Annotated in this window: 57 protein-coding genes (2 of these 57 cut by a window edge); 35 read left to right on the plus strand and 22 right to left on the minus strand. The window is 64.2% G+C overall.

Annotated elements, in window-relative coordinates:
* The 18 genes from OG326_RS15340 to OG326_RS15425 all read left to right on the plus strand — a co-directional run.
* Window positions 1–9 carry the 3' portion of an enoyl-CoA hydratase/isomerase family protein gene (locus OG326_RS15340; protein WP_327145302.1) on the plus strand. Its footprint begins 771 nt before the window's first position, so only the last 9 of its 780 coding nucleotides appear in the window; its start codon lies off the left edge, out of view; its stop codon occupies window positions 7–9.
* On the plus strand, window positions 6–1,484 hold the full coding sequence (locus tag OG326_RS15345) for a class I adenylate-forming enzyme family protein (RefSeq protein WP_327145303.1): 1,479 nt from the start codon (window positions 6–8) through the stop codon (window positions 1,482–1,484). Before OG326_RS15340 ends, OG326_RS15345 begins: the two co-directional genes overlap by 4 nt.
* Window positions 1,481–4,537, plus strand: a complete 3,057-nt coding sequence (locus tag OG326_RS15350; protein ID WP_327145304.1) for an AMP-binding protein — start codon at window positions 1,481–1,483, stop codon at window positions 4,535–4,537. Before OG326_RS15345 ends, OG326_RS15350 begins: the two co-directional genes overlap by 4 nt.
* A complete protein-coding gene (locus OG326_RS15355; RefSeq protein ID WP_327145305.1) occupies window positions 4,530–8,309 on the plus strand; it encodes a non-ribosomal peptide synthetase in 3,780 nt (1,259 codons plus the stop codon). The genes OG326_RS15350 and OG326_RS15355 overlap by 8 nt, the downstream gene beginning before the upstream one ends.
* Window positions 8,306–8,560 (plus strand): acyl carrier protein, encoded by a 255-nt coding sequence (locus OG326_RS15360; protein WP_327145306.1) that lies wholly within the window; start codon window positions 8,306–8,308, stop codon window positions 8,558–8,560. The genes OG326_RS15355 and OG326_RS15360 overlap by 4 nt, the downstream gene beginning before the upstream one ends.
* Window positions 8,557–9,699 carry a hydrolase gene (locus OG326_RS15365; protein ID WP_327145307.1) on the plus strand — a complete coding sequence of 381 codons (1,143 nt, stop codon included), beginning with the start codon at window positions 8,557–8,559 and terminating at the stop codon, window positions 9,697–9,699. Before OG326_RS15360 ends, OG326_RS15365 begins: the two co-directional genes overlap by 4 nt.
* 41 nt (window positions 9,700–9,740) lie before the next feature.
* Window positions 9,741–10,505 carry a TauD/TfdA family dioxygenase gene (locus tag OG326_RS15370; protein ID WP_327145308.1) on the plus strand — a complete coding sequence of 255 codons (765 nt, stop codon included), beginning with the start codon at window positions 9,741–9,743 and terminating at the stop codon, window positions 10,503–10,505.
* Window positions 10,506–10,553: 48 nt separating this feature from the next.
* On the plus strand, window positions 10,554–11,969 hold the full coding sequence (locus tag OG326_RS15375) for an MFS transporter (protein WP_327145309.1): 1,416 nt from the start codon (window positions 10,554–10,556) through the stop codon (window positions 11,967–11,969).
* A gap of 93 nt (window positions 11,970–12,062) precedes the next feature.
* Window positions 12,063–13,067 (plus strand): ParB/RepB/Spo0J family partition protein, encoded by a 1,005-nt coding sequence (locus OG326_RS15380; RefSeq protein WP_327145310.1) that lies wholly within the window; start codon window positions 12,063–12,065, stop codon window positions 13,065–13,067.
* 32 nt (window positions 13,068–13,099) lie between these two features.
* A complete protein-coding gene (locus tag OG326_RS15385; RefSeq protein WP_327145311.1) occupies window positions 13,100–14,293 on the plus strand; it encodes a cytochrome P450 family protein in 1,194 nt (397 codons plus the stop codon).
* Window positions 14,294–14,362: 69 nt separating this feature from the next.
* Entirely contained in the window at window positions 14,363–15,184 is an 822-nt protein-coding gene (locus OG326_RS15390) for a phytanoyl-CoA dioxygenase family protein (RefSeq protein WP_327145312.1), read from the plus strand.
* Window positions 15,181–16,296 carry a zinc-binding dehydrogenase gene (locus tag OG326_RS15395; RefSeq protein WP_442790964.1) on the plus strand — a complete coding sequence of 372 codons (1,116 nt, stop codon included), beginning with the start codon at window positions 15,181–15,183 and terminating at the stop codon, window positions 16,294–16,296. Before OG326_RS15390 ends, OG326_RS15395 begins: the two co-directional genes overlap by 4 nt.
* Window positions 16,297–16,364: 68 nt before the next feature.
* The gene (gene mce, locus OG326_RS15400; protein WP_327145314.1) at window positions 16,365–16,817 is read left to right on the plus strand and encodes a methylmalonyl-CoA epimerase; all 453 of its coding nucleotides are present in this window, start codon (window positions 16,365–16,367) and stop codon (window positions 16,815–16,817) included.
* 41 nt (window positions 16,818–16,858) lie between these two features.
* Complete coding sequence (ccrA, locus tag OG326_RS15405) at window positions 16,859–18,181, plus strand: crotonyl-CoA carboxylase/reductase (protein WP_327145315.1); 1,323 nt, start codon at window positions 16,859–16,861, stop codon at window positions 18,179–18,181.
* A 14-nt stretch (window positions 18,182–18,195) separates the two neighbouring features.
* Window positions 18,196–20,025, plus strand: a complete 1,830-nt coding sequence (locus OG326_RS15410; RefSeq protein WP_327145316.1) for an acyl-CoA dehydrogenase — start codon at window positions 18,196–18,198, stop codon at window positions 20,023–20,025.
* A 222-nt stretch (window positions 20,026–20,247) separates the two neighbouring features.
* Window positions 20,248–20,691, plus strand: a complete 444-nt coding sequence (locus tag OG326_RS15415; RefSeq protein ID WP_327145317.1) for a VOC family protein — start codon at window positions 20,248–20,250, stop codon at window positions 20,689–20,691.
* A gap of 742 nt (window positions 20,692–21,433) precedes the next feature.
* Complete coding sequence (locus OG326_RS15420; protein WP_327145318.1) at window positions 21,434–21,694, plus strand: DNA-binding protein; 261 nt, start codon at window positions 21,434–21,436, stop codon at window positions 21,692–21,694.
* A 222-nt stretch (window positions 21,695–21,916) separates the two neighbouring features.
* The gene (locus tag OG326_RS15425; RefSeq protein WP_327145319.1) at window positions 21,917–23,173 is read left to right on the plus strand and encodes a site-specific integrase; all 1,257 of its coding nucleotides are present in this window, start codon (window positions 21,917–21,919) and stop codon (window positions 23,171–23,173) included.
* 53 nt (window positions 23,174–23,226) lie between these two features.
* Here the strand turns inward: OG326_RS15425 and msrB are convergent, their stop codons facing one another.
* From msrB to OG326_RS15445, 4 genes are all read right to left on the minus strand, one after another.
* Window positions 23,227–23,670, minus strand: coding sequence for a peptide-methionine (R)-S-oxide reductase MsrB (msrB, locus tag OG326_RS15430; RefSeq protein WP_327145320.1), 444 nt, complete (start codon window positions 23,668–23,670; stop codon window positions 23,227–23,229).
* A 38-nt stretch (window positions 23,671–23,708) separates the two neighbouring features.
* Entirely contained in the window at window positions 23,709–25,007 is a 1,299-nt protein-coding gene (locus tag OG326_RS15435; protein ID WP_327145321.1) for a glycosyltransferase family 87 protein, read from the minus strand.
* A gap of 112 nt (window positions 25,008–25,119) precedes the next feature.
* Entirely contained in the window at window positions 25,120–26,682 is a 1,563-nt protein-coding gene (locus OG326_RS15440; protein ID WP_327145322.1) for an alpha/beta fold hydrolase, read from the minus strand.
* A 36-nt stretch (window positions 26,683–26,718) separates the two neighbouring features.
* Window positions 26,719–27,489: a pyrimidine reductase family protein gene (locus OG326_RS15445; RefSeq protein WP_442791034.1), complete on the minus strand. Its 771-nt coding sequence runs from the start codon at window positions 27,487–27,489 to the stop codon at window positions 26,719–26,721.
* Window positions 27,490–27,524: 35 nt separating this feature from the next.
* On the opposite strand from OG326_RS15445, the gene zapE reads away from it, so the two are divergent.
* From zapE to OG326_RS15460, 3 genes are all read left to right on the plus strand, one after another.
* Entirely contained in the window at window positions 27,525–28,550 is a 1,026-nt protein-coding gene (zapE, locus tag OG326_RS15450; RefSeq protein WP_327145324.1) for a cell division protein ZapE, read from the plus strand.
* Between the two features lie 43 nt (window positions 28,551–28,593).
* Window positions 28,594–29,421, plus strand: a complete 828-nt coding sequence (locus OG326_RS15455; RefSeq protein ID WP_327145325.1) for a tyrosine-protein phosphatase — start codon at window positions 28,594–28,596, stop codon at window positions 29,419–29,421.
* 204 nt (window positions 29,422–29,625) lie between these two features.
* The gene (locus tag OG326_RS15460; protein ID WP_327145326.1) at window positions 29,626–30,492 is read left to right on the plus strand and encodes a tyrosine-protein phosphatase; all 867 of its coding nucleotides are present in this window, start codon (window positions 29,626–29,628) and stop codon (window positions 30,490–30,492) included.
* A gap of 84 nt (window positions 30,493–30,576) precedes the next feature.
* On the opposite strand, the gene OG326_RS15465 is transcribed toward OG326_RS15460, so the two are convergent.
* Complete coding sequence (locus tag OG326_RS15465; RefSeq protein ID WP_327145327.1) at window positions 30,577–31,527, minus strand: oxygenase MpaB family protein; 951 nt, start codon at window positions 31,525–31,527, stop codon at window positions 30,577–30,579.
* A gap of 128 nt (window positions 31,528–31,655) precedes the next feature.
* Here OG326_RS15465 and OG326_RS15470 point away from each other — a divergent pair, with 128 nt between their 5' ends.
* Window positions 31,656–32,303, plus strand: a complete 648-nt coding sequence (locus OG326_RS15470) for a TetR/AcrR family transcriptional regulator (RefSeq protein ID WP_327145328.1) — start codon at window positions 31,656–31,658, stop codon at window positions 32,301–32,303.
* 148 nt (window positions 32,304–32,451) lie between these two features.
* Window positions 32,452–34,236 carry an ABC-F family ATP-binding cassette domain-containing protein gene (locus OG326_RS15475; RefSeq protein WP_327145329.1) on the plus strand — a complete coding sequence of 595 codons (1,785 nt, stop codon included), beginning with the start codon at window positions 32,452–32,454 and terminating at the stop codon, window positions 34,234–34,236.
* Window positions 34,237–34,379: 143 nt separating this feature from the next.
* Here OG326_RS15475 and OG326_RS15480 read toward each other — a convergent pair whose 3' ends face one another.
* Entirely contained in the window at window positions 34,380–34,961 is a 582-nt protein-coding gene (locus OG326_RS15480; protein WP_327145330.1) for a TetR/AcrR family transcriptional regulator, read from the minus strand.
* Between the two features lie 78 nt (window positions 34,962–35,039).
* On the opposite strand from OG326_RS15480, the gene OG326_RS15485 reads away from it, so the two are divergent.
* Both OG326_RS15485 and OG326_RS15490 read left to right on the plus strand, forming a co-directional pair.
* Window positions 35,040–35,825, plus strand: a complete 786-nt coding sequence (locus tag OG326_RS15485) for an SDR family NAD(P)-dependent oxidoreductase (protein WP_327145331.1) — start codon at window positions 35,040–35,042, stop codon at window positions 35,823–35,825.
* Window positions 35,826–35,827: 2 nt separating this feature from the next.
* On the plus strand, window positions 35,828–36,319 hold the full coding sequence (locus OG326_RS15490; protein ID WP_327145332.1) for an SRPBCC family protein: 492 nt from the start codon (window positions 35,828–35,830) through the stop codon (window positions 36,317–36,319).
* A gap of 9 nt (window positions 36,320–36,328) precedes the next feature.
* Here OG326_RS15490 and OG326_RS15495 read toward each other — a convergent pair whose 3' ends face one another.
* Both OG326_RS15495 and OG326_RS15500 read right to left on the minus strand, forming a co-directional pair.
* Window positions 36,329–36,868 carry a GNAT family N-acetyltransferase gene (locus tag OG326_RS15495; protein ID WP_327145333.1) on the minus strand — a complete coding sequence of 180 codons (540 nt, stop codon included), beginning with the start codon at window positions 36,866–36,868 and terminating at the stop codon, window positions 36,329–36,331.
* A complete protein-coding gene (locus OG326_RS15500) occupies window positions 36,865–38,088 on the minus strand; it encodes an MFS transporter (protein WP_327145334.1) in 1,224 nt (407 codons plus the stop codon). The genes OG326_RS15495 and OG326_RS15500 overlap by 4 nt, the downstream gene beginning before the upstream one ends.
* 219 nt (window positions 38,089–38,307) lie before the next feature.
* Between OG326_RS15500 and OG326_RS15505 the strand changes: the two genes are divergently transcribed.
* Window positions 38,308–39,258, plus strand: coding sequence for a hypothetical protein (locus tag OG326_RS15505; protein WP_327145335.1), 951 nt, complete (start codon window positions 38,308–38,310; stop codon window positions 39,256–39,258).
* A gap of 163 nt (window positions 39,259–39,421) precedes the next feature.
* Here the strand turns inward: OG326_RS15505 and OG326_RS15510 are convergent, their stop codons facing one another.
* The 3 genes from OG326_RS15510 to OG326_RS15520 form a co-directional block, all read right to left on the minus strand.
* On the minus strand, window positions 39,422–40,597 hold the full coding sequence (locus OG326_RS15510) for a hypothetical protein (protein ID WP_327145336.1): 1,176 nt from the start codon (window positions 40,595–40,597) through the stop codon (window positions 39,422–39,424).
* Window positions 40,598–40,690: 93 nt separating this feature from the next.
* Entirely contained in the window at window positions 40,691–41,386 is a 696-nt protein-coding gene (locus tag OG326_RS15515) for an LmeA family phospholipid-binding protein (protein WP_327145337.1), read from the minus strand.
* 90 nt (window positions 41,387–41,476) lie between these two features.
* Window positions 41,477–41,761, minus strand: a complete 285-nt coding sequence (locus tag OG326_RS15520) for a hypothetical protein (RefSeq protein ID WP_327145338.1) — start codon at window positions 41,759–41,761, stop codon at window positions 41,477–41,479.
* A 255-nt stretch (window positions 41,762–42,016) separates the two neighbouring features.
* Here OG326_RS15520 and OG326_RS15525 point away from each other — a divergent pair, with 255 nt between their 5' ends.
* Together OG326_RS15525 and OG326_RS15530 are read left to right on the plus strand one after the other, a co-directional pair.
* Window positions 42,017–42,979 (plus strand): esterase/lipase family protein, encoded by a 963-nt coding sequence (locus OG326_RS15525; RefSeq protein ID WP_327145339.1) that lies wholly within the window; start codon window positions 42,017–42,019, stop codon window positions 42,977–42,979.
* Complete coding sequence (locus OG326_RS15530) at window positions 42,976–44,190, plus strand: family 20 glycosylhydrolase (RefSeq protein ID WP_327145340.1); 1,215 nt, start codon at window positions 42,976–42,978, stop codon at window positions 44,188–44,190. The genes OG326_RS15525 and OG326_RS15530 overlap by 4 nt, the downstream gene beginning before the upstream one ends.
* A gap of 82 nt (window positions 44,191–44,272) precedes the next feature.
* On the opposite strand, the gene OG326_RS15535 is transcribed toward OG326_RS15530, so the two are convergent.
* On the minus strand, window positions 44,273–44,890 hold the full coding sequence (locus tag OG326_RS15535) for a DUF4232 domain-containing protein (RefSeq protein ID WP_327145341.1): 618 nt from the start codon (window positions 44,888–44,890) through the stop codon (window positions 44,273–44,275).
* A gap of 204 nt (window positions 44,891–45,094) precedes the next feature.
* On the opposite strand from OG326_RS15535, the gene OG326_RS15540 reads away from it, so the two are divergent.
* A complete protein-coding gene (locus OG326_RS15540; protein ID WP_327145342.1) occupies window positions 45,095–45,538 on the plus strand; it encodes a hypothetical protein in 444 nt (147 codons plus the stop codon).
* Window positions 45,539–45,576: 38 nt separating this feature from the next.
* Here the strand turns inward: OG326_RS15540 and OG326_RS15545 are convergent, their stop codons facing one another.
* The 5 genes from OG326_RS15545 to OG326_RS15565 form a co-directional block, all read right to left on the minus strand.
* A complete protein-coding gene (locus tag OG326_RS15545; protein WP_327145343.1) occupies window positions 45,577–45,801 on the minus strand; it encodes a hypothetical protein in 225 nt (74 codons plus the stop codon).
* Between the two features lie 107 nt (window positions 45,802–45,908).
* Window positions 45,909–46,118, minus strand: coding sequence for a hypothetical protein (locus tag OG326_RS15550; protein ID WP_327145344.1), 210 nt, complete (start codon window positions 46,116–46,118; stop codon window positions 45,909–45,911).
* A gap of 68 nt (window positions 46,119–46,186) precedes the next feature.
* Window positions 46,187–46,405: a hypothetical protein gene (locus tag OG326_RS15555; protein WP_327145345.1), complete on the minus strand. Its 219-nt coding sequence runs from the start codon at window positions 46,403–46,405 to the stop codon at window positions 46,187–46,189.
* A gap of 347 nt (window positions 46,406–46,752) precedes the next feature.
* Window positions 46,753–47,355, minus strand: coding sequence for a DUF4126 domain-containing protein (locus OG326_RS15560; RefSeq protein ID WP_327145346.1), 603 nt, complete (start codon window positions 47,353–47,355; stop codon window positions 46,753–46,755).
* A gap of 74 nt (window positions 47,356–47,429) precedes the next feature.
* Window positions 47,430–48,122 (minus strand): hypothetical protein, encoded by a 693-nt coding sequence (locus tag OG326_RS15565; protein WP_327145347.1) that lies wholly within the window; start codon window positions 48,120–48,122, stop codon window positions 47,430–47,432.
* A gap of 272 nt (window positions 48,123–48,394) precedes the next feature.
* Between OG326_RS15565 and OG326_RS15570 the strand changes: the two genes are divergently transcribed.
* On the plus strand, window positions 48,395–49,408 hold the full coding sequence (locus OG326_RS15570) for a fused (3R)-hydroxyacyl-ACP dehydratase subunits HadA/HadB (protein WP_327145348.1): 1,014 nt from the start codon (window positions 48,395–48,397) through the stop codon (window positions 49,406–49,408).
* Between the two features lie 7 nt (window positions 49,409–49,415).
* Here the strand turns inward: OG326_RS15570 and OG326_RS15575 are convergent, their stop codons facing one another.
* The gene (locus OG326_RS15575; RefSeq protein WP_327145349.1) at window positions 49,416–49,781 is read right to left on the minus strand and encodes a VOC family protein; all 366 of its coding nucleotides are present in this window, start codon (window positions 49,779–49,781) and stop codon (window positions 49,416–49,418) included.
* A 90-nt stretch (window positions 49,782–49,871) separates the two neighbouring features.
* Between OG326_RS15575 and OG326_RS15580 the strand changes: the two genes are divergently transcribed.
* Both OG326_RS15580 and OG326_RS15585 read left to right on the plus strand, forming a co-directional pair.
* Window positions 49,872–50,483 (plus strand): TenA family protein, encoded by a 612-nt coding sequence (locus OG326_RS15580; RefSeq protein WP_327145350.1) that lies wholly within the window; start codon window positions 49,872–49,874, stop codon window positions 50,481–50,483.
* Window positions 50,484–50,569: 86 nt separating this feature from the next.
* A complete protein-coding gene (locus OG326_RS15585) occupies window positions 50,570–50,692 on the plus strand; it encodes a hypothetical protein (protein ID WP_327145351.1) in 123 nt (40 codons plus the stop codon).
* 13 nt (window positions 50,693–50,705) lie between these two features.
* Here the strand turns inward: OG326_RS15585 and OG326_RS15590 are convergent, their stop codons facing one another.
* Window positions 50,706–51,332 (minus strand): winged helix-turn-helix transcriptional regulator, encoded by a 627-nt coding sequence (locus tag OG326_RS15590; RefSeq protein WP_327146496.1) that lies wholly within the window; start codon window positions 51,330–51,332, stop codon window positions 50,706–50,708.
* Between the two features lie 82 nt (window positions 51,333–51,414).
* Between OG326_RS15590 and OG326_RS15595 the strand changes: the two genes are divergently transcribed.
* Window positions 51,415–52,296 carry an alpha/beta fold hydrolase gene (locus tag OG326_RS15595; RefSeq protein ID WP_327145352.1) on the plus strand — a complete coding sequence of 294 codons (882 nt, stop codon included), beginning with the start codon at window positions 51,415–51,417 and terminating at the stop codon, window positions 52,294–52,296.
* A gap of 425 nt (window positions 52,297–52,721) precedes the next feature.
* Here the strand turns inward: OG326_RS15595 and OG326_RS15600 are convergent, their stop codons facing one another.
* Both OG326_RS15600 and OG326_RS15605 read right to left on the minus strand, forming a co-directional pair.
* Entirely contained in the window at window positions 52,722–53,633 is a 912-nt protein-coding gene (locus OG326_RS15600; protein ID WP_327145353.1) for a hypothetical protein, read from the minus strand.
* 141 nt (window positions 53,634–53,774) lie between these two features.
* On the minus strand, window positions 53,775–54,611 hold the full coding sequence (locus tag OG326_RS15605) for an NAD(P)H-binding protein (protein ID WP_327145354.1): 837 nt from the start codon (window positions 54,609–54,611) through the stop codon (window positions 53,775–53,777).
* Window positions 54,612–54,712: 101 nt separating this feature from the next.
* Here OG326_RS15605 and OG326_RS15610 point away from each other — a divergent pair, with 101 nt between their 5' ends.
* Window positions 54,713–55,378, plus strand: coding sequence for an epimerase (locus OG326_RS15610; protein ID WP_327145355.1), 666 nt, complete (start codon window positions 54,713–54,715; stop codon window positions 55,376–55,378).
* A gap of 10 nt (window positions 55,379–55,388) precedes the next feature.
* On the opposite strand, the gene OG326_RS15615 is transcribed toward OG326_RS15610, so the two are convergent.
* Window positions 55,389–55,871 (minus strand): VOC family protein, encoded by a 483-nt coding sequence (locus OG326_RS15615; RefSeq protein ID WP_327145356.1) that lies wholly within the window; start codon window positions 55,869–55,871, stop codon window positions 55,389–55,391.
* A gap of 496 nt (window positions 55,872–56,367) precedes the next feature.
* Here OG326_RS15615 and OG326_RS15620 point away from each other — a divergent pair, with 496 nt between their 5' ends.
* On the plus strand, window positions 56,368–56,664 hold the 5' portion of the coding sequence (locus tag OG326_RS15620) for a GtrA family protein (protein ID WP_327146497.1). It continues 132 nt past the right edge of the window; the window shows 297 of its 429 coding nt (coding positions 1–297); the start codon lies at window positions 56,368–56,370; its stop codon lies off the right edge, out of view.

Here is a 56,664-nt window from a genome sequence, read left to right on the forward strand (position 1 = left end):
GCCACATGATGTTTTCGGGAAATCGCACTGATGTCGAAGAAACTGACATTCGTTCGCTGTACTCGGAATTTCGTGCCGCTGCGGTACGAATGCAAGACGCGCCGGCGGTGATCGGCTTCGACGGCGCGGTGGCATCGTACGGACGGTTGCTCGGGACGGCAGACGAGATCGCCGAAACACTCAGCCGCACTGCTCGAGTCGGTCAGGTTGCCGGTTTGGCGGTAGATGATCCGTTCACTTTCATCGCTACCTACTTCGCAGCGGCGAGGCTGGGTTTGGTGATCGTACTGTTGGACAGCAGATCGGCACCCGAGGACATCGATCGTTGGGCCAACAAGTTCGATCTGGATGTGCTGGTGCGCGATGGGAATGCGGGGAGCGGCTCCATCTCGGTCGGTGTGGTCGATGCCGCTGGTCGCGCTGCCAATGCTTATCTGCCGGATGACTTCGTCGTGCACTGCACATCAGGCTCGACCGGTGAGCCGAAGGGCATTGTGATGAGTCAGCGGGCCGTTATGTCGCGAGTTCGCTCATGGTCGCGCGAGGCCGGACTTATGCCCTCGGATGTGGTGCTGTGCGCCCTACCGTTGTGGCACGGTCACGGAATCGACATTCTGACCTTGCCCACCCTACTGAGTGGGGCCAAGGTTGTATTCGCGCGCGGTGCGCATCTGACTGCACGTGGGATGGCCCGAATGATCGACACACATTCGGTGACTGTCGTCAGTGTGCTGCCGGCGACGTATCAGATGCTCGTCACTGCAGACGGAGTGGATCAGTCGATGCTCGGTTCGCTCCGGCTCGCCCTCACCGGAAGCGCACCTGTCGCCGCTGAGACCCAGGTGCGCTTTTTGGAACGGTTCGGGTTACCGCTGCGGCAGGGGTATGGGCTCGGCGAGATCGGTCTCATCGCTTGGGATGCCGCATACGCTGGACCTGGCACGATCGGACTACCTGTATCAGATATCGACTGGCGACTTATACCGGTCGAAGCTGAAAGCGGCATGTCGCCGGTGTTCGAACTCCTGGTGCGAGGCCCGTCGATTGCCCGTGGGTATTACCGGGATTCGGCTGCGGAATCTGCGATGTTCGTGGACGGATGGCTCCGAACTCACGACCTTGTCGGCGTGCGTCCGGACAGCTGGCTCATTCGCGGACGAAAGTCGACTTTTATCAACGTCACCGGCAACAAAGTTGCGCCGATCGAAGTCGAGGCTGCGCTTCGAGGGTGTGCCGGTGTGACCGATTGTGCTGTCGTGGGGGTGCCCGACTGCGAAGGCGGTGAACAGGTTGCCGCACTGGTCGTCGCCGATCCAGGCTGCGACGCGGAATCTGTTCGGCGACAGCTGAGTTCGCGCCTTCTGCCGTACCAGCTGCCCCAGTTGTACACCTTTGCCGCCAGCCTGCCGCGAACAGCTGTCGGTAAGACCGACTACGACGCGGTGAAACGAATCGTTCGAGATATCGGGGTGGCGGCAAGATGACAGATTTGGTGAATATCGTCGACCGCGACGAGGCAATCACAAATGACCGGTCGCAAAGCATCGCGATCGAGTGGTGTGGCCGACGGTTGAGTTACGCGAATCTGGAAGCTGCAGTCTCGGCTCTGACCGATCGACTCGTGATGCTCGGCGCCGCCCGGGCGAGTGTGCTGGTCATGGGTCCATTGTGTCCCGCATACATCGTCGGGTTGTTGGCCACATGGCGAGCCGGGGCGGTTCTGGTACCCGTTGACGCCGGACTGACCGCAGGCCAGTACTCGTGGCTGGAACAACGCACCTGTCCCGCAGTGATCGTAAGTAGCGATGTCACCCCGGTGGACCAATACCGCTGGGCCACTGCTGGTACAGCAGAGGTCGTCCTCGACTCCGACACAGGTCAGGTCATAGTCGAGTCTGTCCCGGAAATTGGCTACCGCACACGTGAATTCCACGATCCGGACGCAAGTTACGTGATTCCTACGTCAGGTTCGACGGGGGAGCCTAAAGCCGTCGTGGGGAGTCGTCGCGGTTTGGAGGTCTTCCTGGCATGGTTTCAGCAAGAATTCGGGCTCACGGGTTCCGATCGTTGCTGTGCAGTGACCCGGGTAAATTTTGATCCGTCACTACGTGAGCTGCTCGGCGTACTAGGTGTAGGCGGCACGCTCTCCCTGCCCTCTGTCGACGCGCAGTTGGACTTGTCGGCTATGGCCGACCACCTGATCGACGGCAACCCGACGATCGTCTTCCTGGTGCCGTCCATAGCGACTCGTCTGGCGCGAGAGCCGCGCCTCGCCGCGCCTCCGCTGGCCGAGCTCCGCCTGATCTTCTTTGCAGGTGAGGTACTCAGCCGGCGGGTGGTAGAGCAGTGGGCAGCTATTGCACAGAACGCAGAGATCGTAAATCTGTACGGCCAAACGGAGGCGACGCTCGCCCAGCTGTATCGGCGTAACGTGCAGCAGTTCGTTCGCGACGAGGCGGCCGCGATACCGGTCGGCAATCCCCGCCCCGGCGTCGAGGTGACTGTCGCTGACGACGATGGCCTCGGAATCGGCGAGGTGCTCTTAAGTGTGGATGCTTCCGCACTGGGGGTCCTGGACGCTGCGTCCTGGGACGATTCCGGCGTTCACCCAACAATTCCGATTCCGGCTCCGCTCCCGACTGGTGATCTCGGATATTGGAGCAGCGACGGTGAATTGGTGATTATTGGCCGTTCGGGCAACGAAATCAAGTTCGGTGGTCGACGAGTTTCCTTTTCCCGCTTGATCGATGCCGTCGAAGCCCTGCCTGAAGTGCGGCAGTGTGTGGTAGTCGAGCACGAGGGTCCGCAGGTTTTCGTCTCGACCGACCATTCGGATGGTGTCGCAGGCGAGCTGATACAGAAGATCCACGGCATCGGCGCTGGTTTGGAACTTCCGCGGTTCAGGTTGCATCTGCGTCAGGAGCTACCTATTTTGCGCAGCGGCAAGATAGACCGGCGAGAACTGCTTGAGTCCATCGATCGAATCGCTGCCGATACCGGAGCTGAAGACGGGCCGGCCGCCGTCGGGCAAGCCGAGATCGAGCAAATGCTGCGCGGACTCCTAGGGCTCGATGCTGGCGCGATCGGTCTCGTAGATTCCGGTATCACCTCATTGGACATGCTCGAGGCCGTTGCGAGGATCAATCGCAGCTATGGGATTCGACTGACGATCCAGGAGTGCTTCGGGCTCCGGGATGTGCCTTCAGTTGCCCGCGAGATCGATAAGCGAGGACGGGTGAACGAAGGCTCGGTCACCGCCGAGTCTGCATGTGTGCCGGCTGCCGAGACCGCAGGCGTCTATCCCTTGTCGACCCGCCAGTCGGCCTATATATGGGCGTGCATGTCCGGCGGTAATGCGAACTGGTGCAACCTTTCTCGTGAGATCAAGTTCGAGCACCGCTGGTCCCGCGCAGCTGTCGAGAGTGCGATGCGCACATTGCTCATGCGGCACGATACGCTCGGGCTTGCGCTGAGCGCTGATTGGCAGAGCCAAACCTATACGCCACCAACAGAATTGACCTGTCCGGTGCGTATCGTCGATACGGGCGTCGCTACGGCATCGGACGCGTTTCGTGCGGGCGTACAGTCTGCGCGTACCGCACTGGTGGCCGAATTGATAGATCCCACGGCGCCGCCGCCGATGCGAGCCGTGCTTGTAGGGGGGACCGACGGCTCTTCGGTCGTCCTGGTTGCGCACCACTTATTTGTAGACGGGCTCGGCATGGATGTGCTGGCCGGTGAGCTGCATGCCGCACTCACCGGGCAGGTACTCGATCCGGTCGAGAATCAGGGCTCCTACCGCGATTACTGTGTCGCAACGGCCCGCTCGGTGCAGCCTGGTGCTGCGGCCGCTTACTGGCGGAATCTCCTCGACGGTGTCACTCAAGTCCGGCTGCCCGAAACCTCCGATGGTGAGGGGGCATCAGGTGAATTGAAGTCATTGCCCCTCGGTGCGCTCTGCGCGCGTGGCGTGCATCGGCTCGCGCAGGAGATGGGCGTTTCCGCCTTCACCGTTGTTCTAGCGGCATTCGAAATGGCGGTCGGAGGCATGTTCGGATTCGAGCGGCTGCCGGTCATCGTCGCCGGCCAAAACCGTGCGAACCTCGGCGCGGCGGCAGTCGGTATGTTCACGACCACGCTGATCGTCCGAGGAACTGCTTCGGACTCGTTGCGGCAGAACATCTCTGCGATCGCGAGTCAGCTGGCCTCAGGTGCGGAGCACGGCGACTGGGAGTTCGACCAGCGCGTTGCCGACCTCGGTCTGATCGACACCGACTGCTTTCCGCTCTCCACGGTTCTTTTCAATCAGCACCCCATGCCGCGAAATCTGCGGGCGCGCGATCTCGGGTCCTGGCTCCCGCGGTCGCTGGGACGTTCGTTGCGCTACCAGTTGCAGGGAGAGCTTCAGATGTCCGGACCAGAAATGGTCATGACCTATTACTACCGCAAGGGGATAGCAGGCACCGACGTGATCGATCGTGTGCACAGCAATCTCATGCGGATTATCCGTATGGGGCAGGAGCCGACCCATGACTGAATATTCGATGGCCACAATGCCTTCCGGCATCTCACTCAGTCCAATTCAACGGGCCTACCTAGTCGGAGACCAGGACGGACTGGAACTGCGCAGCCCGGCTCGATACTATCTGGCCTGCGATGTGGACGTGTCCTGTGTGGGCGACATCCAGCGGCGGCTCGACCACCTGGTGGGCGAAAACCCGATACTGCGCATGTATGTCGGGAACGATCTGACGCCGACTCCTGTGGCCGGAGAGTCGACCATCCCGATCGCTGTACTGGAGGCGACGAGACGGACCTTTGACACGATAGATAGGGCCGTCGTCGACGAATTCCGTTCGGATGCACTCGAATTCGATGGCTGGCCGCAGATGCGGATTTCTGTGGTGCGTTCGTCGGAGAGAGCGCGAGTCCATCTGGTCTATGCCATGTGGCTGATGGACGGCACATCACTAGCACGCTTCCTGGAGGGGCTTTTCTCGCCGGATGCCGAAGATAGCGCTGGCTGCGCGGCTACGGACGAGGTAAGCAGCCGACAACGAGATCGTGACGAAAAATACTGGCGCGCTGTGGCATCGACACTGCCGGAAGCCGCCGAACTGCCGCTGCCACCGGGCTGGCGGCAATCCAGCCGCGCGGTCTCGCATAAGACGCTGCAAATCGACATGGCGTCTGCTGATGCGCTGGTAAAGAGGGGACGTGAACATGGGCTGACCGTTCCGATGATCCTTCTCGCGGTGTACGGGATCCTCCTGGGCTCAGTGGGAGGAGGCAGGTCTCACACGGTCACGATCGTGCAGTCCCAGCGCCATCGCCAGAACATCGGCAGCGCGATCGGAAACTTCGGCAGTACCGTTCCGCTAGCCATCCCCGCGCTCGAGGGGCGTGATTTCGTCGCGCTCGCGCGTGAAGTGCAGGGACGTTTCCTGGAACAGTCGTTCCATCCTTCGCTCAGCGGAATCGAGATCGCGATACTGGCGGACCCGTCCGGTAGCCGGCGACGATTGGCGTACCCGTTCGCGTTCACAGCGGTGGAACTGGACAGCAAGCGCGAGGCCGCGATCGGTGTGCGTCGCGACTGGGACAGCATTCAGATGCGAGTGCCTCAGGTATTGCTGGATCACCAGGTCGGAATCGATACCGATGGCAGTATTCGCTTGGGGTTCGACTGGCGAACAGAGGCATTCGACGAAGGATTCATCAGCGACTTTATCGAGCAGTACGCTCGGGCCGTTGCACAGTTGGCAACCGACGGAGATGCCTGGATCCGCTCGAACGACCGTGCACCTTCGGCGCCTATAGGCACGAGGTCAGTGGTCCCAGGAACTGCAACTCTGCATCAGCGAGTGATGGAAATGGTTGCGCGGATGCCCGATGCGCCGGCTGTCCGTGACGACGACGGCGTGCTCACCTACGCCATGCTGGCCGACGCCGCAGCGAATGTGGCCGAACGACTGGTGACCGGTGGCGCCGCCGTAGGCGACCACGTTGGGGTCCACATGCCGCGCGGCCGCGGGCAGGTGGTGGCCATCCTGGGCGCTCTGCTCGCCGGCTGTGTGTTCATCCCACTGGATCGCGGGTTGCCCAACGGTCGCCTCGACAGAATAACGCGTCAATCCGGCCTTCGATTCGCCGTGACCGACGGCGAAGGGAGTGTCGTCGACCACTGGCGCCGCCGCGGTGTTCGTCCCATCGCGATTCCAACTTCCGTGCCCCCTCGGTGGCGGCGCCAGGCGCCACACCGCGCTTCGCCCGACGTGGCATATGTGATCTTCACGTCGGGGTCCACCGGTGAGCCGAAAGGTGTTGTCATCAGGCATGCTGCGGTGCTCAATACGCTGGACGCCGTCAACGACCTGATCGGACTCGATACGGCAGACAGTGTGCTGTCGGTGTCCTCCATCGGCTTCGATCTGTCGGTGTACGACCTGTTCGGTCCGCTGCTGGTCGGTGCCACCGTGGTGCTGTTGTCCGAGGACACCGCCCGAACACCCGCAGCTTGGACGCGGTCGATCACCGAACATGCAGTGACGGTGTGGAATTCCGCCCCTGCCCTCGCTGCGCTGCTCTCGGAGGAGGGTGCGGCACTACCTTCCCTGCGTGCATTCATGCTCAGTGGCGACTGGATTCCACTGAGACTGCCTGGGGCGCTGCAACGGGTGTCTTCGGACGCGGAAGTGATCAGTCTCGGTGGCGCCACGGAAGGCTCGATCTGGTCCATATTTCACCGCATCAGTCCTTTGGACTGCACCGGTCGGTCGATTCCGTATGGGAAACCTCTATCCAGCCAAGATATTCTCGTGCTGGACGTGCAGCGTCGAGTGTGCCCGGACTGGCACATCGGCGAGATCTACATCGCGGGGGCGGGAGTCGCCGAGGGCTATCTGAACGACCCGGAAAAAACTGCCGCCGCGTTCATCGATGACCCCGAGCACGGGTGGATCTACAAGACCGGTGACCGCGGTCGTCGCGGCCGGGACGGTGTCATCGAGTTCCTCGGCCGTGTCGATAACCAGGTAAAGGTCAACGGCTACCGGGTCGAACTGGGCGAAATCGAGTCGCTGCTCAACACACTGGAATACATACGCCACAGCGCGGCTTGTGTGGCTGACGACGGCGGTGGCGTCATCGCCTGCGTGATCCTGTCGTCAGACGCCCCGACAACGTGGCGCGAGAAATGCATGACCGTGCTGCGGAACGAATTGCCTTCGTACATGGTCCCGTACGCACTCGTCGAGATCGACGAGATCCCGCTGACGAGCAATGGGAAGGTCGATCAGCGTCGATTGCGCGCGGCCGCACCGGCGGTCAACGCCGTCGCGGTGTCGTCCACTCCCCGCAAAAGTGGGATCCACGTCCAGGAGGTAGCAGCCTGCTGGACGGAGATCGTTGGGCACGCCCCGGGCGCGGAGGGCTTCTTCGACTCTGGAGGCAGCTCTCTGGACGCCATCCGGCTGCTGTCCCTACTTCGGAGCAGATCGGGATACGAGGTCCCGTTCGGGTGGTTCGTCACTGATCCGACGGTGACGGGGCTCGCGACGATGTGCGCGAACATGCGGCCGGCCGAGAGTTCGGCAGTATGGAGCTTCGTCCCCAGACGGGTAGCGAGCCCACGTGGCCGGGTGATCTTCTTCCCTCCAGTGGGTGGCGGTATCGCGTGCTATTCCAGGCTGATCCGAAGTCTGGCTGGAGATCTTGACGTTCACGTGCTCGGTCTCGACCGCCCGTTGGACATGTCTCCGAATGTCGATCCGACGTTGGCGGATCTCGCAGAACACTGCCTGCAGCAACTCGAAACGACGGTCGCAAACTCGGATGTGCCCTGTGTGTTCGTCGGCTGGTCATTCGGCGGTGCACTCGCCGTCGAGGCCGCACGGTCGGCGCCGCACCCGGTGGCCAGGGTCGTCGTGATTGATACCCCGGTATCGAAGACCTCCCGCCAGTGCGCAGATACCGAATCGGCGATGCTCGCCGGATTCATCAGCGATATCAGGCAAGCCGGTGGCGTGGTCGTGTCCGCAGCAGACGTGAGCGCCGATCCTGCCTTGCGGAGCAGGTTCGAGGTGTATCAGCAAAACATGCTGTTACTGCGGGACTGGCAGGCCCGCCCAACAGCAGTACCGCTTGTGGAACTCCGAGCCGCAGTTGGACCGGCGGAGGCGCATCTGTGGGCGTGGCAAGCGATTTCAGGCACCATGCACAGCATCGTGTTGAGCGGCGGACATTTCGATGTGTTCGAGAAAGACAACGCGCAGCGCGTGCGAAACGAGATCGAAGGTGGATTTCTGTGAACGAATCGACGGTATGTGAGGCAATCGCCGGCGAGCTGAGTACCCGCGGCTACCAACTTGATCCAGAGGAGTACAGGACAGATCTGATCAGTGCCGGAGTTAATTCCGTGAACTTGGTACGGGTCCTCACTGCCCTCGAGGAACTATTCGATATCGAATTCGAGGCTGCGGGATTCTTCGCGGAACCGGTGACGGTGGAACGCCTCGCAGCCGAGATCATCGAACACGCGGCGCGGAACGTGACGAGATGACAATGACTCAGCCTCAACAAGATTGGGCGCTAGTGGGCCGGGCGAGTGATATCGCGACGCTGGCCGGCCGGCATGCGGACAAGGCTGAAGCGGCGCGAACACCCGACCCGGTTGTCGCAGCCGCGGTTGTTGCAGCCGGCTTCGCGCGCCACTTCGTGCCGCAGCAGTTCGGTGGTTCCACCGGTACTTTCGCGGAGCTGAAGCAGGCCGCTACCACCATCGGCGCGGAATGCCCGGCAACCGCATGGTGCGCCGTACTGGCCGCGCTCATGGCTCGGGCTGCGGGGGCATTGCCAGCAGAGGGGCAAGCTCTGCTGTGGGCGGGAGGCCCGGATGTTCTCATTGCCGGTGGTGTGACACCCAGGGGAACAGCGACTGCTGTCGACGGCGGTTGGTTGTTGTCCGGTGCCTGGCCGACGGTTTCGGGATCGGAAGGTGCCGATTGGGTGCTGCTCGCGGCCGCCGTACATGTGGCCGGCGGCCGTGCCGACCGGGTATGTCTGGTGCCGCGGTCGGCAGTTCGGATCGAAAGGTCCTGGGACAGCATCGGAATGCAGGGCACCGGCAGCCACACCGTAGTTGTCGATCAGGTTTTCGTGCCGGGCGAGATGACCTTCTCATCCAGTCTCCTCGGCGAGATCGATTCTGCGCCTGTAGGTCCGGATGGACGCGCGGTGCCGCTTCTCGCTGTCAACACCCTCATCTTCTGCTTACCGATGCTCGGCGCCGCTCACGGAGCGCTGCGCCAATGGCAGCGGTTGATCGGGGCGAAGATGAGCGGACGCCACGTCGAGAATGACCCGGCCCTCGCTCACTATGCCGCGGTATTTGCCCGCAGCTCCAGCGAGATAGACACGGCCGGGCTGATTCTCGATCGGGTTGTGATGGTCGCCGACTCGGCCGCGATCGTAGGGCGTACAGAAGTGGCGAGAAACCAGCGCGATTGCGCCTTCGCCGCAGGCTTGTTGGTTGATGCGGTGGATCGGCTCTTTCGAGCGTCCGGAACAAGTGGACACAGCGCCGGCGTCGCACTGCAGCGCTTCTGGCGCGACATTCATACCGCAGGGGCACACGCCGCATTGCAATTTGATACAGCAGCGGCAGCATACGCGCGAGAAGGTCTGACCGCGATCGTCTGAGCGCGGCTTCCTGAGTCACCAATAAGTGAAGGGAACTGGATATGGATTCGATCACGGACATGCGGCGCTTGACCGAAGACGCGCGGTGTGGTCGCGGGTTGTCGTCACCGTACCGAGAGAAATTGGAACGCTACGGATTTGTCGTACTTGAGCCTGACGGCGAGGAATCGCTTTCGCTCGAGGATATTATGGCACCTCTCGGCGAGCCGGTGGGATACCAATATGGCACGAAACTGATTCAAGAGCAGCGGGCGGAAACCGACAACTCTCAGTTTCGGACAGGTGCAATACCGATGCACGTCGACGCCTTCTTGAACGCTACAGGAGTTCGATACATCGGAACGGAATGCCTCGAAGCTCCGTATGACGGGGGTGAGACTTTGATCGCGGCAAGCGAGGCATTTTTCGGGGCCGCACCCGAGGATCTCGTAGCCACACTGCGAGGGATCGAGATCGAATACTGGGCGAACGTATCGGGCTTCTACGTGGACCGTCCGGAAGGTAATCCAATAATCGCTCCGATACAGGTGGACCCGGTAACCGGTCGTGATTCACTTTGCGTCGGAGTCGCCTATCCGGAAGACCCGACCCGCAACTTCAGCGCAGCGGTCGTCGGGTACACAAAAGAACAGAACCTCGAACTATTCGAGAAGCTCGCCGGTGTATTGAGTCAGCCGCAGATCACGTATGTACACAAGTGGAAGGTGGGCCAGGTTCTGATCATGGACAACCTGCGGGTCTTGCATGGGCGAGCCGAGTATCCTGCTGATTCGCCCAGAAAGATGCTGAGGATCTCGGTCGCATGAGCTCGCTCCTTTAAATACCCATTGTCCTGAACCGAATTCGGAGTGACTGTGCCAAACACTGCCGCGTCGTCAGAAAATCAGGTCGTCCAGAATCCTCTCAGTGTTCGTCCAGGTCTTGTATTGACGGCTCTCCTCATATGTCAGTTGATGATTGTTCTCGACGTCACTGTGATGAACGTGGCGCTGCCGCGAATAAAGTCTGACCTGCACTTCAGTGCGACTGGCCTGGCCTGGGTCATCGATGCGTACACCCTGGTGTTCGGCGGGCTGTTGCTACTGGGCGGCCGTGCAGGTGACATGCTCGGCCGTCGCCGGATCTTTATCGCGGGCATCGCGCTGTTCACTCTGGCCTCACTGCTCGGCGGTCTGGCGCCTGCGGCCGGCTGGCTGGTCGTCGCCCGCGTCGCGCAAGGCGCCGGTGCCGCTATGGCCGGGCCGAATGCGCTGGCGCTACTCACCACGATCTTCACCGAACCGAAAGCTCGGCTGCGAGCATTGGCGCTCTACTCGGGCATGGCCGGCGCCGGGTTTGCGATCGGCCTGATTGTTGGAGGCTTCCTCACCGAATGGTTTACCTGGCGATCGGTGCTCTTCATCAACGTTCCGCTTGGCGTGCTGGTCCTTTTCGTTGCTTTGCGCTACATGCCTGTCGTGGCGCGGCAGCCGGGGCGGCTGGACCTGCCGGGGGCGGTAACCTCAACTGCCGGGGTCGCCGCACTCGTTTACGGCTTTGTTAGTGCCGGCTCACACGGCTGGAACGATGCAGTGACCGACGTCTCGCTAATCATCGGTTCGGTGATGATCGTGGCGTTCGTCGTGATCGAGCTGCGTTCGGAGGCTCCGCTGCTGCAGCTTCGCTTGTTTGCCGATCGCAATCGCGGTGTTGCCTACTTCAACCTGTTCGTCGGATACATGGGGAGCATGTCGATGTTCTTCTTCCTGACCCTGTACATGCAGGACGTACGTGGAATGGGGCCACTGACAACAGGTCTCGCCTTTCTACCAACTGCCGTACTGATGTTCGCGCTGATCCGGCTGATCCCATGGCTACTACCCAAGTTCGGGCCGAAGCCGATGACGATGATCGGCTCGCTGTTCCTGATCGCGGGGCTGGTGCTGCCGACTCAATTGTCTACGGACACAGCCTATTTTCCGCTTGTGTTCATCGTGGCCGTACTGATGGGATGTGGTACGGCCTTGGCATTGATGCCGCTCGGCGTGATCATCATGACGAGTGTGCCGTCGAGTTCAGCAGGCGTGGCGGGCGGGGCTCTGCAGACAATTCAGCAGACCGGCGCAGCGTTGGGCCTTGCGATCTTGGTGACCGTCTTCGGTGCCTCTGAGCAGGGTGCGGTTGGTCCACCGGACCAGGTTCTGGTCAGCGGCATCACTGCGGCCTTCGCGGCGGCTGCTGTCATGGGGGTACTGAATTTCTTGGGAACGTTCGCGTTCCGGCGGGTGTAACCGCAAAGTTGACCGAAGTTCGATGCTGTAATGGAGCGCGTTTGCTTTCGCGGCTACGCAAATCGCTGCAGCAAGTAGAGCAAGCGAGTAAAAATGCATGGTTTCGACTGCGGTGTAACTGCGGGGACTGAAAGTGTCGGCTGCGGTGAAGACGTATTAACAGAAATCGACAGGCTTATCTCGAATTCGCCTGTGAAGATTGCAACTGGATTGCTGAGAGATGCAGATTCTCCTAGACTGGATGGGGAGGATATCGACCATATCGCCGCGTTGGCCGAAACGGACACAGCGTTACCGCCGATCATCGTTCACCGCCGGTCGATGCGTGTTATCGATGGAATGCATCGCTTACGAGCAGCCGAGATACGCGGGAGCGAAGAGATTGAAGTGATATTTTTCGACGGAACTGAATCCGACGCATTCGCGATCGCAGTTCGAACGAATGTGAGTCACGGACTACCGCTATCGACAGCAGACCGCCGGGCGGCGGCGATTCGGCTGCTCGAAATGTATCCGGACAGATCCGACCGTTCGATTGCAGTTCTTGCGGGGTTAGCGGCCAAGACGGTAGCTTCGATTCGTCACGCATCTGTTATTTCTGTTGCGGACCTGAAGGGCCGAATAGGCCGGGATGGCAAGACGAGGCCAGTGAACAGTGAGGACGGGCGTCGGCGGGCGAGTGAGCTGATCAAAGAGAAGCCACATGCATCGCTACGCGAGATCGCAAAGGCAGCAGGTATATCTCCGGCAACGGCTGGTGACGTTCGTGCGCGTTTAGCCCGCGGGGAAAATCCGGTACCTGACAAAGTTAAACAGGCGAGGCGGCCGGCAGAAGGTTCTACTGATCGATGTCAGGCGACTGATGATCTGCTTCGTGCACTGCAAAGAGACCCGTCATTGCGTCTTACTGATTCAGGCCGGGCCCTGTTGCGGTTGATGAATTCTGAACGGACGTTGACGCGCGAATGGGAACAATCAAATTCCAATGTACCGCCACACTGCGTAGAACTCGTTGCTCGAATCGCGCGAGAGTTTGCGTCGTGCTGGACTGATCTCGCTGATTCGCTGATAGCTCGTAATCACACGACCGTAGCGTAGGGATAATAGTGACTACAAACAGCATTCATCGCTTGACCGAGGACTTCTACCAGAACCCGCAGGCGACCTATAAACTGCTGAACGAGCATGGCTCGGTTCATCACGTCGAACTACCTAACGGAATGCGTGCATGGTTGGTCACCGGTTTCGAACTGGCCAAGAAGGTCCTTACGGATCCGACCATCAGCAAGGATCTCTATGGCCCAGCTGGTGAAATGGCCCAGGCTGACGCGAATGTCGCACTTCGGCTGGACCCACCCGTGAATGACAACTTGGTCTACGCTGATCCGCCCCGTCACACCCGGCTGCGCAAGATTGCGATGAAAGCGCTTTCGGGTAAGGCCATTCGTGATTTTACTCCACGGATTTCCGAGATCGCGGAATCACTCCTTCAATCAATCGATATTGATGGAACGGATTCCATCGATCTGCTCAGCGCCTACGCGTATCCCTTCACGATCACAGCCGTCTGTGAACTCATCGGAATCGACTCAGACGATCGTGCCGAATTCCAGGGCTGGCTGCAAACGCAGCTTTCCGCCGCAGAAGTGGCTGACAAGTATATCGCTGCGGCGAATTTCGAAACTTATGTGTATCGCCTCATGGGGAAACGCGACGGGAGGGCGGCAACGGATTTCTTGTCGGAATTGATGAGCCCCGCAGATGACGGGGAACAGCTTGAAAAGCGTGAACTCGTGGCTATGGTTAATGCATTCCTTCTTGGCGGTCAGGAGACGACGGCTGCGCTTATAGGAAACTCCGTGTTGGCTATGCTACGCCGACCCGAACTGATGGATGAGCTGAGGGAAAGTCCGGATCTTGTTGCGCCATTTATTGAGGAGATGCTCAGGCACGAAAGTTCGGGTAATGTTTCGCCACCGCGTTTCACGACCGAGCCGATCCGGCTCGGCGATAAGATCATAGACGCAGGGCAAGTTATTGTCGTTTCGCTGGCCAGCGCTAATCGTGATCTGGCGCAATTCAGCAGGCCGGATGAAATGGATCCACATCGGCTGGATAATCGGCACATTGCGTTCGGATACGGAATTCATCGCTGTGTCGGCTCGGCCCTTGCGAGAATGGAAGCCAAAACGGCAGTCTCATGTTTGTTGGCTCACTATTCGAAGATTTCTCTCGATGTTGATATTGACAGCCTTCGCTGGCAGTCAAGCTCTATCACCCACGGCCTGATGTCACTGCCTGTCCGAGTGACTCGCCGGCCTTAGGTTCGGCTTCAGACATCAAGGCGTCGTCATTTATACAGTCACTTGAGTCAATGTGAAGGTCCTGAAGGAATGCAGCTAACTGTAGATCAAATCGGTAGTTATGAGGAGAGCGGATTTCTCGTCCTGGAATCAGTGCTTAGTCCGAGCGAAGTGGATGTATTGCTCGAAGCAATGGTGCGAGATAGCGGGAATGATGGCCCATATCGACTCATGTCTGATGATTCGAACGAATTGTCGACACTCTACGCCTCGCATCAGCGCGTGGGCGAATTTGCCGAGCTCGTTCGAACCCCACGGCTTCTATGTCCTGCTCAGACAATCCTGGGTGGAGACGTCTATGTGTATCAATTTAAGATCAACGTGAAATCCGCATTTGGGAAAGAAAAAGTGGCCTGGCATCAGGACTACACTGCTTGGAAAATTGCGGACGAACTTCCGAATTCCCGTCTGATCAATGTGGCCCTGCTATTGGATGAGGCAACGGAATTCAACGGACCGCTCATTTTTGTGCCCGGATCGCATAAGGTCGGCAATTTGAGAGAAAATCGCGACCACTCGCCTTCGTCAGCGAAGCATCTTGATCCAGAAGATATCGCTCTGCGTCCGCAGAATATTACGCATCTCATAGATGAATGCGGTATGAAGAGCGTGCAGGCGCCGGTCGGTTCACTGGTTCTCTTTTCGCCGGAAATTATTCACGGATCGGCGCCAAATATGTCTCCGGCGCCGCGACGGTTACTTATCGCGACATATAATAGCTGTTCGAATCTTCCGCGAGTTGCGGAGCCGCGACCTAGTTATCTGGTTGGCGATGATTCAACACCGCTGAAACCGCAAGACAAAGAATTTGAGCGGTTGGATGAGCGTCTTCCCGTCGGGAGTAGCAAATGAATTCTAGAGCGAAGGCAGTCGTTCTCGAGGAGTTCGGCCGTAAGCCATTGCTTCGTGAGTTCGCCGTCCCCCGGCCTGGCACCGGGGAGATTGTCGTGGCATGCACGTACGGCGGTGTTTGCGGCACGGACCTGCATCTTCAGCAAGGGCATCTGCCGATCCCGGTGCCATTGGTACTCGGGCACGAAGGGCTGGGCACCGTCGCAGAATTGGGTGACGGGGTACACGAGGACAGTCTCGGCGAACCGATCGCCGTCGGCGACCGCGTCATGTGGGCCTCCTCGATTTCATGCGGTCAGTGCGTTCCCTGCAGGCAGCACAGAGAGCCTACGCTCTGCGAACATCGGCTCACCTACGGAGTGAATCGGCCCATCTCTGACGCGGTTCCACTCGCCGGCGCATGGGCGGAGTGCATATTGCTACATCCCGGCGCCACCATTGTGAAGATTCCGAGCGCAGTCGATGACCTCGCTGCGATGTCCTTCGCCTGTGCTGGCCCCACCATGGTTCATGCGCTCTACGAACGTCGGCCGGTACGACTGGGCGAGACGGTCGTGGTGCAAGGCAGCGGCCCGGTCGGACTTGCTGCGGCCGCTTTTGCGCAACTCTCCGGCGCAAAGTCGGTCGTCATCGTCGGTGGACCAGATGAGCGCCTCGACAAGGCGAAAGAATGCGGAATCGGTGACTTCCACGTAAACATAGTCGACCAGAATTCCGATACTGCTATCCAGCAGGCCAGAGACCTCTTGCCCAGTTCGGGTGCGGATCTTGTAATCGAGTGCACTGGTTCGCCGTTGGCGATTCAGCAAGGAATCGGCTTCGCCCGCCGCGGCGGTTCATACCTGATAGTCGGCCAATACACCGATGCCGGACCGACGACAATCAACCCGCATCATATTGTGCGGCAGCAACTCGATGTGATCGGGTCTTGGGCCTTTTCTGGAGCGCATCTGGTCGAGTACGTTCGTATGCTGCCAGCTTTGACATCTCGGTTCGATCTGGCCGGTCTGGTCACATCTTTCCCGCTTTCTGACTACGCCGATGCGCTGACAGCGGTCCAGAGCGGAAAGGCTCTCAAGGCAGTCTTGGCGACCGGTCCCGAGTTTGACTGAGCGGATGCGGAGTCCGCAGGCGGTTGTCGGAGTAGCAGTCGAGAATAATAGATCTCTGCACTGCACGAATGGGGATGACAAAGAATATGTTCACAAGACTTGATCATGTCGGAATAGCGTGCACGGACCTGGATGAATCCATTCGCTTCTATCGCGCGGTCTACGGGCTGGAGGTCTGCCACCGCGAGAAGAACGACGATCAAGGCGTCGTCGAGGCGATGCTACGACTGAACGGTTCCGACGATGGCGGAGCTACCTACCTCCAATTGCTTGCACCCACGCGTGCGGATTCGCCGGTCAGCAAATTTCTGAGGAGCCGCGGTGAGGGAGTCCATCACATCGCCTTCGGTTGCCCGGATGTGGATCAGGCCTCGGTCTCGCTTCAAGCGAAAGGGATGAACGTGCTGTTCACGCCGCCACGTTACGCATCGATGGGTTCGCGAGCCACGTTTCTTCATCCCCGAGAGTGCGGCGGTGTGCTTGTCGAAATCGTGACTTCTGCTGGTTCGGCCAGCGTGTAGTGATACTTGCCGGCTCAGGTTGGCAATGAGGAAGGATGAAAATGGACGAGCTGTCCGAAGCCGTAGTGTCCGGAGCATCGCCTGAAGTGCTCGACCGCATCCCGGTTCCGTCGGAGTACACAGCGGCGCATTTACGGGTCGAGGACGTGAATATGTTCTCCGATGTCATGGACAAGGATGTCCGTAAGTCGATCCATATCGGGCAGGTGCCAATGCCGGAGCTCGCCCCGGACGAGGTTTTGATCGCCGTCATGGCCTCGGCCATGAATTACAACACGGTGTGGTCGGCCACGTTCGAGCCGATGCCTACCTTCAATTTCCTGCGCTATTACGGAAAACAGGGTGGCTGGGCGGCGCGACACGATCAGCCCTATCACGTTCTCGGGTCTGATGCGTCGGGTGTCGTTGTGCGGGTGGGCAATGGTGTACGTAATTGGAAGGTCGGCGACCATGTTGTTGTAGCAACGGCGCATGTCGATGACCAGGAACCGCTCACTCACAGCGACGGCATGATGGGAGCCGAGCAGCGTGCCTGGGGATTCGAAACCAACTTCGGCGGGTTGGCCGATTATGCGATTGCGCGAGCAAGTCAGCTGTTACCGAAGGCTGCTCATCTGAGCTGGGAGGAAGCGGCCTGCAACCCGCTCTGCGCCGGCACGGCGTATCGGATGCTGATCAGCGAACATGGCGCGAACATGCGACAGGGCGACGTGGTTCTCGTCTGGGGAGCAGCCGGTGGCCTCGGTGGCTACGCCGTTCAGTTTGTGCGAAATGGCGGCGGTATTCCGGTCGGGATTGTCAGCTCAGACAAGAAAGCGGAGATTGCGCGCAATCTTGGCTGTGAGCTGGTGATCGACAGGCGGGAGATCGGCGAGATCTCTGCCGATCCGGATGCCACCCTGAAAGCTGGTAGAAGATTGGGAAATATCATCAGGAAGGAGATCGGCGAGGATCCCAACATTGTATTCGAGCACGTCGGTCGCGATACGTTCGGAATATCGGTACTTGTTGCGAGGCGTGGCGGAACTATTGTCACATGCGGGTCGAGTACCGGATACTCGCACAACTTCGACAATCGCTACTTGTGGATGCGCATGAAGAAGATCATCGGGAGCCACGGCGCAAATTTGTATGAACAGTGGCAGACGAATCGTCTCATCCAGCGGGGGCGCGTAGTACCGATGCTGTCTGATGTGTATCCACTGCAAATGTCCGGTGAGGCCGCGCGCGCTATTCAGAAAAATGAGCACATCGGCAAGGTGGGTGTTCTCTGCATGGCGCCGACCGCCGGCCTCGGCGTCACAGACTCTGATCTGCGTGCGCGGGTCGGCGAAGACCGGCTCTCCCCTCTGAGAGCAGATTAGAAAGGCTCCCAGGAATGGGTCACTACAAGAGCAACGTTCGCGACCTCGAGTTCAATCTGTTCGAGGTCCTCGGTCTCGGTTTCATCCTGGAGTCCGGTGCATTCGGCGACTTGGACGTCGAGACCGTGAAGGAGATGATCAACGAGGTCAGCCGTCTGGCCGAGGGTCCGCTGGGTGAGTCGTTCGCCGACGCCGACCGCAACCCGCCGGTGTTCGACCCTCAGACCTACTCCGTTACCCTCCCCGGTTCGTTCCAGAAGAGCTACCGCACGCTGCTGGAGGGCGGCTGGGAAAAGCTGGGTATTGCTGCGGAGCTGGGCGGTGTCACGGTTCCGTCTGCGGTGAAGTGGGCATTGTCGGAGCTTATTCTGGGGGCTCAGCCTGCTGCGTATTTCTATGGGATGGCTGGAGCACACTTTGCCAACATCTTCTTCGACAACGCCACCGAGGAGCAGAAGGGCTGGGCGAAGATCGCCGTCGAGAAGGGCTGGGGCGCCACGATGGTGCTCACTGAGCCGGATGCCGGCTCCGATGTCGGTGCCGGTCGCACCAAGGCCGTGCAGCAGGAAGACGGCTCCTGGTACATCGAGGGCGTCAAGCGCTTCATCACTTCCGGTGACGCGGGCGATCTCTTTCCGAACATCATGCACCTGGTGCTGGCTCGTCCGGAGGGTGCCGGACCAGGTACGAAGGGCCTGTCACTGTTTTTTGTGCCGAAGTTTCACTTCGACCCTGAGAACGGTGAACCGGGCGAGCGCAACGGCGTGTTCGTCACCAATGTCGAGCAGAAGATGGGCATCAAGGTTTCGGCCACCTGTGAGGTCACCTTCGGCGGCCACGGCGTGCCCGCCAAGGGCTGGCTCGTGGGTGAGGTCCACAACGGCATCGCCCAGATGTTCGACGTCATAGAACATGCTCGAATGATGGTGGGCACCAAGGCTATTGCCACCCTGTCGACGGGCTATCTGAATGCGCTGGAGTACGCCAGGCTCCGCGTGCAGGGCGCCGACCTGACCCAGATGTCCGACAAATCGGCGCCGAGGGTCGTGATACTCCGGCATCCGGATGTCCGGCGATCGCTGATGATGCAGAAGGCCTATGCGGAGGGATTGCGCGGTCTTTACCTCTACACCGCCTCCCATCAGGATGCTGTTGTCGCTCAACAGATTTACGGAATCGACGGGGATCTGGCGTTCCGCGTCAACGATCTGCTGCTGCCGATCGTCAAGGGTGTCGGCTCCGAGCGGGCCTACCAGTACCTGACCGAATCGCTGCAGACCTTCGGTGGCTCCGGCTTCCTGCAGGACTACCCGATCGAGCAGTACATCCGCGACGCCAAGATCGACTCGCTGTACGAGGGCACCACCGCCATCCAGGCGCAGGACTTCTTCTTCCGCAAGATCGCCCGTGATCGCGGTGTGGCGCTGGCGCACGTGGCCGGCCAGGTGCAGAAGTTCATCGAGCGCGAGGGTGGCAACGGCCGCCTGAAGGCCGAGCGCAAGCTGCTCGCCACCGCCCTCGAAGATGTGCAGGGCATGGCGGCCACCCTGACCGGGCACCTGATGGGCGCCCAGCAGGACCCGAAGGAGCTCTACAAGGTCGGCCTGGGCAGCGTCCGCTTCCTGATGTCGGTCGGCGATCTGCTCATCGGCTGGCAGCTGCTGCAGCAGGCCGAGGTCGCCATCAAGGCCCTCGACAACGGCTCCACCGAGGCGTTCTACACCGGCAAGATCGCGACCGCCCAGTTCTTCGCCCGCAACGTCCTCCCCGAGCTCACCGCCACCCGTACCGTCCTGTCGAATCTCGACAACGACATCATGGAGCTGGACGAGGCCGCGTTCTGAGCACACCCCCGACGTTCGGTACGTACCTAGTCGGGGGTGACCCGAGCCCAAATCATACGGTGAGGTTTGGCAGAGTCGGGTGCGCTGGCCGAGCGCGCACAGTGTTCCCTGGCATATATGGGCACTCGGTCGAGCCGCGTGCTGAATTCCAGTATCCGCTTGAGCAGGAGTCTCCTGGGACGGCGACTCCCGTCGACCTTATAGCCGAGAGGGGTATTCCGGATGAAAGATGTGTTCGCCCGTGCACATCATGTATGCATAGTGGTGGCGGATGTCAGGGCGGCCATCGACTACTACGAAGGCATAGGAATCGGTGGATGGCAGGATTATCCGGACCTTTCCGAATATGACAACAAAGAGCTGAGCGTGCCTGATCGAAAAGCATTTCTCGGATTGAAGTACGTCTACACCAACGTTGTCGCGGGACTGCAACTCCAGCTGGTCGAGCCTGGTCCTGGTGATACCCCTCAACGTAATTTTCTAGATCGAACCGGGGGCGGCGTCTTCCATATCGGTTTCAATGTGGAAGACATAGATAAATCAACCGGTACGGTCCAAGAGGCGGGAATTTCTATTTTGATGTCGGGTAGGCGTAAAGACCGAACCGGATTCACCTATTTTGATACAGCAGTACAAGCCGGTGTAGTTCTGGAGATTCGACACTAGAACCGATGGGAACCTTGGTTCCGAGCCGCCCGCCACCCGCAAATTCCTGCCCATTCCGATCTCGAAGGCACAAGCGGCCGGTGCTCGAAGCGGTGTCATTCTGTTGCGGCAAAACCCGATCGGTGATCACCGATAGGCGGGAGACTGTGGCAGGGAATCGACAACTTGCCCCCCTCGTCGCGGCGCGGCCTCGGTCGATGTATAACGCCGTCTATGCGGAGAAAATCCCGGAATGTTCCGCCGCGGCCGCGTTGTCAGTGCTCAGTGCGGACGGCCGGGAGATGGGCCTTCGGCCAGGCGCAGTACGCGAGCCCGATCGGGCAGCCAACCGGCCGACACGAGGACGGTCTTTGGTACTCGCTTGGCCTCGGACGAGAAGTCGAACCACAAGCCGATGACCTGGCGCAGTGCGTCATCTTCTCGCCGGTGGACTCGAAATCGGCAGCGTCAGATGGGGATTGTTCGGAGCGGAATCTATCCGCACCTCCCGTGCCCTGCTCGGCAACGGCGACCCTACGGGTTCCGTGGCCATTTTCGCTGGTTTGGCGCACATCGGATTGGCCCTGAGAGGGTGTACGAAAGACGAGTTTGTATTCGCCATATGGGGTGTTCTGGATCTTCTTGTTTTCTTAGTGCTTCTGTTGCGATCCTTGAACCATGTGTTGCCGCAATATTTTCGGGCGATTGTGAGCAGCACTAGTTTCTTGACGTTCAGCGAAGTCCGGCGGGAGATGGTGTACCGATGGATATTGATGCGGAATGCGACGGCGAGAATTCACAGAAGATGCTCGGGGTCGAGGGCGAGGCGGCTGCACGAGGGGATACGTGCGAGTTGGCAACTCCTGCGGAGGCTGCCGGGTTTCTTCGCACGACCGTAGCCAAGCTTGCCAACGACCGGTACCTGGGTGTCGGTCCGCGCTACGTGAAGTACGGCCGCAGTGTGTTGTATCCATGGAAATACTTACGGGCGTTCGTGGATGAGCACACGGTCCACGGTCTGTAGGTCGGCGTTACGCGTTCACGGGCAATCGAGTAGCTACATTTGCCGTCTTCCGGTCATTCGATGGATTTCATACGCTCGCCGCTGCACGGCATAAGCCGAGCGGTGTCCCGTCGCAATCGGGCGAACGGGTGGACGGAAGGAGTTGAGCGTATGCCTCGAAGGGCGTTGAAGCCGGGGGAGCCTGGCGATCCGAGTGAACCGGAGTGGAACGAAGCTCGGCAGGTGTTCGAAACCCATTGCCGGATCGGTGAACCCAAGCCATTCAAGCCGAGCCTGGCGCGGGCGTCGGGCAAGACCAAACGGCAAGCCAAGGACGCGCTTAAGGAGCGTTGCGCCGAGTGGAAGCCGAAGGCTACGTGGGGCGGTAGCTACGACAAGAAGTGCACGGTCGCCGACGCAGCTCGCGCGTGGCTCACGTCGTACGAGAAGCACCCCGGGAAGAGGCCGCAGAACAGCCAGACGTACCGGAAAGAGATCGAGCGATCGACCAGTACTCGTGCGAAGAAAGACAAGTTCGTGGTCGTCGATTCGACGCTGGGACGGATGCAAGCCGTGGATGTGAAGCCGTACCACATCCGACTTCATCTCGAAGAACTGAACTGGAGCACCACGAAACAAGAGGTCCACAAATCGCTGCTGCGCATGACGTTCCAGATGCTGGTAGAGGACGGGTTGCTGGATTTCAACCCGGTTGCCTCGGTGAGAATCCATGGGCGGGTGGGGCCTCGGAGGAAGGCCGGACGGGCCGGTGCGGTCAACCCGTACTTCCCGGACGAGCCGCAGCCTCTGACACCCGATGAGATGCGCCGGTACTGGCAGCTGGAAGCGGCGCGGTTCGCCGATCCCGCCAACCGAAGGCCGAAGCGGTACCGGGATTACACGAAGCTGGCGTACACGCTGGCAGCGCGTCCTAGCGAAGCGGTGGCGGTGCAGTGGGGCGATGTCGACTTCGCCGCGGGGACGGTGACCATCGCCGGCACGATCGTCGATTGCTCGCTTCGGGTGTGGCAGGTCCGCAAGGTCGTCGACGATTACGCGCTCGCCGCACACGAGATCGTCGTCCGTGGCGACTGGCACGAGCTCGATGATCAAGCCGTGGTGACGGTGGCCTTCCGGCAACCGTTCACCAAGACCCGTGGTTCTATGCGGACCATCAAAGTCGACGCGGAGTGTCTCGCAATGCTGCGAGAACGCAAGCTCGCCGCGGCGCCGGGGCAGGCATTGGTCTTCCCGAGCCGGGTCGGAAAGATCCTGCGCACCAACAAGCTGTCGACCGTCTGGCACGCGATCGTCAAGGACACCGAGCTGTCCTGGTCGACGCTCAAGACGCTGCGCAGCACCCGTGCCACCCGGGTCGCGGAGGTCCACGGGATCCCGGCAGCACGGCTGATCCTGGGGCACGATGAGAACTCGGCTATCACCACGCAGGCGTACGTGAGCCTGGCACGACCGGTGGTCGATTTCGCGGACGCCGGATGAAAACGTTCGCAAAGCGTTCACTCGGCGATTTCGGGCGTCCGAGTCTCAGCATCTCAGCTGGTAGAACCCTCAGCAGGGGCCAAACGCAGCGAGATGGAGTTGATGCAGTACCGCTTGTCCGTGGGCGTGGGGTAACCCTCGCCCTCGAACACGTGGCCCAGATGGCTGTGGCAGTTGGCGCACAGCACTTCCACGCGGTGCGCACCGAGCGAATCGTCGGCGCGCAGGATGACAGCCTCCGACTTCGCCGGATCGAAGAACGACGGCCACCCGCAGTGCGAATGGAATTTCTCACCGCTGCGGAACAATTCGGCGCCGCAGGCCCGGCACTCGTAGATGCCGTCGGTTTCGGTATCGGTGTATTCGCCCGTGTAGGCGCGTTCGGTGCCGGCCTCCCGCAGGACGCGGTATTCGTCCGGGCTCAACTTGGCCCGCCACTCCTGCGGGCTGAGCTGAATGCGCGGTGCCGGTAGCGAGGTATCAGCGTCGGAACTCATGGCTCCACGCTAATACCTCGCCCGCGAGGGCGCCCTGCTCAGGTTGTGACGGTCTCGGGAACGGCGTGCCGGGCATGCCCGTTGTGCACGCTCGCCTGATCGGCCGGGGCCGTCTCGGGATGCATCCACGCGGGATCGAGCGTCTTGCCGACCTCGAGCCGTCCCTCGCGCCGCGCGGCCAGGTAGCGGTCGCCCAGCACGCAGAACGCGACGATGAGCAGCAGCCCCCACCCGAAGGTGATGCGCAGGTATTCGAGGTCGCGCCCGATGCTCTGCCAGCGGTCCGAAAGCCACTTGTCGTAGGACATGAACCCGAATACCGCGACCCACGCCGGCCAGTTCCGCATCACCGAATTGCGTTGCACCACGGTCATGATCATGGGGATCAGGAACATCGAGTAGTACATCTGCCCCAGCGAGCCGAGCAGCATGGTGCCGCCGAAGAGAATGCCCGAGGCGGTGCAGATGAAGAAGACCTCGTCGTCGCGGTAGTACCGGTACAGCAGCCACAGCGAGATCAGCACCATCACGCCGAGGACGATGCGGATGGTCCAGGTCAGCCACTCCGCGACGCCGTAGTACATGGCATTGCCGACGATCGCGCTGTTGAAGTAGTCCCGGGACTCGGCCAGGTACGGCAGCGTATGGCTCCAGAACCGCCCGTAGTCCACGATCAGCGGCCACGCGAGCAGGTTCAGCACCACCGGGATGCCCAGCGCGGTGATGAACACCTTCCACTGCCCGCGCACCAGCGGGATCAGCAGCAGCGGGGCGATCAGCGGACCCTTCACCGCTATCGCCAATCCCAATGCCACACCGGCCCACAGATCCCGGCGTTTGAGCAGCAGATGGATGAACGCGACCATCGCCATCAGCAGACAGCCGTCGATATTCGTGAAGACGAGTGTGTTGATCACCGTCTCCGACATGAACATGGCCAGCAGCAACGCCGGTGCGGCAACCGAATTGAGCGTGAAGTTGAACAGCTTCAGCAGCAGGTACCAGGCCACCAGAATGGCGATCGCATTGATCAGGATGAAGCACCAGCGGGACTTCTCCGGATCGATGATGGCCAGCGGCGCGATCATCAGCGTGCCACTGGGCGGGTACAGGTAGTGCGGGTCGGTCGAGTTGAAGTTCTCGGCGTAGATCGCCCGATGGTTCAGGAACGCCAGCGAAGCGTTGTACACGGGCTTGAAGTCATCGGTGATCGTCACATTGACGGCCTTGATGAAGACCCGATGCAGCACAGTCAGGACCGCTAACGGCCACAGAGCGAAGTTCAGGACCTCGGCGGTGGTGCGAGCGGTGCGGGGCTCGAGCTGGCGAAGGAACACTCGGGCACGGTACACCGAATACCCCGGTCACCGTTGCGCGGACCCGCCGCGACGGGCCCCGCCAAATGTTGGCGGGTCGTGTTGTTGCGGAGTGGCTGCCGAGTAGAACCAGCTAGGCCGGGCAGGCGGTGCCGTCCTCGGGCAGCGTGGCGTCTTTCAGGTAGTCGGTGACAGCCTGCTGGACACACCCGGAGTGCGCGAAGGCCGGGTGCCCCCAGCCCTGCCATTCCACGGTGGAGGTGCGCGCCCCGGCCGCGCCGAGCGCACCGGTGACGGTCGGCCTGCTGTCGACCCCGGCGACGGGATCGGCGTCGCCGCCGACAACCAGTACGGGCCGATCGAACTTGTCCGGCATGGCGATCGCGGTGGCGCTGGGCCAGGCCGAACAGTCCATCAGATCGATGGCCGCGAACCTGCCGAACACCGTGTACTTGCCCGCCCACTGGCTCTCGAGCTCTTTGGCGCGGACCGGAGTGGTGGGTTGCAGATTGTCACTGCACCGATTCACGAATTCGCCGTCATTGTCGACCGCCGCGGTCTGGCGCAGCACGATCGGCGTAATGGGCCCGCGATCACCGCGCCCGAGAGCCGAAAGCGCATCGGCGAATTCGGTCAGCTGCGGGTTCGCCAGCGTGCGCGGATCGCTGAGGAAGCCGTTGAGCGTGGTCACCAGCGCCGATGCGGACAGATCCCCGAATTCGCCGTTACCGGCCCGGTTGACCAGCGTGACGATGGCGGCATGCGGATCGCTGCCCAGCGAACAGTTCAGCGCCGCACAGCGTTGCGCGAAGCCGGTCAGCGCCGCCTCGGCCCCGCGGACCTGCTGTTCGCTGCGCCCGACGGCGTCCAGACCGACCGCCTGCGGTGAATCGAGCACCACCCGGCCGAGGTGATCGCCGTACTTGTGCGCATAGCTGAGCGCGACCGTCGCACCGCTGCCGGTGCCCATGAGCGCGATGTGATCGACCTGCCAGGCCTTGCGCAGCTGGTCGATGTCATCGGCGGCGTGTGCGGCATCGAAGGTGCCCTGTGCGGGGGAGAGGAAGTCCAGGCACGCGATGGTGGCGTCCTGGCTGGCCTTGGCCACCGCGTCCACGGGATCGGTTGTGCCGCGTGTGAATTGGGCCTGATCGGTGATCGCCTTGCGAATATCGTCGGTCAGGCAGCTGACCGGCTGTGAGCTGCCGATCCCGCGCCGATCGATGGCCACGATGGGCCGCGCCGCCAGCAGCGCCCCGGCCGGACTGGCCGCGAGACCCGCCAGCGTGGCGGTGGAGGCCCGGTCGTACCCCGACGTCAGCACCAGCGGCACGGCGTCTTTCGGAGTCCGGTCGTAGCGGGCCCGCATGGCCGCGGTGCGGAAATTACCGCCGACCGCACCGCCGGCATCGACCTGGGTGCTGAATTCGGCGCAGTCGAGAATGAGCCCCTGCGGCGGTGCGCCCAGTGACAGCAGGCTGAAGGTCGGCGCGGTGCAGTCGTGCCACGCGAGATCGGTCTTGGGCAGTTCGGGTGCGGGCGGCGCGGGTGGACCCGAGGCGGTGGTCACCGCGACCCCCGCCTGATGGGGGTGTTCCACGGCGACGGCGGGCCGGTCGGAGGGCCCGGCGCCACAGCCGGTGGTCACCAGGATCGAAAGTGTGGACGCCAGCAGAGCGGCCCGAGTCCAGCGCATGCGGTACAGCCTGCCAGGTCCGGCGTCCGGTTTCAGCTACAGGGTGTGATGGGCGACCCAGCGAGTCAGGATGGTGCCGTCGTCGTCGAAGAGCAGATGACGGCAAGTCATGGGCGTGGGCATGGCATTGGGGGACACGGCGATTCGCCGTTCCGTCCCCGCGACCAGCATCGGAGACAGTGTGAGGCACAGTTCGTCGACGGCCTGGGCGACGATGAGATCACCGAAGAGCGCGGGCCCGCCCTCGCACAGAACCCGTCTCATGTCGAGTTCCTCCAGGGCGTTGCGCAGCCCGTCTGCGGTGACACTGGTCGCGCCGGCTTCGATCACCTGGCCGCCCGCCTCGGTGATCGCCTTCTTGCGGTCGGCGGGCGCGGCGGCGGTGGTCAGCACGATCGGCCGCGCACCGGTGTCGGTGAACAGTCTGCTGGTCGGATCGAGGTCCGCGGAGGCGGTCACCACCGCGATGCGCGGCGCCGCTCCGGTCGGATCGCCGCCGAACCCGTGATGATGCAGCCGCATGCGCAGCTGTGAATCGGTGTGTGCCGCACCGTAATTCTCCGCCCGCGCGGTGCCCGCGCCGACCACCACCACATCGGCCAGATCGCGCAGGATCTGGAAGACCTTCTTATCGGCGGGCGTCCCCAGACCTCCGGAGCGGCCGTCGATGGTGACCGCCCCGTCGATGCTGGTCAAGAAGTTGACCCGAATCCACGGCGCCGCGGGCCCGGCCGGGTACGCGTACAGCGCCAGCAGGTCGTCGTGGTTGAGCTCTGTGAGCTGGATCGCATTGGGCATACGCTGCATGAGAACCGATTCCACCACGTAACTACGCTGTCGCCGTGCAACAACGCCTTGTCGATCGCCATCCGGAGGTTCCGGCAGACCAGCTCGTGGCGCAGATGGTTCCCCCGCCGACCTTCGACGAGGTGAGCTTCGCCAGCTACATCCCGGATCCGAAGGAGCCGTCGCAGGCGGCTGCCGTGCGCAAAGCCGAGGAATTCGCCGCCCAGGTCACCAAGCTGCATCAGGCTGCCTCGAAGAAGCCCCTGTTCGGCAAGAAGAAGCCGGTGTCGGGCATCGGCCTGTATCTGGACGGTGGCTTCGGTGTGGGCAAGACCCACCTGCTGGCCTCGATCTATCACAGCGTGCCGGGGCCGAAATCCTTCGGCACCTTCGGTGAGGTGACCAATCTGGTCGGCGCACTGGGCTTCAACAATGCCGTCGACCGCCTCGCGGGCAATAGCGTGCTCTGCATCGACGAGTTCGAGCTCGATGATCCGGGCGACACCATGCTGGTGTCGCGGCTGCTCGCGGAGCTGACCGCGCGCGGTGTGTCGATTGTCGCAACGTCGAACACCTTGCCCGGTCAGCTGGGTGAGGGGCGTTTCGCCGCCTCGGATTTCATGCGTGAGATCAAGAAGCTCGGTTCGCTGTTCGAGCCCATTCGCGTCGACGGCCCGGACTACCGGCACCGCGATCTGCCGCCCGCCCCGGAGCCGACCGCGCCCGAGCATCTGGCCGAGAAGGCCGCTGCCACACCGGGTTCCACGCTCGACGACTTCGACGCGCTGCTGAAGCATCTGAGCACGCTGCACCCGTCCAAGTACAACGCGCTGATTCAGGGCGTGTCGGCGGTGTTCATCTCCGATGTGCACACCGTGACCGACCAAGCGGTCGCTTTGCGTATTGTGGTCTTGGCCGACCGGCTCTACGACGCGGGAACTCCCGTCACCGTTTCCGGAGCCAAGTTGGACCAGATTTTCTCGCAGGAAATGCTCGATGGTGGATACCGCAAGAAGTATCTGCGTGCCATTTCGCGCCTGCTGGCGCTGTCCCGGTTCGAAACCCCGGCAGCCACTTCGTAATTGCCCTGGCCGCGTGCCGGGTGCTCGAGAAAGGGAAGTTCGTATGATCCGACCTCGTCTGCTCGGCGCGTCGCTGGTGCTGGCCTCCGCGCTGTCCTTCGGCTCGCTGCCCGCCATCGCGCTGGCCGACCAGCCCGCGCCCTCGGCGGTGCAGCCGCCCGCGGCCACCGGCAATGTGGTCCTGAACACGGCCGACCGCTCGCTGAACCTGCAGGGCGTGGTGAACGCCCGGGACGCCGGCGGTTACAAGACCACCGACGGGCGCACCGTGCGCACCGGGCTGGTCTATCGCACCGGCGACCTGAGCAAGGCGACCGATGCCGATCTGGCCGACCTGTCGGGTCGCAATGTGAAGGCCGTGCACGATCTGCGCACCAGCTACGAGCAGCAGTTCATGGGCGTGGACAAGGTTCCGGCCGGCGCCACCGAGTACCACAACGACATTATCGGCCAGGCCCCGCCGCAGGTCATGGCGTCCACGCTGGTCGCGGGCGCGGACCTGTACCGCGCGTTCATCACCGCCCCGGGCGCGAGCGAGGGCTTCGCCGACGTGCTGCGCGATATCGCCTACAACGACGGCGCCGTGCTGTTCCACTGCAGCGCGGGCAAGGACCGCACCGGCTGGACTTCGGCTGTGCTGCTGACCATTCTGGGCGTCGACCACGACACCGTGCAGTACGACTACCTGCTGTCGAACTACTACCGCGGCGCCAAGGACGGCGACATGCTCAACGGCGTCACCGCCTCGGCGCTGGCCGCGGCGTTCGACCAGGTCAACCAGAGCTACGGCAGCTTCGACAACTACGTGCACGAGGGCCTGAAGCTCACCGACGCGGATGTCTCGGCGCTGAAGGCGAAACTGCTTTCCTGACAACAGCTTTCACCAGTTGAATAGCGAAAGGCCGGGCCGGGAGCATACTTCCGGCCCGGCCTTTTGTACAGGCCCGGTCCTGGTGTTCGAGGTGTTTCCGCGGTGTTCATCTGTCTTGTGCGCAACGTGAACGAACAAGCATTTGCTTTGCGTACTGTGTGGCCGACCGGCGGCATGCCGGGTCTCCACGAAAGGGAACTACCTATGATTCGCCCCCGCCTGCTAGGCGCCTCGCTACTGCTGGCTTCCGCGCTGTCGATCGGCTCGATGCCCGCCGCGGCGCTGGCGGATACCGGCTCCGCGGGCTCGGGTTCCTCGGGTTCGTCCTCCGGCTCGTCCTCGTCGTCGGTTCAGCCGCCGACCCCGACCGGCAGCGTCGTGCTGAGCATCACCGACCGGAATCTGAACCTGTCGGGTGTGCAGAACGCGCGTGACGCGGGCGGCTACCGGACCACCGACGGCCACACCGTCCGGCCCGGCCTGGTGTACCGCACCGCCGCGCTGAACGGCGCCAGCGATACGGATCTGGCCAATCTGGTTGCGCGGAACGTGAAGTCGGTCCACGATCTGCGCACCAGCGCCGAGCAGTCGCTGTCGGGCGCGGACAAGGTTCCGGCCGGGGCCACCGAGTACCACAATGACATCATCGGTCAGGCGTCTCCGCTGGTGGGGTTGTCCACGGGCTCCGGTGGCGGCGCCCTGTACCAGGCGTTCATCACCGCGCCGGGCGCGAACGCGGGCTTCGCCGCGGTGCTGCGCGATATCGAGACCAATCCGGGCGCGGTGCTGTACCACTGCACGGCGGGCAAGGATCGCACCGGCTGGACTTCCGCTGTGCTGCTGACGATCCTGGGCGTCGACCATGACACCGTGGTCTACGACTTCATGCTGTCGAACTACTACCGCGGCGCCCAGGCCGGCGACACGCTCAACGGTGTGACCGCCTCGGAGCTGGAAACCGCCTTCTCCCAGGCGAATACCACCTACGGCAGCTTCGCGAACTACGTCAGCACCGGCCTCGGCCTCACCGCCACCGATATCGCCACCCTGAAGGCGAAACTGCTCGTCTGACAGCGGATATCAGTGCGTGACAGCTGAAAAGGCCAGGCCGGAAACAGATTCCAGCCTGGCCTTCGCCTATCCTGTCCGATAGCCTCAGCTGGCTTCGGCGACCTGATTCTGCTTGCCGCGCAAGCTGTATCGTTCCCGCGCCTGCGCCGGCGTGATCGTCTCCAGCATGGTGGGCAGATCCTTCGACAGGTGCTGCTTCAGAATCTGCCCCGCCATCGGCGCGATGAACGGCGCGGCCGTGAGCAGCCCGAACGATCCGAACAGCGTGAACAGCCACACGATGATCTTCGCGGGCAGCTTCACCAGCGGATCGGAGATGCGAGGCACGTTGTAGCGCCCCAGCTTTCGCATCCACATCGGCGTGAGCGCGGAGGTGGTCAGCGAAAGCGCGATGCTGCCGAGCGCGTAGATGATGCCCGCCCCATTGCGCGGTGAGGTGCGCAGCAGCTGGTGCATGCCCTCCTCGGCGCGGACCGAGCTGCACAGGCGCGGTTTCACCTGCTCGAAGTAGGCGCGGATGCCCTCGCGAGTGCGCGGCACGTCCTCGGGTTTGCAGGTCTGCAGTTCCGCCGCGATCGCGCATTCTTCCCAGTAGCGCAGCTCGTCCTCCGGGCTGAGCGGTCCGGGCCCGTACACCTCGTACGCCTTCAGTACCGAGTGCCAGCCGGTGATGTGGATCCACAGCTGCGTTTCCGGGCTGTTGGCGGCATAGCGCTTGCCGGTGATGGGTTCGATGCCGGTCATCGGGGCGTGGATCTGCATGAGGTGCTCGGAGGCCTGGATGGCGGTGCGCCCGTCGCCGATCGCAACCAGCAGGAAGTACGCGAAGGTGTGGTCGAGCCGCTGCCGGGGGTTGGTGTAGATGCGGCGGGTATCGGCCACCGCCGCGGTCAGGAACGGGTCGAAATGCTCGAGGACTACCGCGCGCTGGAAGCCGATGACCGCGGTCGGCGCGGTCCAGATCTTCCAGCTCGGGGAGTCGGGCCCGAAGAACCCGTAGTCGTCCCGGCGAAGGGTGGTCGGATCGAAGCCCATCGGTTCACTCCCTTGTGCGCTGCCCGCCTCAGCGGCGAATACAACGCCACCGTAGCAATTGGTCGCGCGTAATACAACGGTCGCGTAGGATTTCCTCGAGAAGGCGAGTCGGCGGAGGTGTGGCAGCAGTGACGGAATCGGGTACGGCGACCGAACGGCCGCGACGTCGGTATGCCCCGCGCCTGCCACCCGAGCAGCGCCGGGCGCAGCTGCTCGACGCCGCCTTCGAGGTCCTGACCCGGGTGGAGCTGCACGAACTCAGCATGGAGGCGGTCGCGCAGGCGGCGGGTGTGGGAAAACCGGTGCTGTACACCGTGTTCAAGACCCGCGCCGATCTGGTCGAGGCACTGCTCGAACGCGAGCGCGAACTGGCGCTCGAGCAGGTGGTGACCACCCTGCCGACGGATCTGCTTGGCGCGGATCCGGTGGTGGCGGCCTCCTCGGCGGTCGAGGCGTTTGTCGGTGTGGTGCTTGCCAATCCGACGCGCTGGCGGCTGATCCTGGCGAGCCCCGGTAGTGCGCCGGCGGAATACCGTGCGGCACTGCGCAGTTCCCGCACCGGCATCTTCGAGCAGGCCGAGGCGCTCGTCCGCATGGGCGCGGCACTCGATCCGCGCTGGGCCACAGTCGATTCCGGCCTGCTCACCAATTCCCTGCTCACCGTCGCGGAGATGCTGGGCGGGCTCGCGGTCAGCGAGCCGGACGAATATCCCGCGCAGCGACTGGAAGGGTTCGTCCGCGCCATCGTCCAGCTGCTGACCGGCGGCCGAGAATAATCGGTTGACGGTCGCCGCGGCGCCGCGCTAACTTCGCAACCCTCATGCATTACTTCTTCCTGTAAATCGCCCCGGCGACGCGTCGAGCATTCGCTCCGCGTCGATCACTCACCGCGATCCGGTTCCTAACCGAGAACAGGGGATACCCATGCCTATCGGCCAACTCACGCTGTCCGAAATCACCAAGCGCTACCACGATTCCGCCGTCCTGGACCGCGTCAGCCTGTCCATCCGTCCCGGCGACAAGGTCGGCGTCGTCGGTGACAACGGCTCCGGAAAATCGACGCTGCTACGCCTCATGGCCGGCCGCGAGCGTCCCGACAATGGCGACGTCATCGTCCAATCACCCGGCGGGATGGGCTATGTGGCGCAAACCCTGGACCTGCCCCTGACCGCTACCGTTGACGACGCAATCAACCTGGCGCTGAGCGATATTCGGGAGCTGGAGGCACGCCTGCGATCCGCCGAGCTGGCACTGGTCGCACCGGGCCCGCTCGGCAAACGACTCGCCGCCTACGACGATCTGCTGGTGCGATTCGAAGCACGCGGCGGCTATGAGATCGATCAGCGCGTGGCGACCGCCCTGCACGGCCTCGGCCTCCCCGATCTCGCCCGAGATCGCCTGCTGGGCACACTGTCCGGCGGCGAACTCCGGCGCCTGGCGCTCGCGGCCACCCTCGCATCCGCACCGGAACTCCTGCTGCTGGACGAGCCGACCAACGATCTCGACGACACCGCCGTCGAATGGCTGGAACAGCATCTACGCGCACATCGCGGAACGGTCGTCGCCGTCACCCACGACCGCGTATTCCTGGAACGCATCACCTCGGTGGTCCTGGAGGTGGCCGCCGGCCGCGTCTCCCGCCACGGCAACGGCTACACCGGATACCTCACCGCGAAAGCCGCCGAACGCCAACGCCGACAACAGGAATACGACGCCTGGCACACCGACTTGTCCCGCAGCCAACGCCTGGCCACCTCGAATGTAGTCCGCCTGGAAGCGATTCCCCGCAAACTCCCCCTGGCAGTATTCGCCGCAGGCCCCTTCCGCACCCGAACCCGCGGCCACGGCACCATGTCCCGCATCCGCAACGCCAAGAAACGAGTAAACCGCCTAACCGCGAATCCAGCCGCACCACCCCCGAATCCCCTGCACTTCACCACCGAATGGAACCAACCGAGTAACTCCCCGGCCCCGCAGTTCCCGGACGGTCCGCTGCGGTTCGACTCCGAAAGCAACTCGGCGAGTGAGCTGCTGGAGCCGCAAGTCGCGGGGCGTGCCGCGTGTGTCGGGGACGGTCGGCTGCGATTGGACGCGGAGGGTGGCGTAGCCGGTGGGGTGTCTGAGCTGTCGGTTGCAGAGCTTGTCGATGTTGTGGTGGATGGGCGGTTGCGCCTGGGGGAGTTGCGGATCGGTGTGGGGGATCGGCTGCTGGTTACCGGTCCCAATGGGGTTGGGAAGACGACGTTGCTGCGGGTGCTGGCGGGGGAGTTGGTGGCGGATCGGGGTGTGGTGACGGTGCGGGGACGGGTCGGGCATCTGCGGCAGGAGGAATCGCCGTGGGCGGCGGACCGGACTGTCTTGGACGCCTTCGCTTCCGGTCGCCTCGGCTGTCCTGACGAGCACGCCGAGCAGCTGCTCGCGCTCGGGCTGTTCCGCCCGGCGGATCTGGGGCTGCGGATCGGTGAGCTGTCCTACGGGCAGCGCCGCCGTATCGAATTGGCCAGGCTGGTCAGCGATCCCGCGGATCTGCTGCTGCTGGACGAGCCGACCAATCACCTGTCACCCGCCCTGGTGGAGGACCTGGAGCAGGCTTTGCTCGGATTCTCGGGTGCGGTCGTGCTGGTCACCCACGATCGCAGGATGCGGGCGCAGTTCCAGGGTCGGCGCTTGGAAATGGTTGCGTCGCAGCACCTTCACTGCGCAACCTAGTCATGGCGCGTTCGCCCAGGGTGGTTCACCCGCTGCATGCGTAGGCATCGCGCGGTCGCCCACGGTGGTTCCGCTGCGCTACTTAGTCCTGGAGCCGTCATTCACGGTGGTTCATCCGCCCCACTGCGCAGTGGGGCGATCATTCACGGCAGCTCGCCCAGCGCCCGGATGATCGCCCACGCCTCGTCCTCGGGCGCGGATGTCCAAGGGGCAGTGGGTTTGTGGATCCGGAGCGAGGCGATGCCGTGCAGGACGCTCCAGATCCGCAGCGACAGTGTGCGATCGGCGGCGGCGCCCGCGACCTGGAGCAGTTCGGCGAGCCGATCGAGCAGATCCAGGCCGGGCCCGGCGCCGGAATCGATGGCGGGATCGGGCCGTTCGAACAGCAGCTGGTACGCACCCGGATAGTCCCGGGACCACTGGAGATACGCGCCGATCAGCGATCGCAGCCGTGTCTCGGCTGTGCCCTCGGCTGCCTCACCGGCGTCGAGCGCGGTGCGCAGCCGCCCGAACAACTCCTCGGTGACGGCGTACATGAGCGCCTCCTGCGAGGGGAAGTGCATGTACACCGCACTCGGCGCGACCCCACTGGCGCGGGCAATGGCCCGCAGTGAAGGCGCGGGCAGCGCCTGCGGCTCCAGCAGCAGATCGATAGCGGCCGTGACCAGCTCTCCGCGCAATTGCTCACCTTCGCCGCGCACCCGCCGTGGTCGCGCAGTACCCATCGGACCTCCTTGACAGCAATCACTGAACAGGTGTTAAGTTTAACTCACTGAACACCTGTTCACCTTCAGGAGAAGATCATGGATCAATGGAACGGTTCCACGGCGGTAGTCACCGGTGCGAGCAGCGGAATCGGCGCGGAGTTCGCCACCGCGCTCGCCCGGCGGCAGTGCAATCTGGTGCTTGTCGCCAGGCGGGAGGATCGACTGCGTGACCTCGCCACACGCATCGAGGGCGAATACGGCGTCCGGGTACAGGTGGTCAGCGCCGACCTGTCGCTGCCCTCGGAGGTGGATCGCCTCGCACAGACCCTCGCCGCCTCGGGCACGCCAGTCGATGTGCTCGTCAACAATGCCGGTTTCGCCACCCACGGCACCTTCGCCGAGCAGGACGCCACCCGGATGAACGATGAGATCGCGGTGAATGTCGCTGCGGTAGTAGCTCTTACACGAGCCCTGGTGCCGGGCATGGTGTCGCGCGGCCGGGGAGCCGTCGTGAATATCGCCTCGACAGCGGCATTCCAGCCCATCCCGTTCATGGCCGTCTACGGTGCGACGAAGGCTTTTGTCCTCTCCTTCACCGAGGCCCTGTGGGGCGAACTCGAAGGCAGCGGAGTCGACGCCCTGGCGCTGTGCCCGGGCGCGACCGATACCGAATTCTTCGATGTGGCAGGCGAATCCGCGAGCGTGGGCAAACGTCAGACCCCCGCCCAGGTCGTCGCGACCGCCATGCGCGCACTGGATCAGCGCAGGCGTCCGCCCAGTGTGGTGTCCGGCTGCGCGAACCGCTGGTCGTCCCGGCTGCCGCGAGTACTCCCGCGCCGCGCCACCATTCGGGTGACGCGAAATCTGGTGGGGGCCAAGTAATCATGTACGCCCTACGCCCCAGCTACCTCGGCGATATCCCGGCAATGCGGCACCACCTGCACAGTGAACGCCTGGTCTCGGCATCGGCGGAGCGCACCTTCGCGGTCCTGGCCGCCGGTGAGGGCCAGCGGGATTGGGCGGAGGGCTACCGGGCCACCACCTGGTACGGCACGGCTCCGCACGATGCCGCCACGGTGCGCGACATCCACCTGCGCTGGATCACCGTCCGCGAGCGCTTCCTGGCGTGGGAGCCAGGTGTCAGATTCGCGTTCTCCACCGATGCCATGTCGATTCCCCTGGCGCACAGGATGATCGAGGACATCACCTTCGACCCGGTGGGTGCCGATGAGTGCCGGCTGATCTGGCAGGTCCACCTGGACCCCGCCGCGGCCCTGCGGCCCTTCGAATCCCGCCTGGTGCGAACGGTTTTCCAGCCGATGTTCGAATCCTTCGCCGCCGGTCTCGCCCGCTACGCGTGCGCCAACCCCGCCTGACCCGGCAGCTCAGACCGTCCGCTGCATGACGTAATCGTGGTGCAGCTGGGAGCCGACGGTGAAGGTCTTGGTGCCCGCGATTTCGAATCCGTGTTTGCGGTAGAAGCGCTGGGCCCGCGCATTCTGCTGATTCACACCCAGCCATACGCCCGCGCGCCCGGCCTCGCGGGCCTCATCGAGCGCGGAACCCATGAGCGCCCCCGAGACTCCATTGCCGTGGTGCCCGGGCAGCACGTACATCTTGCTGATCTCGGTGACGGGCCGCAGATCGATCAGGGCGGCAACATCCGGATCGGCGGGCTCGGCCGCGTGGAGCAGGGAGTAGCCGACGATCTGCGCATCCGAAACCGCCTTGAGCACGGTGCGATCCAGGTCGGTGAGGTATTCGCCGAATCGCGCGGGGGAGAGCACATCGTCGATGAAAGCGGCGATATCGGCGGGCGTGGATTCCGGCGGACAGGCCAGCGGAAAGGTGACGGCCGCGACTTCACCCAGCGCCCCCGCATCCGCGGGTACCGCCCGCTCGACGGTGACTGGGGAGTTGCTCACCCGTCCAGTGAAACATGTCCGGCCACCGGCAGCGCTGTGACCTCTGCCGCTCCCGCGCGGGTGTGGAAGGCCCGCGCACAGCCGATCAGCACCACCGCGAACACCAGTGGCACCGCGAATCCGGCACGCAGATTCGAGGCGTCCGCGATCACGCCGACCACCACGCCGCCGACGATGGTGCCGCCGTAATTGAACAGGTTGAGCCGGGCGATGAGCGCGTCCAGGCCGCGCCCGCTGGTGAGCTGCCCCGCCTCGCTGAAGCAGAGCGGCACGATCAGCGGCAGCCCGATACCGGCGACCAGGAATCCGGCGATGGCGGCAATCGGTGCGGGCGCGGTGACCACGACGAGCAGGCCGATCGAACCGACCACCGCCGCACCCCGCACCACCGCGCGCGGTCCGAACCGCCGCACCCACAGATCACCGGTGAGGCGGCCGACCAGCGATGCCCCCTGATAGGCGGCCAGCGCCAGAGCGGCGGTCGCGGAGGAGGACAGCAGCACATCGGTGAGATACAAAGCCGACCAGTTGCCGACCGCGAAGTCGATGGCGAAGGCGAGCGCCACGATGACACCGAAGGCCAGGAAGATGCGCACGGGCACCGTGCTGGTGGGCTCCGGCTCGGCCGGTCCGGCCTCGGCCTCCCGGGCGCCGAGTAGTCGCGGTCCCGCGAGCAGCGCCCCGAGCAGCACCACCAGCACGGCCGCCAGGATCGAGAGGCGCAGGGACACATGCAGTCCCTCGAAGGCCGCCACGAACAGCGCACCGGTGATCGACCCGGCGCTCCACGCCGCATAGAACGAGGAGAGCACGAATCGGCCATAGCCGTGTTGAATGAATACCGCCTGCATATTGGTGCCCGCATCGACGATGCCGACCGCGAGCCCGTACACGCCCAGCGTCACGAACAGCACTATCTTGTTCGGGGAGAACGCGACTCCGACACCCGAGGCGGCGATGAGCAGCAGACCGATGCGCAATGCGGTCCGACTGGAGAAGTGCAGTGCGATCTTCTCGGCGGTGATGCTGCCGACGCCCGCGAGCAGTGAGAGAAGCGCCACAGCCGCCACGATCAAGGTATCGGTGAGGCCGAACTTGTCACGCTGCTGCGGCAGTTCGGTCAGCACGACGGCCAGGAAGAATCCCTGCAGCGCGAACGCCACCGAATTCGCCGCGCGCGCCGCGCGGAGCAGCGGGTTCGTGGTCTGCGGGGGGAGCATCCCGAAAGAGTAGCGGCGGCAAAGCAGTCCGGCATCCCGGGCACGGGTAACAATCCGCGCGGCACTTCATTACGTACCGCTCGCGGTTGGATAACGAATCTTGCCGCTTTCCTGCCGAGGGGGCTGTGCACTGCGGCACTCTGGAAGGTACGGCGTGGGCCGGTGGTTTCCGGGTACATCGGGAGCGGCCCATGGAGAAGTGGCTGGGGCGGTGATCGTGTGAGCACGAGGCGAGTGGAAGTTCCGCGCGGGCAATCGGTGGCTCTCGCCGATCCGGAACCGAATCAGAAATCAGCGGTGACGGATTCGCGCGGGCATCGGCCGGCGGACCGCTGCCGGGAACCCGGCTGCCCGGACTGCCAGTGGGACGAACAGCGGCTGAAGTTCTGGCTACGCGCCAGGCTGCTGGCCGCCGGCGTGGAGGATGTGCAGGTCGATGCTCCGATCGGCACGCTGACCCCAGATCTGCTGTGGCGCATGGACGATCGGGTATGCGCGATCGAGGTATCCACTACGCCACCGGATTTGGTGCGCGCGAAGCAGCTCACCGTGGCGCTGCGCACCGGCGGGTGCAGCGAAGTACTGTGGATCACACCCCCCGGATTCTGGACCTCGCAGCTGCCCGCACTGGGCCTCGACGACTTCGCCCCGGCCTCCTGCGACTATCGTGCGCTGGGCGGCCTGCTGGCCGCGGGCCCCGGTGGGGTGGTGTCACCCAGCCAAACCGCCTGTGAATTACGGGAGTTCATCACAGGATGGGTCGCGCAGGAGCTCGCGTACGGCTTCCGCGACGAGCACACGGGAGGTTGGGCGATGGTGACGGATTGGGAACGGCACACGCGCACACAGGCCACGGTCATCGCGCGCCAGCGCCAGGAAATCATGAACCAGCGCACCGCACTCGCCCTGGCCCGCAAGGCGACCCGCGACAAGACCAAGCAGATGCTGAGACTGACCGGTCGCCTGGAGCGCGCCGAGGTGTCCGCCCAGCAGCAAGCCGACGATCTGGCCCAGGTCCGCCGTCGCCTCGCCGATCACGCCCGGGTGGATGCCACCCTCCGAATCACCGTGGCGGCCCAGAAGACAGCGCTGGCGCACTGGCAACTCATCTCCTGGTTCGCCCTGCTGATCATCGTCGCGTTCATCGGTGCGGGCCTGCTGATCAAATAGCTCACCGCAATAGCTCACCCCCCGCCCATGCCCCCCGCCCCGGAGTAGGTCCCCTCGTCATCCCGGCATGCTTTGGCCGGGATCCACAGTCGGATCCCGGCCAAAAAACACGCCGGAACGACGAGGAACCGGTCCCGGTCGTACGGGCTCGCCGCAGCGCGTGCTAGCGGCTGAGCCGGAACGGCCCACGGTCCCAGCGCCATTGGTGCCGCAGCACCATGGCAGCGAGGTCCAGTAGCTGAATGCCGGTGTCCTCGCGATACCGGCGTAGCTCCGTCCAGTCGACCGGCCCCTTTGCCAGCCGGTTGCGCAGTATGTTCTCGTGCCGCGCCGCCACGCTGTGCTGTGCGAGGTCGGCGACGCCCCAGTCGGTTCCGGTCCACACCAGCCATCCCCACCCGTGTGCGTGGGCGTAGGCGCGACCGGCGGTGGATTTCACGCGGTTGACATGAAAGGCGGTGTGGCCCAGCGGTATCACATCGATGAGCACCACCCGGCCATCGGTGAAGCGGACGGCGGCGGTGGGGTAGTGCAGTCGTTCGCCGCCGTCGATCTCGTAGGCGATCTCGACCGGATACTCCTGAAAGGTCTCGACCCGCTCGCTCCCGTCCAGCAGCCGGAACAGCCGCGCCTGCAGCCCGGTATCGAAAGTTGTTTCCCGGCCGAGCTTTTCGGAGTACATGAACCCGCGCCCGTCATCGCCGAGATCGAGCGTCCGCGCCGGTGCGGCGGGCAGCTCATCAGGCGTCCCGTCGCCCCATTCGACCCGGTGCAGCCAGGGATTCCAGACACCCGCGGGCACCTCGTCCGCCTGCTGCGGCGGCAGCAGATGCCAGCGCCCCTTCTGCTGCCAGCCCGCGATGCGCTGGAATACGAAGCCCGCCAGCCGTTTCGACTCCTGCAGATCGTGCCCCGCCAGCCGCAGCTTCAGATACGCGCGGTCCTGTGCGGCGATATCGCTGTCGGTGGCATAGGTTTCGGCGAGCAGCGTGCGGACCAGCCGCTCATCGCTCCAGCCGACCGGATACCGCTCGGTGAAGACGCCGAGATCGTGCACGCCCGTATTCTGCGCCTGCCGCACCATATTCCCGACCGCCCGCGTGTACAGCTGCCGCGCCCGATCCCGTGAGACGCCGAATCGCGCGCCGAGCAGTGTCAGCGTCTCCGGCGGCTCGCCGTCCAGCCCGAGCCGGCAGGTGATGAGCTCGCCCTCGCGCGGCCGATCGACGGCCTGCTCACCGGCCATCGCGGCCAGCACCTCGTCGATATCCTCCAGCCCGAAGGAGATCGCCTCACGCTCGCTCGTCCGCTCACTACTCGTCAGCTCACTACTCGTCACAGTGGCCCCTGCCTGTTCGCCAGTCTGTTCGACGAGCCTAGCGGTGCGGGCCGACAGAGCGGGGGAAGCTGGAACGGTCCGAGCCGCCCTCGCTCACTGCAGATCGGAGAAGTGCACGTCCTGGGCGGCGGCGGTCACATGCAGGCCGTCGGCGCTCGGCTGGATCGCCGTCAACCGCGCACCGAGCGGCAGCCGCTGCAGCGGCACGGTGAAGGCCAGGGTTTGGCGCAGCAGTGCCAGCGGAATCGATGGCCCGCCCGCCGCGGCCTGGACCGAAACCGGAGTGACCTCGATGCCGTCGGCGGTCGGTGCGACGGTCACCACCACCGTCCCCGGCACCGAAAGACCTTCTACCGAGAACGTTCCCGTGACCCGCAGCCCGTCCGGACTGTTCGAGATCGATTCCACTCCCGACGGCGCGAATCCCTTCACCGCGTCGTAGGGGACGACTGCGGTCGCGGTCGCCGTGGCCGCGACAAGGTTCGACGTGCGATTGTGAATCAGATCGGTCAGCGGCGCCGACACATCGGTCAGCTTGACGTCGAGATCGTGCACGGTGAGGTTCTGCTCGCTCCAGTCACCGACCCGAATCCCGATGTCGTGATATTTGCCGTCGGCGGCCTGGGTCAGAAACGGAACGCCGCCGATCGTGACCCGCGGCTGCTGCGGCAGATTGTAGTCGGCGGCGATCTTGCGCCCGATCTCGTTCTGCGCCATTACGACTGCGACCCGGTCGCCGATCACCAGCCCGATTCCCAGCAGAACGATCAATGTCACCAATGCGCGCATGCGCTCACCCGCTCAACCATCCCACCATCATGCTGTGGATCCCGGTCGGCCGGCGCCCCCGACCCGCCAGCCGACCCGACCCGGACGGTGTCACATGTGCGCGCACATCCAATCGGTGCCGTAGTGCGCGGCATTGCCGCCATCGAGATGCACCCAGTGCCCATCGCCTTCGCAGGGCGCCCCTTCGGTGTGCGCGGGCCCGGGCGGCGGCGTGGCAATGACCCCGGGCAGCCCCCGGAACACACCGTCGGGCAGCGGAATCGAAATCCCCGGCACCGGTTGCCACACATCGGCACTCGCGGTCGCGGTCATCAACAGTGGCGCCGCGAGAACGGTGCCCACCGCCGCGGTCAATATCGCTACACGCTGCTTCATCGATCCTCCTGGAGAGACGGTTCGGTATTGCTCCGGCACTACCCACTTATCCGTAGCTGAACAGTAACTGTTAGAGGCAATTGACCAGGATCACACACACGCGGCCACCCGGCTTGCGGCACTTCCGGATGTTGTGCCCTAGGTTTTGTATTGAAAACCATGCACTGTACGGTTTTCGTCACGATGTCCAGCCGTCGCGATCGTGCACTCGACGCGAGGTGAAAACTGCATCCCGGGGAAGGGATTTCGATCGACGTGAACACCACTCGGCAGCGCTTGGCGAAGGCGGGCATCATCGTCGGCGTAGTGGCCGGCCTCTGCACACCGCACGCACTGGCGGATTCCGCGAGTGTCGTCTCGGCGCCGACCTCGGGCGGCAGTGCGAGCGGCGCGGGGAAACCCGATGGCAGCGTGCCGCCGCAGGGTTCCGACGACTGGTCCTGCCATCCCGCCGCCGCGCACCGCGAGCCGGTGGTGCTCGTGCACGGCACCTGGGGCAACCAGAACGATTGGGACATTCTCGCCCCGCAATTGAAACTCCAGGGCTACTGCGTCTTCTCGCTCGATTACGGCCGAGACACCTCGAGTGTCATGGGTGCACGACCCGGCGTATACGCGACCGGTGACATCTCGGATTCGGCACACGAGCTGGAAACCTTCGTCGAACGAGTGCGCACTGCGACCGGGGCGGCGAAAGTCGATATCGTCGCCCACTCCCAAGGCGCACTGGTGGGACGCCAGTACCTGCGGTTCGACGGCGGCGCGCCACACGTCGAGAAATTCGTCTCGATCGCAGGCACCAATCACGGCACCACCATGAACGGCCTGGCCACCCTGCTCGACAACGGCAGTGCCACCGGATCCGCCGAGGGGATCGCCGCGCGCGTGGTCGGTCTGGGCGCGGTACAGCAACTGGCGGGCAGCGCCTTCGTCCAGGGGCTCAACGCGGGCGGCGACACCGAGCCCGGCATCGACTACACGGTCATCGCCAGTCGCGCGGACAAGGTTTCCACCCCGCCGGAAGCCACCTTCCTGACTGCGGGCCCAGACGCCCACGTCGACAACCTATGGGTCCAAGACCTCTGCCCCGCAGATGCTTTCGACCACGGCACCCTGCCGCAATCACCCACGGTCGGTTTCATGGTGCAGAAGGCGCTCGACCCCGGCTACTCCGGAGTGTCCTGCCCGGAGCAGGCCCCGCCGGCGGTGACCCGATGATCAGCCGCAGACAGGCACTCGGACTCGGTCTCGGGGCCGCTGCGGTTCCACTGCTGGGGCGTGCCGCCGCCGCTGTCGTACCCGCCGCATCGGGGCCGGTCGAGTGGTCGGTGGCGCGGCGCGGCGTGCTGGTGGACGTGGGGCGGAAGTACTTCACCATCGAATGGCTCCAGCGCTTGGTCCGATACGGTGCCGAGCTCGGCCTGAACGAACTGCACCTGCACTTCTCGGAGAACGAGTGCGTCCGGATCGCCAGCGAGCGGCATCCGGAGATCAATGACGGCCGGCAGTACTCGCGGGCGGAGATCGCCGGACTCATCGGATTCGCCGCGGATCTGGGGGTCGCGATTGTCCCCGAGTTCGACATGCCGGGACATATGGGCGCGGTGCTGCGTGCGCATCCAGAGTTCCAGCTGCCCAACCGATTCGGCAGCACGCTTCCTACCGCGCTCGATATCACCGCCGAGGGCGCGCTCCAGCTCGCCGAGAATCTGCTGGACGATTACGCGGAAGTCTTCCCCGAGTCGACGCACTGGAACTTGGGATTCGACGAATTCCTGGGCGCGGTGTCGATCGAGGGACTGTATTCGAACCTCGACGACCGGGCTCGGCAGCTGTACGGGCCTGCCGCCACTCAGCACGACCTCAGCACCGGCGTCGCCAACCGCCTCGCGCACCGCCTTCAGACTCATGGGTACATCGTCAGCGTGTGGAACGACGGCATGCTCCGAGGTCCGGTGGTGCAGCTGTCGCCGGACATTGTCGTGCACTACTGGACACACTCCTTGCCCGGACAGGTTCCGGTGCGCCAGTTCCTCGACGCCGGCCACGCGCTCGTGAACTTCAACGACCGCCAGCTCTACTACGTGCTCGGCAACTCCCTCGTCTACCCGCATCCGACGGCCGCGAGCATCCTCGACAGCGGTTGGGCGCCAGGACATTTCAGCCCGATGCTGCCGGTGTCAGCGCCGGGCCCGATTCCCCTCGAGCTGGCGGGTCCGCAGAACCTCGACGGCCCGCCCTATCCGGACCGACTCGCCGGCGCCGTCTTCTCGATCTGGTGCGACACCCCGTCGGCGCAGACCGAGGACGAGGTCTTCCGCGATATCGCAGAACCCCTGGCCGCCTTCGCCCTCCGGTGCCGCGATCCCCGATTCAGCGGGACCACGGCCGACGTCGCCGATGTCGCTCGTGCCGCGGCGCGACCGTAGCTTGGGCCACTGACAGGCGCGCGGTGAATTGGTCATCAATCCGAGATACGGTGTCGCCGAGCAACACTCGTGTGCTTGAAGGTCAGCTCCCTGTCGCGCCCGGTACGAGCGACGAGATCTCCAGCAGGTGGACGTCACTGTTGGCGCACGCACTGATCTGCGCGGGCAGGAAGATCGACTCTGTGTTGTCCGGCGGGTAGATCCGCAGGCCCGCGGCGGTGACAGGCTGGCACCTGTCGCCGTAGTTCCCGGCGTCGGTGATGCGCAGTAGCGCGGAGGCCTGCTCGTTGACACCGAGGGTGATGGTCGGCTTCGGCTTGTCTCGATCGGCGGGGGCTCCGATCGGATCGCCGGTATTGCCGGCGGCGAGCGAGACACCGGGGAATCCGGTCACGGTGCAGGGCTTCGAGCCGGTGTTCGTGAAGATGAGCGGGGTGTACGTGCTACCCGCTGTGCCGTCGGATCGGCCTTTGGACAGTGTCAGATCGGCGGTGCGGCAGAGTCCGAGGCCGGCGGGGGTGCTCGCGGAGGTGGTGGCGCTCGGGGTCGAGGCGCCGCCGTCGGTGGCGGTGGTGGTCGGCACGGTTCCGGGCGCGGTGACGGTCGACGGTCCGGCGCCGGTGGTGCCGGACCCGCATCCCGCCAGTGCCAGCGTGCCGACCGCGAGCAGTGCCGCGCCAGCGGTTTTCAGAGCTGTCATCAGTCCCCTCCATCTCTGATCGCAACCGGCACACCGTGATTCGGATCCGATAGGCAGTCAGCACCACGAATAGTGGTGTTATACCTGCCTATCGGACGATGGCCCGCGTGCGTAACACGGTGTCGGCGATCTCCCTCACCGATCCGCGCTGCGAGAGGTAGTGTCCAAGATCGGGTCGGGACCGAATTCCGAAGGGAGAAACGAATGAAAATGCGTGTCTTCGCAGGTATGGCCGTGGCAGCAGCAGCGATTTCGATGGTCGGTACGGGCACCGCGAATGCGGATGCGGTGAACCCGAACGACTATCTGATCGGTGACACCGTGTACTTCAATGTGGGTTACGCCCAGTGTTCTATCAAGCCGGATGGCACCGCGGGCTGTGACATCCAATCCGGTATCGCCAAGTGGCTGAACGTCATTCCGGTGACCGATCTCGTCATCGATGTGCCGTTCCTGCCCGCGCACCCGACGTTCGGCGTGTTCGGCCCGTACGGTCGCGGCGATGCCAACTCCCTCCCGAACACCGAGATCAGCTCGACCATCACCTATGCGGGCGCCACCTGCTACGGCGGCGGACGCGGCGCGATCGGGTGCAATTCGAAGGGGCACAGCTTCAGCTTCGGCTGGTCCGGCACCACGACCACCTAGGCCGGATTACCCAGCAAGCCTGAGCATTTGACCATCGGTCAGCCCGACGACTTTTCCGGCTCGCATGACGTCGGGTTGCCGATCGTCTCCCTCTCCTCCGCGGTCGCCTCCCGCAGGAAGCGCCACGGATTGCCCTCCGGCGCGGATTCCACATCGCCGGGGCAGTGATTCGCCTCCACCCGCCAGTGGTTCCGGTAGACGTTGCCGTCGAATATGACATCGAACGGGCCCCGCCCGCTCTGGCTACTCCAAGCTTCGACCATCTCTAAACCTCACCTCATTGTGCTGTGGCGTTGTGGAGAGCTTCGGCTCGAATCTACTCGTCGGCACTGGCGAATGTGCTGAACCCCAACGGGTCCTGTGTGGGCTTTTAGCCGCTGAGGCTGGGCAGAATGCCGTTCAATCCGCCACTGGGAGCGGTCGAATCGTCCGGTTCGTCACCGGGAGTGGGGGAGCTGTCCTGGTTGTGGTTCTGGTAGTAGAGCGGGCTGGCCGGATTGTTCGGATTCAGCGGACTGTTGGGATCCGTCGGGTTGGCGAGCAGGCAGCTGGTGTCGGTGAGATCGCACGGCTCGGTCACATTCGGCCCCGGCGCCGGCGGCGGAGTGACCGGATCGGGTGAGGAAGGAATATTGGGACCACCGGGGTTCACGGTGCCCGGCGAGCCTGCGCCGGCGCCCGCTCCCGTACCGCCCGCGCCTGTTCCAGCGCCAGTGCCCGCTCCTGCGCCGGCTCCCGCTCCCGCTCCTGTGCCAGCACCAGCTCCCGCGCCTGCACCAGCACCGGCTCCTGCGCCAGCCCCTGCTCCCGCACCGTCCCCGGCACCCGCGCCCGTTCCTGCACCAGCGCCAGCGCTGGTCCCTGCACCGGCACCTGCTCCCGTATCCGTTCCGGCTCCCGCGCCCGCATCGGTCCCTGCCCCCGCAGTCCCTCCGCCCCCTGTCCCCGGACTGTCGAGCGATGTCGACGGCTGCGTAGTGGATACCCCGCCACCCGGGTCGCCGGTGATCGCATCGGCGGCGGCAACGGCCGGCGCACCGGCGAGGGCGCCGGCCATCAATACCGCGGCGAGAAGGCGACTGGAGCGGGGAACGAGTGAAGTGGACACAGCTCTCCTACGACATCCGGGCCGCCGCGAGCCGGCGAACCCTCACCCTGAATCAACCAGGCGCGGGTGCGAAGAAGGTCAGACTTCGGTGCCAATCTGCTGTGAACTACGACGTCGGCTCCGGAGCTCGCCGTGCTCGCCTGCCGCGTAGCCACCGGGCGGCTCGAAATGCCAACCAGCCCAGCCCGATCAGCAGTATCAGCACCGCGATGAACGCCACCACCGGCACCACCAGCGCCAGGATCGTCAGCACCAGCGAGGTCCCGTCCTCGGCGCTCGATACCACCGGATTCCCCAGCCCCGCAGTGGTTCCCGTGACAAACGGCCGCGCCACCGACCTCCCCACGTGCACACTGCCCGCGGTGACAGCGCCGAGAACAGCGGCGACGGCAGGCGAGAGATGCGAGGACAGACTGCTTTCGGCCGTGAAAAGAATCGCCCCGGACGTCGGAGCCACCAGGGTCCCGATGGCGTGCAGCGCCGAATCCAATGCGGGAATCTTGTCTCCGACAAGGTCGAGCAGAAACACCAGGCCGATCCCGATCAACACCGGAGTCGACGACAGCCATCCGTACGAGCTGCCCAGATCGATCCATCCGGCCCGATCGGCGACTCCCACCACCAGCAGCGGCAACCAGGCATTGAGCCCCGCCGCGCCCGACAGCCCGAAGGCGCCGAGAATCGCGCCGACGGCCGATGTGATCTCCATGCCAAGAGTGTGACGCCACGGTCCGACATCGGCCGACATTTAGCCCGAGCCGAACCGCCCGAGCGTGGTGCCGATCAGGCCGGATCGGCGATGAGCTGCAAATACGCGGTATCGAGAGGAATGTCGACCGCGTACCACGCCGCGGGCCGATCGTCATCACGCGGGCACCAGGCGGTCGCGATACACAGCCGGGCCACTTCGGTACTGGCCAAACCGGGCAGATGCCACGCGATTCGCGCCGGATCCGCGTACCGCACACCGTATTCGGAGGCATCCTCGCCGGTCGGCAGCTGACGCGCCCAGCTGCTGGGCATCAGCCGCCCGTCCGCCGCCTGCAGGGCGAGCAGTTCCGAATCCGGCCCGCCGATCGACACCATGAAGTGCTCGTTCTCGACGCTCACGGCCGCAAGGCATTCGCCGGAGTCCTGCCCACCGAGGGCATCGCCGGGCAGATCGGTCATTTCGGCAGAGACGACCAGTCCCGATACCCGCGTTCGCGCCTGCACCTGCCAGATTCCGGCCCACACCGGAACCGGCGCACCGCCGTCCCACGCCGGAACCTCGATGCTCCCGATCAGCAGATCGACCGTCGCGGTGCGATGCTGCCACCGATGCAGATGTGACCCGTTCGGTAAGCACCACAACGTATTCGGCGCCGCGGGTAGCGCCTCCGATCCGAGCGTGAGGGAGAATCCGACAGTGCCGAGTGGCGTGTCGATCACCGCTGGGCGACTGTCTGCCTGGGCCAGATGGTCGGTGGGGAGCATCGACCCATCATGCAGGTCGGCCTTTTCGGGGAATCTGTGGGCCGCCGAAACCGCCGCGCTGCCACCACGAAACAGGTAGGTCGCGGTCGGCTGCATGGTGGGTTGCCCGGCTCCGTGATGTTTCGACGAACCGCACACCGCTCCGAGCCGAGATGGCCTCAGCCCGTTGGCTTTCGGATATTCCGTGCCGGCCGATCCGAACTGCGCGCGGCGGCAGGTGCGCTGTCCCTGTGGGAGAGTGGTTCCGCTCGAACGATGAAAGGGAAGCCTTGATGGAGACAGCATTCGACGTAGCCGGGCTGATCGGCTACCGCTATCGCGCCGACGACTACTACGAGGTCGGTCGCGAGAAGATCCGCGAATACGCGCGAGCTGTCCAGGCTTACCATCCGGCGCACTGGACCGAGTCCGCCGCGGGCGAATTCGGATACTCCGGGCTGGTCGCGCCGGCCACCTTCACCTCGATCGTGGCCATGCGGACCAATCGCGTGCTGTTCGAGGACGTCATGACCGGCTACGACACGTTCCTGCATACCGACCAGGTCTTCGAATTTCACCAGCCTGTCGTGGCCGGTGACCGACTGACCGTCGATGTCGAACTGTCCTCGGTTCGCCGAGTCGCGGGGCGGGACCTGCTCACCGTCACCAATACCTTCACCGATCTGTCCGGCCGGATTGTGCAGATCATGCACACCACACTCGTCGGCATCACCAGCGATGACGTCGATGCCGATATCAGCGATGCCATCGAGGGCGTGGTCATGAGCGGTGTGGACGTCGCGCCGTTGTCCCCGGCTCCGCACGCCGCAGACGCCGCACAGACCGCCCTCTCTTCGCAGGTATCGCGAACACGTGTGCCGCACACCGCAATCCGCTTCGACGACATCGCCGCCGGTGACGAGCTACCGCCCCGCACCGTCCAGCTGACGCGCGGCGACCTGGTGAACTACGCGGGTGTCGCCGGTGATGCGAATCCGATCCACTGGAACGAGGAGGTCGCCGCACTGGCTGGCCTGCCCGACGTCATTGCGCACGGCATGCTGACCATGGGCCTCGGCGCCGGTTTTGTCACCGACTGGCTCGGCGACCCCGGTGCCATCGTCCGATACACGGCCCGCCTGTCGAACTACACCGTTGTCGAAGCCGTCTCGGCCGGAGCCGTGGAGTTCAGCGGGCGAATCAAATCGCTCGACCCCGAAACCAGAACCGCCACGGTCGTCCTCATCGCAAAGTCCGCCGGCCGCAAGATCTTCGGCCTGGCCACCACGGAGATCCGCCTCGCATAGTCGCCGGTCAGTCGAGACAGAACTCGTTGCCCTCGATATCCTGCATCACCAGGCACGATTCATTGACTCCATCGGCACGCAGCAGCCGCACCCGTACCGCGCCGAGCGCAACCAATCGCGCGCATTCCTCCTCGAGCGCGGCCACGCGCTCGTCCCCCACGAGCCCGGTCCCGACCCGCACATCAAGATGCACCCGATTCTTGACGACCTTGCCTTCGGGCACCCGCTGAAAGTACAAGCGCGGCCCCACCCCCGAGGGATCGACGCCCGCCGACCCCCGATGTTCGTATCCCAGTACCTCGCACCAAAAGCGAGCGACGCGCTCAGGCTCCGCACAGTCGAAGGTGACTTGAATAGTTCTGACCGCTGCCATCGCTCCACCATAAAGGCGGGCCGAAGTCCGCATCGAAATCGACTGGCACACACCGCCCACGCACTCTGGAGAGTAGGAGAGACGTCTCGCATGAGCCTTTCAGCACATTTGGAGCAGCTCGGCCGCCCGCTGGTCGAGGAGCAGCTGGCGCACCCGACGGTGGCGGGGATCGCTGCGGGCAACCTCGCCGAGCCGGTGTTCCGCTCCTGGCTGGAACAGGACTACCTGTTCCTGCTCGACTACGTCCGTGTCTTCTCCCGCCTCGCCTGGCAGGCGCCCGCCGGCCACCTCGGCGACCTGGTCGACCTCGCACACGCCACTTACCACGACGAACTCTCGCTGCACCGCAGTCTGGCCGCGGAGTTCGGCGCCGACCTCGAGAGCGCCGTAAAAGGCGAACCGTGCACGAAATACACTGCGTTCCTGCTGGATTCGGCCGCGAACTACGCCGACGGCCTAGCCGCCCTCTACCCTTGTATGTGGGGCTACTCAACGCTCGGCGGCCTCCTCGCGGCGAACCCGCCCGCCGACCCGCGCTACCGGCGCTGGATCGACACCTACGCCGATCCCGGCTTCGCAGCGCTCACCGCCCGCTGTGCCCAGATGCTCGACGAGGTCGGCGGCGATAACGCGGAGGACCTGTTCCTGACCGGCATGCGCCATGAACTCGCATTCTGGGATGTGCCGTTCAGCCGCGAGTGAATCGATAGGTGATATCCGTAGACGGCCCGACCGCGACCGCGCCGTCCCGCGCGGGATTGAGCTGAATCGACCTTGGCCTGTGTGACGTGCTCGTCCTCGGGGAGGGCGACCACATCATCGCCCGCGGCAATCAGCAAACAAACCGCATGGTCAATGACGTTCTGCGGGTGGATGTTTCACCTGGCTACGCGCTGCTGCCGCCCGCCTGAACGAGCGGTTTCTTCAGGCGGCGAAGACGGTACGGACGATGGACTCGTCGCCCTCGATTTCGACCAGTCCGAGGGCGAGGGCGTCGCTGAGGGTGAGGGCGCCTGCGGCGAGGCCGAGGACGTAGCCGGGGTCGGTGCGGACGGTGGCGTCGAGGGCGCGGCCGTCACGGGGGCCGACATCGAAGCCGGAGCGCGTCGCGTGGAGCTGGAGGGATGAGTCGCCGATCTCGAGCCCGACCGTCGCCGAGAGGCGGACCTTGACCCGGGTGGCGAGCAGGGCGGGGACGGCGAGGGCGAGCCACTCGGGGCGGAAGGAGTCGCCGTCGGGGCCGCGCAGCATCAGGGGCGTGGACCAGCGGATCAGGCTCTCGATCGTCGGGCGTAGCTCGGCGCCCCATGGTGTGAGGGCGTATTCGACCACGCTGCCCTCGCCGGCTAGTCGCCGCTCGATCACATCCGAGGCCTCGAGGTCGCGGAGCCGGTCGGCGAGCATATTGGTCGCGATGCCGGGCAGGCCCTCGAACAGGTCACGGTAGCGGGCAGGGGCGATGAGGAGCTGGCGGACGATGAGAAGGTTCCACCGGTCGCCGACCACTTCGAGGGACCGGGCGAGCCCACAGTACTGGCCGTAGCTACGCATGGTTTCCTTCATTCTCTTGAGATTCTCAAGTGTGCGTGAGATCCTCAAGCTTACCTGGATACCCACTTCAGAGGGGTTCGCGATGGCTGATATCACCAAGAGCGTTCGGCCCGACTGGGTCGACGATGCCCTGTTCCCGTTCGAGAGTCGCTTCATCGATATCGAAGGGCACAGCGTGCACTACGTCGACGAGGGGTCGGGTCCCACACTGCTACTCCTGCATGGCAACCCGACCTGGTCGTTCCTCTGGCGCGATGTGATCAGCGCGCTGCGCGACGACTTCCGTTGCATCGCTGTGGATTACCCGGGCTTCGGGCTGTCGGCTGCGAAGCCCGGTTACCGTTTCCTGCCCGAGGAGCACGCAGAGGTGGTGACCGGATTTGTCGACGCGCTCGGCCTCGAGGGTGTCACTCTGATCGGGCAGGACTGGGGCGGCCTGATCGGCCTGGCGGTCGCGCAGCGGCGGCCGGATGTCTTCGATCGGTTGGTGCTCGCCAACACCTGGGCCTGGCCGGTCAACGGCGACATGCACTTCGAGGCGTTCTCGCGCATTGTCGGCGGACCCGCGATCCGCTTTCTGGTCCGGCGGTTCAATCTCCTTGTCGCCGCGTTCATCCCCATCGGCCACCGACGGCGGAAGCCGACCGCGGCCGAGATGACCCACTATCGCCGAGCGCTGGACACCCCCGGGCGACGCCAGGCCTGCGCCGTGCTCCCCGGCCGGATTCTCGCCAGCCGGGCCTTCTTCGCCGAGGTCGAAGCCAGCCTCGCCGACATCGCCCACCTGCCGACACTGATCGTCTGGGGTGACGCCGATTTCGCCTTCCGCCCCCAGGAGCGCGAGCGGCTGGAGGCGACGTTCCCCGACCACAAGACCGTGATCGTCGAGGGCGCCGGAATCTACGTGGAGTCCGACGCACCCGAGGAATTCGTCGCCGCGATCCGCGACTGGACAGCGACATAGCGGACCCACGGACTCGAATCGATACACCCCGCGTCTCGATACATCCCGCGTCCACGATCGCAGCGGACGCGGGACGGTCGGGTGTCACACGTCAGCGCCTTGCACAGCACCGATTCCGTTCGCACGCTGGCTGATTCAGCGTGCGGAACCCGAGGGGTTGTCGAGGGCGTCGATGACCGCGTGAATCCGCAGCTACGAGTGACCTTCGTGCCACGGTGTCCAGCGTCGGGGATGAGCCGCAGCCAGGTGCCTTCGCTGGGGTTGGCCGCATAACTTTTCGCCCCTGATCCGCACGATTGGCAGCACCTTTGGCGTCTGGAGCGCGTGGCCGTGCGGCCGGGATTGCCGTCGACCTCGACGATTACCTCCCCGCCATGTCGCCATCGGGGTTCCATCGGGTCCGCCGAGCGGCATGAAAGATCCGGTCAGAATGCTGACTGTGCCACTGCGAGTAGGTCGTTAGCGGGTTGGGTGAGCGGGCCGAGGACGCCGGGGGAGAGCGGGGACATCGATGCGATTGCGGTCCGAAGTGAGGTGACTGCTGACTTGGTGTCGGGACTGATCGCGGCGAAGGCCTCGGACACCGCCGCGACAGGCTGGAGTGTCAGCGGATCAGTCTGGGGCGCTTGGGTGTTCAGGAGAGGGACAGAAGCGCTGGCAGCGGCCGCGTTTGCCGGAACCGCGTTGGCCGGAACCGCGTCGGCCGGGACTGCGTCGGCCGAGACCGCGTTGGCCGGAGGCGCGTCGACGCCAGCGCCCAAGGCCCCACCGGCGGCTCCGCCGATGACGGCTCCGCCGACGAGGCCGACGATATCCACGGGAATGGCGACAGCCAGTCCGCCGAGCAGGCAGCCGGCCACACCGCCGACCGCCGCCCCGACCGGGGCGCCCGCACCGACGGTCGGGAGCGCGCCGATGACGCCACCGGCGACCGCGCCGACCGCCGCGCCGACTCCGCATCCCACGATCTCGAGCGGGAAGACGGCGACCTTCCCGATGACCGCGCCGAGGACTCCTCCTGTGACTGTGGAGGCATTGCGGCGGTCGGATTCATTGCTGGGGAAGCCGATACCGTTGAAGGCGGTGGTGATCTGCTGCTGCACGCCGTCCAAATAGCTCTGGGCCTGGTCGCGGAGTTGAGGGTCGATGCCCTCCGGAAGTTGTACGGACTCGGATACCGGCCGCGGGGAGCCGGAATCCGCTGCTGCCGGGAGTATTTCGGGGCGCGCGAGGTGGCCCGTGGGAACATCAGCGGAGTGCGCTGCGGCCGTGCCGGATCCGAACGCGAGAAGTGCGGGCACTGCGGTCAAGGCTGCGTAAGCGCGCAGGTTGGTCATCGGCGCATCCCTCGATCTGGCGAACCACCGTCGAGCCGCTCGGGAGCGGACCCGAACCTGCGGTGGCCACGCTGCCCGCCGATCTTACCCCGGACTCCTTACCCAACAGAATGATTCATCACGAACTGCGCCACCCTCGGCTCAGCGGAAGTCGTCGGCGTGGTCTCGGGCCCACTGCGCGAATGTCAGTGCGGGGCGGCCGATGACATCCTCGATAGTCGTGGAGATCTGCGGCGGTTCGTCCGCTGCTGCCTTCCACCCGCTGAGGAACGCCTCGGCGACAAACGGCGGCAGCGTCTTTTCCAGCTCCGCGCGCGCCTGGTCGACGGATGATTCCTCGACAGTGATGTCGCGGCCGATAGCCGCACCGATGTCCCGCACCTGCTGCCGCAGCGTGAGCGCCTCGGGTCCGTGCGCGAGATACGCTCTGCCTTCGTGACCCGGCTCGGTCAATGCGGCCAAAGCAATTGCCGCCAAGTCTTTTTCGTGGACAGGAGTCGTGCGCGCGTCAGGGTACGGCAGCCGAACGGTGCGCTCCCCGCGAATCGGCTCCTGCCACCACCGCACCGTATTGCTGGCGAACATACCGGGCCGAATGAACGTCCACGCCAACCTCGATGCCTCGAGCGCGGATTCGACCCGACTGTGTATCAGAGCGATCGGGTTGTCCGTGGCTGCCGTCGCGACCGCCGCGGACGAGAGCAGCACAACGTGTTGCACCCCAGCGGATTCGGCCGCCGCCACGAATCCGTCGATCCCCTCGGGCTTGGCGTAGAGGAATACGCGCTGCGCACCGTCGAGTGCGGCGGGCAGCGTCTCGGCGCGATCGAGGTCGGCGAATACCACATCGGCTCCCGCTGGAAGCGCCGCCGCATCGGGACTCCGGCTTGTCAGGCGAACCTGTGCGCCAACGGAATTCAGCCCCGCCGCCACATGGCGGCCGACGTTTCCACTGGCTCCGAACACGACTGTCAACATATCCGCAGCGTAGGCACGAAACTCTCCGAACCCAAGTGCCGCGTGGACGTCGGGCAGGTAGTTCCCCGCGATCCGCGCGCCGCTGAGGCAAGATGCCTGGCATGAAGGTAATCCTTTTCGGCGCGACCGGCATGATCGGACAGGGCGTGCTCAATGAGTGCCTGCGGGACGAGCGGGTGGAGCAGGTGCTCGCCGTCGGGCGCAGCTCGCTGGGGATCGACAATCCCAAGCTGCGCGAGCTGGTCCAGCCCGATCCGACCGATCTCTCCGCGATCGCCGGTGAGCTGCCGGAGTTCGATGCGTGCTTCTTCTGCCTCGGCGTCTCGTCGGTAGGCATGAAGGAGCAGGACTATCGCCGGATCACCTACGACCTGACCTTGAAGGTCGGTCGCACACTGGCGGCCGCGAACCCGAAGCTGGTATTCATCTACGTCTCCGGGCAGGGCACCGACAGCACCGAGCAGGGTCGCTCCATGTGGGGCCGGGTGAAGGGGAAGACCGAGAACGATCTACTCGCACTTCCCTTCCAGGCGTACATGTTCCGGCCCGGATTCGTGCAGCCGATGGACGGCGTCATCTCCAAGACCCCGCTGTATCGCGCCGCCTACGCGATCACCGGTCCGTTGATCCCGCTGTTCAAGCGCCTGGCGCCGAACGCGGTCAACGACAATCGGGAGATCGGCCGAGCCATGATCGCCGTCGCTGCCTCCGGGGCGGACGCGCGTGTGCTCAAGCCCCGAGAGATCAACGCGCGAGCCAAGTCCTAGCAGGGGAGAATCAGCCCGGCTGACTGCCCGGCAGGAAATAGACCACCTCCCACAGATGCCCGTCGGGGTCGCCGAAGTACCCGGCATAAATCCCCCACGGCCGCTCGAGCGGCGCCCGCACCACAGTGCCCCCGGCCTCGACAGCACGCTGAAGCGTGCTGTCCACCTCCTCGCGACTGTCCACGAAGTACCCCAGGCTCATCGGCGAACCGGCGACCCGTTCGACCGGAACACCGGCGTCCTGCGCCAAATCCTCCCGCGAGTACAGCGACAGAATGAGCCCACTGCCGAGGGTGAACATGGCGACCGCACCCCCGGGATTCTCCGCGTCACGGACGTACTCGGTGCCGATGATCCCGGCCGAACTCAACCCGAGCCCCTCCCGATAGAACCGCAGCGAGCGACCCACATCCCGCACGCCCAGCGTCACAGCCCCGATATTCACCGTCATGCCGACCTCCACCTCTTCCACCGCCGTGGTCAATCGACCCATCGAACCGGATATGCCCGGTACAGCGTGGCTTCCCGCGCCGACACAAGTCTTGAAGGAATCGGACACCCGTCACACTCGCGGGCCATGCGCAGCGGTCGCCAGCCACGCGGCGTCGGCTCAGACAGGTACTGAGCGTTCATCGGCCGCAGCGAGCGTGCGCTGAGATGGCCTGTCTGCTCGACTAGCGCACGGCACGTCCGCTGGTCCGCCCTCGCGCGCTGATGCGCGGCGACGCCCGACCAGGTGGCGAGACCTCCCGCTGCGTACCACCGTTCCCCGCCCGCGGTTCTCGACAGGCCCGGCCTACTCCAGCCGACCTTGCACCCCGGGTCAGACCCGCGCCAGCGCCGTGTCAGTTCGGCGTCAGCTCGGTGTAAGCCGCTCTGGCGACAGTAGTGACGTGAACAGCACAGCAATCGCAGCCCCCGGAATGGGGAACGCCTTCGGGGACAAGTCGATCCTCGCCGGAATCGACCTGACCATCGGTTCCGGCTCGATGCTGCGCGCGCAATGGCTCGCCCGCGTCTCGCGGTATCTGCGCGGCGATCACGCCTTCGCCCAGCTGATCCGCTTCGCCCTGGTCGGCGGCTCCAGCAATATCGCCTATGTCCTGCTGTTCATGGCCATGAACACGGTCGGCCCCATGGTCGCCAATATCGCGGGCTCGATCGTCAGCACGATGATCGCGAACGAACTGCACCGCCGGCTCACCTTCCACGCGGCCGGACGGGTCACCTGGTTCAGCGCACAGTGGGAGGGCGGCGCGCTGGCCATGGTCGGCCTGCTGATCAGC

The organism is Nocardia sp. NBC_01327, from assembly GCF_035958815.1.
Taxonomy (GTDB): Bacteria; Actinomycetota; Actinomycetes; order Mycobacteriales; family Mycobacteriaceae; genus Nocardia.

What these genes read in the sequence shown, in the direction of transcription:
- OG326_RS15345 (WP_327145303.1), top strand. Translation starts at nt 6, where the DNA reads ATGATGTTTTCGGGAAATCGCACTGATGTCGAAGAAACTGACATTCGT.
- OG326_RS15350 (WP_327145304.1), top strand. Translation starts at nt 1,481, where the DNA reads ATGACAGATTTGGTGAATATCGTCGACCGCGACGAGGCAATCACAAAT.
- OG326_RS15355 (WP_327145305.1), top strand. Translation starts at nt 4,530, where the DNA reads ATGACTGAATATTCGATGGCCACAATGCCTTCCGGCATCTCACTCAGT.
- OG326_RS15365 (WP_327145307.1), top strand. Translation starts at nt 8,557, where the DNA reads ATGACAATGACTCAGCCTCAACAAGATTGGGCGCTAGTGGGCCGGGCG.
- OG326_RS15370 (WP_327145308.1), top strand. Translation starts at nt 9,741, where the DNA reads ATGGATTCGATCACGGACATGCGGCGCTTGACCGAAGACGCGCGGTGT.
- OG326_RS15380 (WP_327145310.1), top strand. Translation starts at nt 12,063, where the DNA reads ATGCATGGTTTCGACTGCGGTGTAACTGCGGGGACTGAAAGTGTCGGC.
- OG326_RS15390 (WP_327145312.1), top strand. Translation starts at nt 14,363, where the DNA reads ATGCAGCTAACTGTAGATCAAATCGGTAGTTATGAGGAGAGCGGATTT.
- OG326_RS15395 (WP_442790964.1), top strand. Translation starts at nt 15,181, where the DNA reads ATGAATTCTAGAGCGAAGGCAGTCGTTCTCGAGGAGTTCGGCCGTAAG.
- mce (WP_327145314.1), top strand. Translation starts at nt 16,365, where the DNA reads ATGGGGATGACAAAGAATATGTTCACAAGACTTGATCATGTCGGAATA.
- ccrA (WP_327145315.1), top strand. Translation starts at nt 16,859, where the DNA reads ATGGACGAGCTGTCCGAAGCCGTAGTGTCCGGAGCATCGCCTGAAGTG.
- OG326_RS15410 (WP_327145316.1), top strand. Translation starts at nt 18,196, where the DNA reads ATGGGTCACTACAAGAGCAACGTTCGCGACCTCGAGTTCAATCTGTTC.
- OG326_RS15415 (WP_327145317.1), top strand. Translation starts at nt 20,248, where the DNA reads ATGAAAGATGTGTTCGCCCGTGCACATCATGTATGCATAGTGGTGGCG.
- OG326_RS15420 (WP_327145318.1), top strand. Translation starts at nt 21,434, where the DNA reads ATGGATATTGATGCGGAATGCGACGGCGAGAATTCACAGAAGATGCTC.
- msrB (WP_327145320.1), bottom strand. Translation starts at nt 23,670, where the DNA reads ATGAGTTCCGACGCTGATACCTCGCTACCGGCACCGCGCATTCAGCTC.
- OG326_RS15440 (WP_327145322.1), bottom strand. Translation starts at nt 26,682, where the DNA reads ATGCGCTGGACTCGGGCCGCTCTGCTGGCGTCCACACTTTCGATCCTG.
- OG326_RS15445 (WP_442791034.1), bottom strand. Translation starts at nt 27,489, where the DNA reads ATGCAGCGTATGCCCAATGCGATCCAGCTCACAGAGCTCAACCACGAC.
- OG326_RS15455 (WP_327145325.1), top strand. Translation starts at nt 28,594, where the DNA reads ATGATCCGACCTCGTCTGCTCGGCGCGTCGCTGGTGCTGGCCTCCGCG.
- OG326_RS15460 (WP_327145326.1), top strand. Translation starts at nt 29,626, where the DNA reads ATGATTCGCCCCCGCCTGCTAGGCGCCTCGCTACTGCTGGCTTCCGCG.
- OG326_RS15465 (WP_327145327.1), bottom strand. Translation starts at nt 31,527, where the DNA reads ATGGGCTTCGATCCGACCACCCTTCGCCGGGACGACTACGGGTTCTTC.
- OG326_RS15475 (WP_327145329.1), top strand. Translation starts at nt 32,452, where the DNA reads ATGCCTATCGGCCAACTCACGCTGTCCGAAATCACCAAGCGCTACCAC.
- OG326_RS15480 (WP_327145330.1), bottom strand. Translation starts at nt 34,961, where the DNA reads ATGGGTACTGCGCGACCACGGCGGGTGCGCGGCGAAGGTGAGCAATTG.
- OG326_RS15485 (WP_327145331.1), top strand. Translation starts at nt 35,040, where the DNA reads ATGGATCAATGGAACGGTTCCACGGCGGTAGTCACCGGTGCGAGCAGC.
- OG326_RS15490 (WP_327145332.1), top strand. Translation starts at nt 35,828, where the DNA reads ATGTACGCCCTACGCCCCAGCTACCTCGGCGATATCCCGGCAATGCGG.
- OG326_RS15500 (WP_327145334.1), bottom strand. Translation starts at nt 38,088, where the DNA reads ATGCTCCCCCCGCAGACCACGAACCCGCTGCTCCGCGCGGCGCGCGCG.
- OG326_RS15515 (WP_327145337.1), bottom strand. Translation starts at nt 41,386, where the DNA reads ATGCGCGCATTGGTGACATTGATCGTTCTGCTGGGAATCGGGCTGGTG.
- OG326_RS15520 (WP_327145338.1), bottom strand. Translation starts at nt 41,761, where the DNA reads ATGAAGCAGCGTGTAGCGATATTGACCGCGGCGGTGGGCACCGTTCTC.
- OG326_RS15530 (WP_327145340.1), top strand. Translation starts at nt 42,976, where the DNA reads ATGATCAGCCGCAGACAGGCACTCGGACTCGGTCTCGGGGCCGCTGCG.
- OG326_RS15535 (WP_327145341.1), bottom strand. Translation starts at nt 44,890, where the DNA reads ATGACAGCTCTGAAAACCGCTGGCGCGGCACTGCTCGCGGTCGGCACG.
- OG326_RS15540 (WP_327145342.1), top strand. Translation starts at nt 45,095, where the DNA reads ATGAAAATGCGTGTCTTCGCAGGTATGGCCGTGGCAGCAGCAGCGATT.
- OG326_RS15545 (WP_327145343.1), bottom strand. Translation starts at nt 45,801, where the DNA reads ATGGTCGAAGCTTGGAGTAGCCAGAGCGGGCGGGGCCCGTTCGATGTC.
- OG326_RS15560 (WP_327145346.1), bottom strand. Translation starts at nt 47,355, where the DNA reads ATGGAGATCACATCGGCCGTCGGCGCGATTCTCGGCGCCTTCGGGCTG.
- OG326_RS15565 (WP_327145347.1), bottom strand. Translation starts at nt 48,122, where the DNA reads ATGCTCCCCACCGACCATCTGGCCCAGGCAGACAGTCGCCCAGCGGTG.
- OG326_RS15570 (WP_327145348.1), top strand. Translation starts at nt 48,395, where the DNA reads ATGGAGACAGCATTCGACGTAGCCGGGCTGATCGGCTACCGCTATCGC.
- OG326_RS15575 (WP_327145349.1), bottom strand. Translation starts at nt 49,781, where the DNA reads ATGGCAGCGGTCAGAACTATTCAAGTCACCTTCGACTGTGCGGAGCCT.
- OG326_RS15580 (WP_327145350.1), top strand. Translation starts at nt 49,872, where the DNA reads ATGAGCCTTTCAGCACATTTGGAGCAGCTCGGCCGCCCGCTGGTCGAG.
- OG326_RS15590 (WP_327146496.1), bottom strand. Translation starts at nt 51,332, where the DNA reads ATGCGTAGCTACGGCCAGTACTGTGGGCTCGCCCGGTCCCTCGAAGTG.
- OG326_RS15595 (WP_327145352.1), top strand. Translation starts at nt 51,415, where the DNA reads ATGGCTGATATCACCAAGAGCGTTCGGCCCGACTGGGTCGACGATGCC.
- OG326_RS15600 (WP_327145353.1), bottom strand. Translation starts at nt 53,633, where the DNA reads ATGACCAACCTGCGCGCTTACGCAGCCTTGACCGCAGTGCCCGCACTT.
- OG326_RS15605 (WP_327145354.1), bottom strand. Translation starts at nt 54,611, where the DNA reads ATGTTGACAGTCGTGTTCGGAGCCAGTGGAAACGTCGGCCGCCATGTG.
- OG326_RS15610 (WP_327145355.1), top strand. Translation starts at nt 54,713, where the DNA reads ATGAAGGTAATCCTTTTCGGCGCGACCGGCATGATCGGACAGGGCGTG.
- OG326_RS15615 (WP_327145356.1), bottom strand. Translation starts at nt 55,871, where the DNA reads ATGGGTCGATTGACCACGGCGGTGGAAGAGGTGGAGGTCGGCATGACG.